General features: G+C 64.2%; 46 protein-coding genes and 2 pseudogenes (1 of these 48 cut by a window edge). 28 read left to right on the forward strand and 20 right to left on the reverse strand.

What is annotated here, in order from left to right; translation table 11 throughout:
- A protein-coding gene (locus AC0L3U_RS31140; protein ID WP_473364316.1) for a phenylacetate--CoA ligase family protein crosses the window boundary here: on the reverse strand, positions 1 to 519 show its start. It extends 705 nt beyond the left edge of the window; the window shows 519 of its 1,224 coding nt (coding positions 1-519); it begins with the start codon at positions 517 to 519; the stop codon falls past the left edge of the window.
- A gap of 86 nt (positions 520 to 605) precedes the next feature.
- Between AC0L3U_RS31140 and AC0L3U_RS31145 the strand changes: the two genes are divergently transcribed.
- Entirely contained in the window at positions 606 to 1,760 is a 1,155-nt protein-coding gene (locus tag AC0L3U_RS31145; protein WP_473364317.1) for an AGE family epimerase/isomerase, read from the forward strand.
- Here the strand turns inward: AC0L3U_RS31145 and AC0L3U_RS31150 are convergent.
- From AC0L3U_RS31150 to AC0L3U_RS31175, 6 genes are all read right to left on the reverse strand, one after another.
- Positions 1,757 to 2,599: an ABC transporter ATP-binding protein gene (locus AC0L3U_RS31150; RefSeq protein WP_473364318.1), complete on the reverse strand. Its 843-nt coding sequence runs from the start codon at positions 2,597 to 2,599 to the stop codon at positions 1,757 to 1,759. The two genes, AC0L3U_RS31145 and AC0L3U_RS31150, sit on opposite strands and share 4 nt — an antisense overlap.
- Positions 2,600 to 2,759: 160 nt before the next feature.
- Positions 2,760 to 4,043: an ABC transporter substrate-binding protein gene (locus tag AC0L3U_RS31155; RefSeq protein ID WP_007601959.1), complete on the reverse strand. Its 1,284-nt coding sequence runs from the start codon at positions 4,041 to 4,043 to the stop codon at positions 2,760 to 2,762.
- A gap of 44 nt (positions 4,044 to 4,087) precedes the next feature.
- Positions 4,088 to 5,161 carry a branched-chain amino acid ABC transporter permease gene (locus AC0L3U_RS31160; protein WP_473364319.1) on the reverse strand — a complete coding sequence of 358 codons (1,074 nt, stop codon included), beginning with the start codon at positions 5,159 to 5,161 and terminating at the stop codon, positions 4,088 to 4,090.
- Positions 5,162 to 5,164: 3 nt separating this feature from the next.
- Complete coding sequence (locus AC0L3U_RS31165) at positions 5,165 to 6,058, reverse strand: branched-chain amino acid ABC transporter permease (protein WP_007601961.1); 894 nt, start codon at positions 6,056 to 6,058, stop codon at positions 5,165 to 5,167.
- Between the two features lie 220 nt (positions 6,059 to 6,278).
- Positions 6,279 to 8,210 carry an AMP-binding protein gene (locus tag AC0L3U_RS31170; RefSeq protein WP_473364320.1) on the reverse strand — a complete coding sequence of 644 codons (1,932 nt, stop codon included), beginning with the start codon at positions 8,208 to 8,210 and terminating at the stop codon, positions 6,279 to 6,281.
- Positions 8,207 to 9,028: an ABC transporter ATP-binding protein gene (locus AC0L3U_RS31175; protein ID WP_473283885.1), complete on the reverse strand. Its 822-nt coding sequence runs from the start codon at positions 9,026 to 9,028 to the stop codon at positions 8,207 to 8,209. The genes AC0L3U_RS31170 and AC0L3U_RS31175 overlap by 4 nt, the downstream gene beginning before the upstream one ends.
- A gap of 333 nt (positions 9,029 to 9,361) precedes the next feature.
- Here AC0L3U_RS31175 and AC0L3U_RS31180 point away from each other — a divergent pair, with 333 nt between their 5' ends.
- Positions 9,362 to 10,036: a Crp/Fnr family transcriptional regulator gene (locus tag AC0L3U_RS31180; RefSeq protein ID WP_456769857.1), complete on the forward strand. Its 675-nt coding sequence runs from the start codon at positions 9,362 to 9,364 to the stop codon at positions 10,034 to 10,036.
- 13 nt (positions 10,037 to 10,049) lie between these two features.
- On the opposite strand, the gene AC0L3U_RS31185 is transcribed toward AC0L3U_RS31180, so the two are convergent.
- Entirely contained in the window at positions 10,050 to 11,312 is a 1,263-nt protein-coding gene (locus AC0L3U_RS31185; RefSeq protein WP_473364321.1) for an MFS transporter, read from the reverse strand.
- 123 nt (positions 11,313 to 11,435) lie between these two features.
- Positions 11,436 to 12,278 carry a uroporphyrinogen-III synthase gene (locus tag AC0L3U_RS31190; protein WP_473364322.1) on the reverse strand — a complete coding sequence of 281 codons (843 nt, stop codon included), beginning with the start codon at positions 12,276 to 12,278 and terminating at the stop codon, positions 11,436 to 11,438.
- A gap of 156 nt (positions 12,279 to 12,434) precedes the next feature.
- On the opposite strand from AC0L3U_RS31190, the gene purU reads away from it, so the two are divergent.
- The gene (gene purU / locus AC0L3U_RS31195; RefSeq protein ID WP_247453182.1) at positions 12,435 to 13,298 is read left to right on the forward strand and encodes a formyltetrahydrofolate deformylase; all 864 of its coding nucleotides are present in this window, start codon (positions 12,435 to 12,437) and stop codon (positions 13,296 to 13,298) included.
- 40 nt (positions 13,299 to 13,338) lie between these two features.
- Here the strand turns inward: purU and AC0L3U_RS31200 are convergent, their stop codons facing one another.
- Positions 13,339 to 13,623, reverse strand: a complete 285-nt coding sequence (locus AC0L3U_RS31200; protein ID WP_473364323.1) for a hypothetical protein — start codon at positions 13,621 to 13,623, stop codon at positions 13,339 to 13,341.
- A gap of 523 nt (positions 13,624 to 14,146) precedes the next feature.
- Here AC0L3U_RS31200 and AC0L3U_RS31205 point away from each other — a divergent pair.
- The 6 genes from AC0L3U_RS31205 (at position 14,147) to AC0L3U_RS31230 (ending at position 20,007) form a co-directional block, all read left to right on the forward strand.
- A complete protein-coding gene (locus tag AC0L3U_RS31205; protein ID WP_473364324.1) occupies positions 14,147 to 15,337 on the forward strand; it encodes an ABC transporter substrate-binding protein in 1,191 nt (396 codons plus the stop codon).
- Between the two features lie 164 nt (positions 15,338 to 15,501).
- Positions 15,502 to 16,371 (forward strand): branched-chain amino acid ABC transporter permease, encoded by an 870-nt coding sequence (locus AC0L3U_RS31210; RefSeq protein WP_473364325.1) that lies wholly within the window; start codon positions 15,502 to 15,504, stop codon positions 16,369 to 16,371.
- Between the two features lie 8 nt (positions 16,372 to 16,379).
- Complete coding sequence (locus AC0L3U_RS31215) at positions 16,380 to 17,408, forward strand: branched-chain amino acid ABC transporter permease (protein ID WP_473364326.1); 1,029 nt, start codon at positions 16,380 to 16,382, stop codon at positions 17,406 to 17,408.
- Positions 17,405 to 18,160 carry an ABC transporter ATP-binding protein gene (locus AC0L3U_RS31220; RefSeq protein ID WP_007612502.1) on the forward strand — a complete coding sequence of 252 codons (756 nt, stop codon included), beginning with the start codon at positions 17,405 to 17,407 and terminating at the stop codon, positions 18,158 to 18,160. Before AC0L3U_RS31215 ends, AC0L3U_RS31220 begins: the two co-directional genes overlap by 4 nt.
- Entirely contained in the window at positions 18,153 to 18,875 is a 723-nt protein-coding gene (locus tag AC0L3U_RS31225; RefSeq protein ID WP_473364327.1) for an ABC transporter ATP-binding protein, read from the forward strand. Before AC0L3U_RS31220 ends, AC0L3U_RS31225 begins: the two co-directional genes overlap by 8 nt.
- 13 nt (positions 18,876 to 18,888) lie before the next feature.
- Complete coding sequence (locus tag AC0L3U_RS31230) at positions 18,889 to 20,007, forward strand: cobalamin-independent methionine synthase II family protein (protein ID WP_354202104.1); 1,119 nt, start codon at positions 18,889 to 18,891, stop codon at positions 20,005 to 20,007.
- Between the two features lie 169 nt (positions 20,008 to 20,176).
- Here AC0L3U_RS31230 and AC0L3U_RS31235 read toward each other — a convergent pair whose 3' ends face one another.
- Positions 20,177 to 21,895 carry a caspase family protein gene (locus AC0L3U_RS31235; RefSeq protein ID WP_473364328.1) on the reverse strand — a complete coding sequence of 573 codons (1,719 nt, stop codon included), beginning with the start codon at positions 21,893 to 21,895 and terminating at the stop codon, positions 20,177 to 20,179.
- Positions 21,896 to 22,067: 172 nt separating this feature from the next.
- Here AC0L3U_RS31235 and AC0L3U_RS31240 point away from each other — a divergent pair, with 172 nt between their 5' ends.
- From AC0L3U_RS31240 to AC0L3U_RS31255, 4 genes are all read left to right on the forward strand, one after another.
- Complete coding sequence (locus AC0L3U_RS31240; RefSeq protein WP_456769074.1) at positions 22,068 to 23,423, forward strand: hypothetical protein; 1,356 nt, start codon at positions 22,068 to 22,070, stop codon at positions 23,421 to 23,423.
- Between the two features lie 60 nt (positions 23,424 to 23,483).
- A complete protein-coding gene (gene metK, locus AC0L3U_RS31245; protein ID WP_007601978.1) occupies positions 23,484 to 24,680 on the forward strand; it encodes a methionine adenosyltransferase in 1,197 nt (398 codons plus the stop codon).
- 200 nt (positions 24,681 to 24,880) lie between these two features.
- Positions 24,881 to 26,302 (forward strand): adenosylhomocysteinase, encoded by a 1,422-nt coding sequence (gene ahcY / locus AC0L3U_RS31250; protein ID WP_473364329.1) that lies wholly within the window; start codon positions 24,881 to 24,883, stop codon positions 26,300 to 26,302.
- Positions 26,303 to 26,464: 162 nt separating this feature from the next.
- The gene (locus AC0L3U_RS31255; protein ID WP_473364330.1) at positions 26,465 to 27,925 is read left to right on the forward strand and encodes a flavin-containing monooxygenase; all 1,461 of its coding nucleotides are present in this window, start codon (positions 26,465 to 26,467) and stop codon (positions 27,923 to 27,925) included.
- A 10-nt stretch (positions 27,926 to 27,935) separates the two neighbouring features.
- Here the strand turns inward: AC0L3U_RS31255 and AC0L3U_RS31260 are convergent, their stop codons facing one another.
- Entirely contained in the window at positions 27,936 to 29,171 is a 1,236-nt protein-coding gene (locus tag AC0L3U_RS31260) for a YbfB/YjiJ family MFS transporter (RefSeq protein ID WP_473364331.1), read from the reverse strand.
- 31 nt (positions 29,172 to 29,202) lie between these two features.
- Positions 29,203 to 29,913 carry an SDR family NAD(P)-dependent oxidoreductase gene (locus AC0L3U_RS31265; protein WP_473364332.1) on the reverse strand — a complete coding sequence of 237 codons (711 nt, stop codon included), beginning with the start codon at positions 29,911 to 29,913 and terminating at the stop codon, positions 29,203 to 29,205.
- 214 nt (positions 29,914 to 30,127) lie between these two features.
- Here AC0L3U_RS31265 and AC0L3U_RS31270 point away from each other — a divergent pair, with 214 nt between their 5' ends.
- From AC0L3U_RS31270 to AC0L3U_RS31280, 3 genes and pseudogenes are all read left to right on the forward strand, one after another.
- Positions 30,128 to 31,051, forward strand: a complete 924-nt coding sequence (locus tag AC0L3U_RS31270) for a LysR family transcriptional regulator (RefSeq protein ID WP_473364333.1) — start codon at positions 30,128 to 30,130, stop codon at positions 31,049 to 31,051.
- A gap of 146 nt (positions 31,052 to 31,197) precedes the next feature.
- The gene (locus tag AC0L3U_RS31275) at positions 31,198 to 31,353 is read left to right on the forward strand and encodes a hypothetical protein (RefSeq protein WP_007612486.1); all 156 of its coding nucleotides are present in this window, start codon (positions 31,198 to 31,200) and stop codon (positions 31,351 to 31,353) included.
- Positions 31,354 to 31,556: 203 nt separating this feature from the next.
- Positions 31,557 to 31,746 (forward strand): annotated as a pseudogene (locus AC0L3U_RS31280) (hypothetical protein); the annotation flags it as partial.
- Here AC0L3U_RS31280 and AC0L3U_RS31285 read toward each other — a convergent pair.
- Positions 31,743 to 32,285 carry a hypothetical protein gene (locus tag AC0L3U_RS31285; protein WP_473364334.1) on the reverse strand — a complete coding sequence of 181 codons (543 nt, stop codon included), beginning with the start codon at positions 32,283 to 32,285 and terminating at the stop codon, positions 31,743 to 31,745. The pseudogene AC0L3U_RS31280 and the gene AC0L3U_RS31285 overlap by 4 nt on opposite strands.
- 131 nt (positions 32,286 to 32,416) lie before the next feature.
- On the opposite strand from AC0L3U_RS31285, the gene AC0L3U_RS31290 reads away from it, so the two are divergent.
- Complete coding sequence (locus AC0L3U_RS31290; RefSeq protein ID WP_473364349.1) at positions 32,417 to 32,875, forward strand: YybH family protein; 459 nt, start codon at positions 32,417 to 32,419, stop codon at positions 32,873 to 32,875.
- A 77-nt stretch (positions 32,876 to 32,952) separates the two neighbouring features.
- On the opposite strand, the gene AC0L3U_RS31295 is transcribed toward AC0L3U_RS31290, so the two are convergent.
- The 3 genes from AC0L3U_RS31295 to galE all read right to left on the reverse strand — a co-directional run bounded on the left by AC0L3U_RS31295 (position 32,953) and on the right by galE (position 36,624).
- Positions 32,953 to 33,654 carry a fumarylacetoacetate hydrolase family protein gene (locus AC0L3U_RS31295; RefSeq protein ID WP_473364335.1) on the reverse strand — a complete coding sequence of 234 codons (702 nt, stop codon included), beginning with the start codon at positions 33,652 to 33,654 and terminating at the stop codon, positions 32,953 to 32,955.
- A gap of 35 nt (positions 33,655 to 33,689) precedes the next feature.
- A complete protein-coding gene (locus tag AC0L3U_RS31300) occupies positions 33,690 to 35,492 on the reverse strand; it encodes an ABC transporter ATP-binding protein (RefSeq protein ID WP_473364336.1) in 1,803 nt (600 codons plus the stop codon).
- Between the two features lie 118 nt (positions 35,493 to 35,610).
- Positions 35,611 to 36,624, reverse strand: coding sequence for a UDP-glucose 4-epimerase GalE (gene galE, locus AC0L3U_RS31305; protein ID WP_007612473.1), 1,014 nt, complete (start codon positions 36,622 to 36,624; stop codon positions 35,611 to 35,613).
- 125 nt (positions 36,625 to 36,749) lie between these two features.
- On the opposite strand from galE, the gene AC0L3U_RS31310 reads away from it, so the two are divergent.
- The 3 genes from AC0L3U_RS31310 (at position 36,750) to AC0L3U_RS31320 (ending at position 38,641) form a co-directional block, all read left to right on the forward strand.
- Positions 36,750 to 37,787 carry a glycosyltransferase family 4 protein gene (locus tag AC0L3U_RS31310; protein WP_473364337.1) on the forward strand — a complete coding sequence of 346 codons (1,038 nt, stop codon included), beginning with the start codon at positions 36,750 to 36,752 and terminating at the stop codon, positions 37,785 to 37,787.
- Positions 37,788 to 38,168: 381 nt separating this feature from the next.
- Positions 38,169 to 38,450 (forward strand): DUF1902 domain-containing protein, encoded by a 282-nt coding sequence (locus AC0L3U_RS31315; RefSeq protein ID WP_473364338.1) that lies wholly within the window; start codon positions 38,169 to 38,171, stop codon positions 38,448 to 38,450.
- Positions 38,447 to 38,641 carry a type II toxin-antitoxin system HicA family toxin gene (locus AC0L3U_RS31320; protein WP_007612469.1) on the forward strand — a complete coding sequence of 65 codons (195 nt, stop codon included), beginning with the start codon at positions 38,447 to 38,449 and terminating at the stop codon, positions 38,639 to 38,641. The genes AC0L3U_RS31315 and AC0L3U_RS31320 overlap by 4 nt, the downstream gene beginning before the upstream one ends.
- Before the next feature lie 9 nt (positions 38,642 to 38,650).
- Here AC0L3U_RS31320 and waaF read toward each other — a convergent pair whose 3' ends face one another.
- Positions 38,651 to 39,721 (reverse strand): lipopolysaccharide heptosyltransferase II, encoded by a 1,071-nt coding sequence (gene waaF / locus AC0L3U_RS31325; RefSeq protein WP_473364339.1) that lies wholly within the window; start codon positions 39,719 to 39,721, stop codon positions 38,651 to 38,653.
- 159 nt (positions 39,722 to 39,880) lie between these two features.
- On the opposite strand from waaF, the gene rfaD reads away from it, so the two are divergent.
- The 6 genes from rfaD (at position 39,881) to AC0L3U_RS31355 (ending at position 47,829) form a co-directional block, all read left to right on the forward strand.
- Positions 39,881 to 40,861 (forward strand): ADP-glyceromanno-heptose 6-epimerase, encoded by a 981-nt coding sequence (gene rfaD, locus AC0L3U_RS31330; protein ID WP_473364340.1) that lies wholly within the window; start codon positions 39,881 to 39,883, stop codon positions 40,859 to 40,861.
- Positions 40,862 to 40,872: 11 nt separating this feature from the next.
- Positions 40,873 to 42,357 (forward strand): D-glycero-beta-D-manno-heptose-7-phosphate kinase, encoded by a 1,485-nt coding sequence (gene rfaE1, locus AC0L3U_RS31335; RefSeq protein WP_473364341.1) that lies wholly within the window; start codon positions 40,873 to 40,875, stop codon positions 42,355 to 42,357.
- Positions 42,354 to 43,640, forward strand: coding sequence for an O-antigen ligase family protein (locus AC0L3U_RS31340; RefSeq protein ID WP_473364342.1), 1,287 nt, complete (start codon positions 42,354 to 42,356; stop codon positions 43,638 to 43,640). The genes rfaE1 and AC0L3U_RS31340 overlap by 4 nt, the downstream gene beginning before the upstream one ends.
- Before the next feature lie 108 nt (positions 43,641 to 43,748).
- Positions 43,749 to 45,662 carry an SDR family NAD(P)-dependent oxidoreductase gene (locus AC0L3U_RS31345; RefSeq protein ID WP_473364343.1) on the forward strand — a complete coding sequence of 638 codons (1,914 nt, stop codon included), beginning with the start codon at positions 43,749 to 43,751 and terminating at the stop codon, positions 45,660 to 45,662.
- A 2-nt stretch (positions 45,663 to 45,664) separates the two neighbouring features.
- Entirely contained in the window at positions 45,665 to 46,885 is a 1,221-nt protein-coding gene (locus AC0L3U_RS31350) for a glycosyltransferase family 4 protein (protein ID WP_473364344.1), read from the forward strand.
- Positions 46,882 to 47,829 (forward strand): NAD-dependent epimerase/dehydratase family protein, encoded by a 948-nt coding sequence (locus tag AC0L3U_RS31355; RefSeq protein ID WP_473364345.1) that lies wholly within the window; start codon positions 46,882 to 46,884, stop codon positions 47,827 to 47,829. The genes AC0L3U_RS31350 and AC0L3U_RS31355 overlap by 4 nt, the downstream gene beginning before the upstream one ends.
- On the opposite strand, the gene AC0L3U_RS31360 is transcribed toward AC0L3U_RS31355, so the two are convergent.
- Both AC0L3U_RS31360 and AC0L3U_RS31365 read right to left on the reverse strand, forming a co-directional pair.
- Positions 47,817 to 48,836, reverse strand: coding sequence for an MraY family glycosyltransferase (locus tag AC0L3U_RS31360; protein WP_473364346.1), 1,020 nt, complete (start codon positions 48,834 to 48,836; stop codon positions 47,817 to 47,819). The two genes, AC0L3U_RS31355 and AC0L3U_RS31360, sit on opposite strands and share 13 nt — an antisense overlap.
- On the reverse strand, positions 48,833 to 49,792 hold the full coding sequence (locus tag AC0L3U_RS31365) for a lysylphosphatidylglycerol synthase transmembrane domain-containing protein (RefSeq protein ID WP_473364347.1): 960 nt from the start codon (positions 49,790 to 49,792) through the stop codon (positions 48,833 to 48,835). Before AC0L3U_RS31365 ends, AC0L3U_RS31360 begins: the two co-directional genes overlap by 4 nt.
- Positions 49,793 to 50,047: 255 nt before the next feature.
- Between AC0L3U_RS31365 and AC0L3U_RS31370 the strand changes: the two are divergent.
- Together AC0L3U_RS31370 and AC0L3U_RS31375 are read left to right on the forward strand one after the other, a co-directional pair.
- Positions 50,048 to 50,325: pseudogene (locus tag AC0L3U_RS31370) on the forward strand (UDP-glucuronate 5-epimerase); the annotation flags it as partial.
- 7 nt (positions 50,326 to 50,332) lie between these two features.
- Positions 50,333 to 50,424, forward strand: a 92-nt coding sequence (locus AC0L3U_RS31375; protein ID WP_473364350.1) for a sugar phosphate nucleotidyltransferase, incomplete at its 3' end; no start/stop codon positions are given.

The raw sequence follows: 50,424 nt of genomic DNA on the forward strand, positions 1-50,424 counted from the left end.
GCCGACGGGATGGTAGGCCTCGATCAGCTCGAATTGCTGCTCGGTATTCCCTGGACCAGCCGGGATCACGGCGCAACCGAGCGCGCGGGCCGACGCATCGAAGATGAAGCCGCCGGGGGTGAGATGATAGCTGAAGGTGTTGAGCACGATGTCGTCGGGCCGAAACCCGGCCGCGAACAGCGCCCGTGCGCCGCGCCACGGATCGGCCTGCCGCCCCTCCGGCTCGAAAATCGGCCCGGGGGAGGTGAAGAGGCGGGCGAACGAGCCAGGCGCCGCCGCGACGAACCCTCCGAAGGGCGTGGAGGCCTTGTGCAGGGCCGGCAGTTCCGACTTGCGCAGCACTGGGAGGCCCGCCAGTGCCGCCCTGGAGGTCACGGTAGCCGGATCCAGGCCTTTCAGCCGATCAGCATAGGCGGGCGCGGTCATCGCAGAGCGCAGCACGCCGGGCAGGCGGGCGAACAGATCGGCCTCGCGCGCGGCTTGCTCGCGCGTCTCGAGGGCGTCGTAATGGGCGGTCATGGCTGATCTTTCCGTGTTGGGATCCGTTGCGTGCCGCCGCCGGCATGGGTATCAGACGGCCATGGACGAGGTTTGAAGGGGACGCGATGGCGGACGAGGGAATTGGTGCGGCGGACGAGGCGTCGGACGTCGTGCCGCGCCTGAAGCGCCGCATGATCGACGAGGCGCTGCCGTTGTGGTCGACGGTCGGCTGGGACCATGGCGCGGGTGGTTTCATCGATCGGCTGCATCGTGACGGCACGGCGGACAGCGCCGCGCCGCGTCGGGTGTTCGTGCAGGCACGTCAGATCTGGTGCTACGCCAAGGCTGCGCAGATGGGCTGGTACCCTGAGGGGCGCGCCATCGCACTGAAGGGCCTCGAGCATCTGCTCGCCAAGGCAAAGGCGCCCGACGGCCGGCCCGGCTACGTGCACCGGCTGACGCCGGAGGGCGCGGTGCTGGACGGCCGGCGCGACGCCTATGACCACGCCTTCATCCTGTTTGCGCTCGCGGCCGTCTATGCGCTCGACCAGGACGCACAAATTCGCACCGAGATCGACGCGCTGCTCGCCTTCCTCGACGGCCATCTGCGCTCGCCGCACGGCGGCGTCCACGAAGGCCTTCCGGTCTCGCTGCCGCGCCGGCAGAACCCGCACATGCATCTGTTCGAGGCGATGATCGCGTGCTTCGACGCGACCCACGATTTGTCGTTCCAGAACCGTGCCGGCGAGTTCTTCGCGCTGTTCCTCGCCAATCTCTACGACAAGCGGACGCGTGCGCTCGGCGAATACTTCGAAGAGGACTGGTCGAAGATCGCGCCGGTCAGCGTCGAGCCCGGGCACCAGGCGGAATGGGTCTGGTTGCTGAAGGGGTTCGAACGCATCACGGGCTGCCCGACCGGACAGCGGCGCGCCGAGCTGCTGGAAACCGCGCTGCGCTATCGCGACGAGGCCACCGGCTGCCTGATCGACGAGGGCGACGACGCCGGCAACGTTCGCCGCACTACGCGCCGGCTGTGGCCACAGACCGAGATTGCGAAGGCGTGGATCGCGCAGGCCGAATCCGGCGAGGCGGGCGCGGCGGACGAGGCGCGCATGGCGCTGGCGCGGCTCGAACGCCATTATCTCAGCCATCCCGTGCGGGGCGGCTGGTACGACCAGTTCGAGCGCGACGGCAAATCGCTGATCGACACCATTCCTGCGTCGTCGTTCTATCATGTTCTCTGCGCAGTCACGGAAGCGGAACAGGTATTGGAAGGTTAAAGCCAGCGCTTGCGCCGCTTGAAGCTTTTGAGGTTCTTGAAGCTCTTGCGCTGGTCGCCGGCGCCGCCGAGGTAGAATTCCTTGACGTCCTCGTTGTCGCGCAATTCGTCCGCGGTACCGTCGAGCACGACCTTTCCCTGCTCCATGATGTAGCCGTGGCTTGCCACCGACAGCGCGGCGCGGGCGTTCTGCTCGACCAGGAGAATGGTGACGCCGAGGTCACGGTTGATCTTCTGGATGATCGAGAACACCTCTTTCACCAGCAGCGGCGACAGGCCCATCGAGGGCTCGTCCATCAGGATCATCTTCGGGCGCGCCATCAGTGCGCGACCGATCGCGAGCATCTGCTGCTCGCCGCCGGAGAGATAACCGGCAAGCCCGGTGCGCTCCTTCAGGCGCGGGAAATAGCTGAAGACCATGTCGAGATCGGCGCCGACCTCGCGGTCCCTGCGGGTGAAGGCGCCGAGCTTGAGGTTTTCCAGGGAGGTCATGTCGGCCACGATGCGCCGGCCCTCCATCACCTGGAAGATGCCGCGGCGGACGATCTTGTCGGGATCGATGCCGTTGATGCGCTCGCCCTCGAACAGGATCTCGCCGCGCGTGACTTCGCCGTCCTCGGTCTTGAGCAGCCCGGAGATCGCCTTCAGCGTCGTCGACTTGCCGGCGCCGTTGGCGCCGAGCAGTGCCACGATCGCGCCCTTGGGCACGTCGAGGCTGAGACCGCGCAGCACCAGGATGACGTCGTCATAGACGACCTCGATGTTGCGCACGGCAAGGAGGGGCGGTGCGGGTACGATGCCGGGGGAAGGACGAGCTGCTGCTTCGTGAATTTCGGTCATGCCTCATACTCCGCTGTCGTCGCCCGGCTTGACCGGACAACCCAGTATTCCAGAGACGCCTGAGACTCACGGAGAGGCCCCGGCGTACTGGATCCCCCGCTCCAGTGCGCGCTGCGCACAAGGCGGGGGATTACATTTGTGTGTGAGGTGAGCGCTAAGCTCACCAGCCCAGCAATTCCGGCTTGCGCGGCAGCTCGACGGTCTTGACCTTCTCGAGCTTGATCGCACCCTTGGCCATGAGGTCGTTGAGGTCGCCGTCGGTCGCGCCCGCAATCTTGGTGCGGTAGAGGTCGACCTTCAGCGTGCCGCGGTGGTCCTTGTCGGTCCAGGTCGAGGGATTGCAGACGCCTTCCATGCCTGCCGGCACCCAGTCCTTCTTCTGGTAGAAACCCTTCGCGACGTTCTCGCCGGTGGCGCCGCCGTTCTTGGCGGCCCAATCGATCGCCTCCTTCATGTAGAGCGCCGAGCACACCGCCGCGATGTAGTGCACGGGGCGATAGACCTTGCCGGTGGGGTCGGACATCTTCGAGATCTCCATCACCGTCTTCATGCCGGGCGCATCGCCGCCCCAGCTCACCGCCGTGCGCAGCGGAAAGATCACGCCGTCGGCGGCATCGCCCGCGGTCTTGGCGGCGTTCTCGTCCATGCCCCAGACATTGCCCATGAACTGGATGTCGACGCCGGCGGTCTTGCAGGCCTTCATCACCGAGATGTTGGATGCGGCGGTGTTGCCGAGATAGGCGTAGTTGGCGCCTGAGGATTTCAGGCTCAGGCACTGCGCGCTGTAATCGCCCGGCGCGAGCGCGAACACCAGCGGCGGCAGCACCTCGAATCCGAGCTCCTGCGCCATAGCTTCGCCGGCGGCCTTCGGTGCGTTCGGATAGGGGTGGTTGGCGCCCATGTGGACGAATTTCGGCTTGCCGGACTTGCCCTTGGCCTTCCAGTCTTCGGCTGCCCACATCAGCATCGCGCGCAGCGAGTCCGAATAGCTCGGACCATAGAAGAAATTATAGGGCGCGGGCTTGGCCTTGCCGCTGACACCTTCGGGATCGGTGAGGGCGGCGGCGTAGGAGCCGGAGAGGTCAGGGATTTTATCTTGTGCGAGGAAGCCGGTCAGCGCCTCGGTGTCTGCCGTGCCCCAGCCCATGATCGCCGCGACCTTGGAGTCCGGCGCGGACCACTTCTTGTAGAGCGCGATCGCGCGCGGCACCTGGTAGCCATAGTCGTTGGTGTCGACGTTGAGCTGCTTGCCGCCGACGCCGCCGTTCTTGTTGACCCAGGCGAAGGTGTCGGCGACGGCTTGGCCGTAGGGCGTGCCGACGTCGGACGTGCCGCCGGAATAATCGGCGAGATGCCCGATCGCGATCTGCGCTTGCGCGCCTGACGAGAATGCGGCGATCGCCAGCGCAAGTGACGCGGTGCTCAAAAAGGATTTTGTCTTCATTGGTTGCCTCCTCCTGTTTATTTGTTGGTTAGAGTTGCCCGCGCTCAATGCGAGAACGGGTAGAGTTTCCAATACGCCTTGATCTGTCGCCAGCGATGGGCGAGCCCGTCGGGCTCGAACATCAGGAACGCGATGATGATCACCCCGATCGCGATCTCGCGCAGGAAGGTGATGTTGTTGTTGAGCGACAGCGCCTTGTCGATCGCGCCGCCCTTCAGCGCCACGCTGAGGAACTCCATCGTCTCGGGCAGCAGCACCACGAACGCGGTACCCATCAGCGTGCCCATGATCGAACCGGTGCCGCCGATGATGATCATGGCGAGGAACAGGATCGAGCGTTCGATGCCGAAACCCTCTTGCGACACCACGAGCTGGTAGTGGGCGTAGAGCGCGCCGGCGATGCCGGCGAAGAAGGCGGCGAGCCCAAATGACAACGTGCGATACTTGGTGAGATTGATGCCCATGATCTCCGCGGAGAGATAATGGTCGCGGATCGCCACCAGCGCGCGGCCGTCGCGGGTGCGCATCAGATTGGTGACGAGGACGTAGCTTGCAACTACGTAGGCGAGCACGACATAGAAATATTGCCTGTCGCCGCGCAGGGTGTAGCCGAAGATCGAGAACGGATTCGCACTGGCCGGCACCGAGCCGCCGGTGAACCACTCCGCGCGTGAGAAGAAGTCGAGCAGGATGTATTGTGCCGCGAGTGTCGCGATCACAAGATAAAGCCCCTTCAGTCGTGCCGCCGGGATGCCGAAGATCAGCCCGACCAGCGCAGTGACGACGCCCGCGAGGGGGATCGCGAAGAACACCGGGATCGATGCGCTGTTGGAGATGTAGGCCGACGTGAAGGCGCCGAGCAGGAAGAAAGCGGCATGGCCGATCGAGATCTGGCCGGTGAAGCCGACCAGGATGTTGAGGCCAAGCGCGGCGATCGAGAAGATGCCGATCTGGATCAGGATGCTGAGCCAATAGCCGCCAAGGAATTGCGGCACGAGACACAGCGCCAGCACGCCGGCGATCGCAAAATTGCGGCTGGTGGCGGTCGGGAAGATCGTGGTGTCGGCCGCGTAAGAGGTGCGGAAATCACCAGCAGGGATGAGGGCGGGGCCGGCCATGGATCAGATCCGTTCGATGTCGTGGGTGCCGAACAGGCCGTAGGGCTTGATCATCAGCACGATGATGAGAACGTAGAACGGCGCGATCTCGTAGAGATTGCCCCAGTGAAGGTATTCGCTGTCGACATATTGCGCGATGTTCTCGAGCAGCCCGATGATGATGCCGCCGAGCACGGCACCGCCGACGGAATCGAGCCCGCCGAGGATCGCGGCCGGAAACACTTTAATGCCGTAGGCGGCGAGGCCCGAGGATACGCCGTTCACGACCGCGACCACGACGCCTGCCACCGCCGACACCGTTGCGGAGATCGCCCAGGCCATCGCGAACACGCTTTTCACGGAAATGCCGAGCGATTGCGCGACCTGCTGGTTGAACGCGGTGGCGCGCATCGCAAGGCCGTACTTTGACGCGCGGAAGAACCAGGCCATGCCGATCATCATCGCGATCGAGACCACGAGGCTCATGACATAGACGGTTTGGATCTGCAGCCCGAGCAGGCTGACGGACTGGCTCTCGAACACGCGCGGGAACGGCTGCGGATTGACGCCGAACATCCATTTCAGCGTCGCCTGCAGCACGGTGGACAGGCCGATCGTCACCATGATGACCGAGATGATGGGTTCGCCGATCATCGGTCGCAGGATCAGGACCTGCACCGCGATGCCGAACACGAACATGAACACCAGCGTCAGCGGCATGCCGATCCAGAACGGCACCTGGTATTTCGCGAGCAGCGTCCAGCACACCCAGGCGCCGACCAGCAAGAGCTCGCCCTGCGCGAAGTTGACGACCTGGCTAGCCTTGTAGATCAGCACAAACGACATCGCGACCACGCCATAGAGCGTGCCGACCACGAGGCCGTTGACCAGGAGCTGAATGAGGAAGGCAGTGTTCATGAAGTGGTGCTCGCTGACAAATCCGGCGCGCTCCTCCCCTCTCCCCTTGTGGGAGAGGGTGGCTTCGCGAAGCGAAGACGGGTGAGGGGTTCTCTCCGCAATGAACGCGCGGAGAGAGGACCCCTCACCGAAGTGAGGGTGGAGCGGGGTGCGGAGATGCCCTCTCCCGCAAGGGGAGAGGGCGCATGGATTCGCATCGCGCTCTCGGTTCGAAGTAGGCTCACTCCGCCGCCTCCGCCAAATGCCCCGGTCCGCCGAGATCCACCACTCGCAGCGTTGTCCGCACCCTCTGCGTGGTGCCGTCCTGGAACCGGATCACCGTGTCCACGGGGATGTCGGCCTGGCCGCGGTAGATTGCGTCGATGATGCCTTCGTATTTCTCGTTGATGACGCTGCGGCGCACTTTCCGTGTGCGGGTAAGCTCGCCGTCGTCGGCGTCGAGCTCCTTGTAGAGCAACAGGAAGCGCGAGATGCGCTGCGCTGGCGGCAGCGTGGCGTTGACGGTCTCGACCTCCTTGCGGAGCAGTGCGTAGACCTCGGGCCGCGAGGCCAGGTCGCTGTAGGTCGTGAACGAGAGCCGGGTCTTCTCAGCCCATTTGGAGATGATGGAGTAGCGGATGCAGATCATTGCGGCGAGCGCGTCGCGCCCCGAGCCCAGCACCACGGCTTCCGCGATATAAGGCGAGAACTTCAACTTGTTCTCGATGAATTGCGGCGAGAAGCGCTCGCCGCGCGAGGTCTCGGCGAGGTCCTTGATGCGGTCGATCACCACGAGCTGGCGATTCGCGTTGAAATAGCCGGCGTCGCCGGACAGCATCCAGCCATCCCTGAGGTCAGCGACGCTCGCCTCCGGGTTCTTGTAGTAGCCGAGGAACATGTTGGGATGCCGCACCACGATTTCGCCGACGCCGTGAACATCGGCATTGTCGATGCGGATTTCGACGCTATCGGCCATCGGCACGCCGGTGGTGTCGGGATCGACTTTGCCCGCGGGATGCAGCGTGTAGGCCCCCAGCAGCTCGGTCTGGCCGTAGAGCGTGCGTAGCGGCACGCCCATGGCCTGAAAGAACTTGAAGGTCTCGGGCCCGAGTGCCGCGCCGCCCGTTGCAGCTGAACGCAGGCGGGTGAAGCCGAGGCGGTCGCGCAATGCGCGGAACAGGATCGCGTCGGCAAAGCCGGAACGCTCGCCCTGTTCGAGCGCGGCAAGCCCGCTCTTCATGCCGATGTCGAACAGGCGCTGCTTGAACGGCGTTGCGTCCATCACCCTGGCGCGAACGTCGGCGGCGATCGATTCCCAAACGCGCGGCGCAAACAGGACAAACGTCGGTGCGATCTCGCGCAGATCGTTCATCATGGTCTCGGGCTCTTCGACGAAGTTGATCTTCATCCGGCACAAGAGGCCTTTGCCGAGTACATAGACCTGTTCCATGATCCAGGGCAGCGGCAGCACCGACACGTATTCGTCGTCCGGCCCTTTCGGATCGAAAGCGAGATATGTCGCGCAGTGGCCGAGCACGCGGCCGGCGGCGAGCATCGCGAGCTTTGGATGCGAGGTGGTGCCAGACGTCGTGCAGAGGATCGCGACGTCCTCGCCCTTGGTCGCGTCCACCAGCCGGTCGTAAAGTTCCGGCTCGCGCGTAGCCCGCGCCCGGCCGAGTTCGGCAAACGTCTCCGCCGACATCAAGCGCGGATCGTCGTATTTCCGCATGCCGCGCGGATCGGAATAGATGATGTGCTTCAGCTTTGGGACGCGGTCGGCGAGGGTGAGCAGCTTGTCGACCTGCTCCTCGTCCTCGGCGAAAACGAGCTGCGCTTCGCCATAATTGAGGAGATAAGAGGCTTCCTCGTCGAGCACGTCGCGATAGAGCCCGAGGCTCAAGCCTCCGATCGCGTGGGTTGCTATTTCCGCCGCGACCCAGTCCGGCCGGTTGTCGCCGATGATGCCGACGACATCTTCGCGCCCAAGGCCCAGTTCGATCAGGCCGAGCGCGAAATCGCGCACCCGCGTCTGGTAGGCGTTCCAGGTGAACGGGCGCCACAGCCCGAGATCCTTCTCGCGCAGCGCGATCTCGTTGCCGTACTCCTTCGCATTGAGCCGGAGCATCTTCGGATAGGTGTCGGCCTGCGCGACGCGGCCTGCGTAATCCATCATGCCGCGCTCTCCTGCGCCGGCGGCGCATCGTCAGGATCAACCAGCACCTCGTCCTCTTCGCCGAGATAGGCGCGCCTGACGTGGGGATCAGCGAGCACGGCGGCCGGATCGCCCTCGGCGATCTTGCGACCGAAATCCAGCACCATGACCCGGTGGGAGATGTCCATCACCACGCCCATATCGTGCTCGATCATCACCACGGTCATGCCGAACTCCTCGTTGAGATCGACGATGTAGCGGGCCATATCCTCCTTCTCCTCGAAGTTCATGCCGGCCATCGGCTCGTCGAGGAGAATGAGGCGCGGCTCCAGCGCCATGGCGCGGGCGAGCTCGACGCGCTTGCGCAAGCCGTAGGAGAGAGTGCCGGCCGGCGCCTTTCGTACCGACTGGAGATCGAGGAAATCGATGATTTCTTCGACCTTGCGGCGGTGCTCGAGCTCTTCCTTGCGCGCGCCGGTGAGCCAGTACAGCGAGCCCGTGAGAAAATTGTTCTTCAGGAGGTGATGGCGGCCGACCATGACGTTGTCGAGCACGCTCATGTGGTGGAACAGCGCCAGGTTCTGGAAGGTGCGGCCGATGCCGAGCGACGCGCGCGCGTTGGGCGTCAGGCCGGTGATGTCGCGGCCCTGGTAGAACAGCTGGCCTTCGGTCGGCTTGTAGCGGCCGGAAATACAGTTCACGATCGAGGTCTTGCCGGCACCGTTGGGGCCAATGATCGAGAACAGCTCGCCTTCCCTGATGGCGAAGCCGACATCGCTCAGCGCACGAACGCCGCCGAATCGCAAGGACACGCCGCGCACTTCAAGACTGGTAGCCACCAAACAGATCCCTCCCGGTGATGGCGCATTCAGTGGCGCTCTTCGTCCGTTCTGTCGGGCGATCCTAGTACGGCCGTGCCGGTGAGGCCATGCAGCAGATGGTCTCGACCGGAGCCGCGCCACTCTCGTTCCCGTTTGGGATCAAAAGCCGCATCGCCCGAGGTGGTCCTCAATAGGGGAAAGCGCTATTTTGAAATGTCTCCCGCCTGACAATTCTGCGACAAAGTGTTTTGGGCGCTCGCGGCCTCCATCTTTCGTCTGATGGTAGCTGAGACGATCATGCTGCATTGCAGCAGAACAGGAGTGACGAACGGTGCGGCGGGCTTCGAGTTCATGATTTCAGAGGATCAACTGAAGCGCGTCGCTGCCTGGTCGCGCGAGCTCACGCCAGCGGAGATCGAGGTCGCTCGTGCCGGGATCACGGAGCGGTCCTACGGCACCGGCGAGACCGTCTTCATGCGCGGCGACACGTTCGACTATTGGGCCGGCATGGTCTTTGGGCTTGCCCGGATGGGCGGGGTCTCGCGCGACGGCAAGGAGACGAGCCTGGCGGGGTTGACGGCAGGAGCCTGGTTCGGCGAAGGCAGCGTGCTCAAGAACGAGCCGCGCCGCTATGACGTCGTCGCGCTGCGCAACAGCCGCGTCGCGCTGATGGAACGCAGCGCCTTCATGTGGCTGTTCGAGAACAGCGTCGGCTTCAACCGCTTCCTGGTGCGCCAGCTCAACGAACGGCTCGGCCAGTTCATCGGCATGCTCGAGGTCAACCGCACGCTGGATGCCACCGCGCGGCTTGCCCGCAGCATCGCCTCGCTGTTCAATCCGATCCTCTATCCGGAATCGACCGCGCATCTGGAGATCACCCAGGAGGAGATCGGCGCTCTTTCCGGCATGTCCCGCCAGAACGCCAACCGCGCGCTGAACCGGCTGGAGAAAGAGGGGCTGCTGCGGCTCGAATATGGCGGCGTCACCATTCTCGATATCGAGCGGTTGCGCGGTTACGGGGACTAGAGTTCCTCGTTCGTCATCGCGTATTGGCGGGGGCGTGCACCGGCCAGAGGTCGGCGCGCCAGCGCACGGCGATCGCCATCATTGCGATGAGCCCCGAGACGGCATAGAGCGAGCCCGTCGCGGAATAGCCGATGACGTCGATCAGGCTGCCGGCCGCGAGGAGCCCAATCGGCAGGCCGTAGATCACCATCATGCGCACGCCCATGACGCGGCCGCGAAGGTGTGCGCTGGCCGTCCGCATCAGGATCACGGCAGCTGATATCATCGACATGCTCTGGGCGATGCCGGCGAGCACAAGGCAGGCCATCGCCACCGGCATGGTCCTGATCTCGACGAACACCAGCAGCATGGCGTACCAGGCCAGCGTCGCGCCGATCAGGAGCCGGGCAATGCGCAATCCGCTGACCAGGCTGAGCGTGATGGAGCCGATCAGCGAGCCGACGGCGAAGCTCGCCGAGAGATAACCGAGGCCGGTCTGGTCGGTGTGAAAGATGTCCCGCGCGATGTAGGGCAGCAATCCGCCGGTGAAAGGAAAGGCGGTCAGGTTGGCCAGGAAGGCGACGCACAGCGCCGCGCGCATCCCCGCGCCATTCCAGGCGTAGACGATCCCTTCCTTCAGATCGCCCAGCAATCTCGAAACGGCGCGGCTGTCTGCCTGAAGATGAGTTGTGGCAATGGTCCTTTTGGGCCGGGTCAGGCACAGCATGAGCAGCGCGGCCGCGAGATAGAGGCAGACGATCACCACGTAGACGAGGCCAATGCCGAGGACCGCAAACAGCCCCGCGCCTGTCAACGCGCCGGCGATGCGCGCGCTGTCCTGGGTCGTGCGCGCAACGCTGATGGCGCCCACTAGTTGCTCGGCCGGCATGATCTCGGCAAGCAGCGCGCCGCGAACGCCGAGGTCCGAGGGGCGAATCAGGCCCATGATTGCGACGATGATCATGACGCCTGGCGGGGTCAGGTGACCGGTCAGCGCCAGAGTCATGATGGTCGACGCGAGCACCATATAGGCAAGACGCATCGCGACCAGGAGATCGCGATGACCCATGCGGTCGCCGATCATGCCGAACACCGGCGCCACCAATGTCCCGACGAACTGGAGCGATGCAAGCACGGTGAGCAGCAGCACCGAGCCGGTCTCGACCATGATGTACCAGCCGAGCACCAGCGTCTCGATCTCGAATGCCCAGGAGGTGAGCAGGTCGGACGGCCACTGGAAACGATAATTGCGGATACGAAATGGCGCGAGCGCGGAGGGGCGTGCGGGTGTGCTCAAGGCGCGATGGCGCGTATCACGGCGATTCCCTTGCCTTGCTGTTTCTTCTTGCTGTTCGGCAACCTAGCGCTGACGGTGCTCGTGTCAATCGCAGTCGCCGCAGGCCGCCCCCGCGCTCGGCTCTTACCTCGCCGCAGGCCTCGGCTTCCGCTCCGCCAGCGCCGCCGCCATGGCCGAGATCAAGGGCCGCATGAAATAGGCTTCATCCGTGGGCGAGACGTCCGTGCGCAAACCATGCGCGGTAAGCTCGCCCGAGACCGCCGGTCCTACCGACGCGATCAGCGTCCGCTCGAGGCCCGCGCGCAGCTTCGCCTCGCTGCCGTGTGCTCTCGCAGCTTCGATCAGCCGTCGGACCTGGCCGAGATTGGTCAGCGCGATCGAATCGATTCGCCCTTCGGCCATGTCATCGATCGCGGTGACGATGTTGGCATCCGCCGCCTTGGAATCGTAAGCATAAGGCAGCACGGCATCGACCTCGGCACCTTGCGCCGATAGCGCACTGGTCAGCGCGCTGTGATCCTTGTCGGGATAGAGCTGAAGGCCGAGGCGGTGCCCCTTCAGATAGAGCTTGCCGAGCATCTCGATCACGCCCTCGGTGGTCGGCTTCTCCGTGGTCTGCTGCGCCTCGAGTCCGATTTCGCGCAGTGCCTTGCCGGGCTTGGGGCCGCGGGTGAATTTTCGTGATCTGGCAAGCGCCGCCACGAGAGCCTGGTCGAGCCCTCGCGCGAGGGCGAGCTTCATGATCCGCCGCAGCCCTTCGCCGGTCATCAACACGAGGTCGTCGAAGGGCTTGTCGATGGCGTGGCGGATCCAGGCCTCGACCGGGGCGGGGTCCGGTGCATCCTGGATGGTGAACATCGGGCATTGCACGACCTCGGCGCCTTGCTCGGCCAGCAGCTTCGAAAACTGCGCCTCCTCGCGCGTTTCCAGGATCAGGATGCGGGTGCCGTTCAAGCGGTCGGCCATGAGCCTACTCCGGTCAGTCAAAGCAATCATACGTTCATCCTGACTCCACCGTCGGGATTGGCGCAAGGTGGGGTCGGTGATAGAGCAGGGCGCAAATCGCGGGTCGTTCCGCTGCCGCTGCCCAAACCTTCATCAAGGCCCATTGTTTCAAAGACCATGCCCGATCATCAATATGTCCTGACCCTGTCCTGTCCGGATCGTCCCGGCATCGTCTCGGCGGTGTCGACCTTCCTGGCGAATTCCGGACAGAACATCCTCGACGCCCAACAGTTCGACGACACCGAGACCAACAAGTTCTTCATGCGGGTGGTGTTCACCGCCGCCGATCTCGCCGTGGAGCTGTCGGCACTCCAGACCGGCTTTGCCGCGATCGCCGAACGTTTCGGCATGGAATGGCAGATGCGCGATCGGGCCGCGCATCGCAAGGTGATGCTTTTGGTGTCGAAGTCCGACCACTGCCTGGTCGACATCCTCTATCGCTGGCGCACCGGCGAGCTGCCGATGACTTTGGCCGCCATCGTCTCCAACCATCCGCGCGAGGTTTATGACGGGCTCGATTTCGGCGGTGTTCCGTTCCACTATCTGCCCGTTACGAAAGAGACCAAGCGCGAGCAGGAGGCGCAGATCCTCGATCTCGTCGCCAGGACCGGGACCGATCTCGTCGTGCTCGCCCGCTATATGCAGATATTGTCCGACGATCTCTCGGCAAATCTGTCGGGACGCTGCATCAACATCCACCACTCGTTCCTGCCGGGTTTCAAGGGCGCAAAACCCTATCACCAGGCTCATGAGCGTGGCGTCAAGCTGATCGGCGCCACCGCGCATTACGTCACGCGCGACCTCGACGAGGGCCCGATCATCGACCAGGACGTCGAGCGCATCAGCCATCGCGACACGCCTGAGGATCTCGTCCGCAAGGGCCGCGACATCGAGCGCCGCGTGCTGGCGCGCGCGATCCGCTACCATCTCAACGACCGCGTCATCCTCAACGGCCGCAAGACCGTGGTGTTCGTGGATTGATTTGCCTCACCTCTCACCGCAAGCGGCGAGGGGGCGCGACCTAACGCACCGCGCCGCTCGACGTTGATCCCGTCGCGCCCTTTTGCGCCTGCTCTTCCTTTTCGCGATCCGCTGCCGGCATCAGCCGCTTGCGCTCGCGCTCCTTCATGAAGGCATCGTATTGCGGCGTGCCCGCCCGCGGCGGGGCGTCCGCCGGCAAGCCGCCGGCCCATTGCGGGACGTAGTCGCCCATGCCGGACGAGAGCTTTTCGTTGACGGTGCCGCAGCCGGACAGGCCCGCGGAGAGCGCGAGGAGGATCAGGAGGGAACAACAGGATCTGGGCATTGTACGGGGGCGCGAGGTCAGTCGTGTTGGACGCCAGGTTAGACTGTCGCCGGAAGAGTAGCCTTCAACAGGTAAAATAGACTTATTCGAGGTGGGTAATTTAATACCGGAGTGCGCGGACCCAAGCCTTGCCGATGTTCAAATTCTGCAAACAAAAGACGAAATCCTCCATCCACCCGGCTGACAGCGTTTCTACACTGCGGCAAGAGCTCGCGACAAAGTGGCTTGATCAGCAAAGAGGCTTTTTCGTTGACAGGTCCATTTTGTTTGTACAATCGTACAAATGATGGCGGCCACAGTCACGATGCCGGGGTTACCTGGACGTGACCCGATATCGCTTCTGCCGTCGGCAATCGGAACGCTCGGCTTGCGCCGAATGGTCGCCAAACGTCCGATTGACAATAAGGGCGCGAAAGACGCCATGTGGCGCGCGATATCACGCGTGCGTGAGCTCGACTTACGGCAAGGACCGGGCACTCGGTCCGGCGCACAAGAGATCAGGAATGAAGGGGAGGGACATCTGATGTTCGAACGCAAAAAACTGTCTCATAAAACTGCTTGGACCGCAGCAGCGGCCGCCATCGCGGGCCTTGCGATCATCGCTCCGGCCAAGGCCGAGGACAGCGTCAAGGTCGGCCTGATCCTGCCGATGACCGGTGGTCAGGCTTCGACCGGCAAGCAGATCGAGAACGCGATCAAGCTCTACATGCAGCAGAAGGGCGACACCGTCGCCGGAAAGAAAATCGAGATCATCCTCAAGGACGATGCTGCGATTCCCGACAAGACCAAGACTGCCGCGCAGGAGCTGATTGTCAACGACAAGGTCCATTTCATCGCCGGTTTCGGCGTGACGCCGGCCGCGCTCGCGGCGGCGCCGCTGGCCACGCAAGCCAAGATCCCGGAGGTCGTGATGGCGGCGGGCACCTCCATCATCACCGAGCGCTCGCCCTATATCGTGCGCACCAGCTTCACGCTGGCGCAGTCCTCCACCATCATCGCCGACTGGGCGGTGAAAAACGGCATCAAGAAGGTGGCGACCCTGACCTCGGACTATGCGCCGGGCAATGACGCGCTGAACTTCTTCAAGCACAACTTCACCGCCGGTGGCGGCGAGGTGGTCGAGGAGGTGAAGACGCCGCTTGCCAATCCGGATTTCGCACCGTTCCTCCAGCGTATGAAGGATGCCAAGCCTGACGCGATCTTCGTGTTCGTGCCGGCTGGCCAGGGCGGCAACTTCATGAAGCAGTATGCCGAACGCGGGCTCGACAAGGCGGGCATCAAGGTGATCGGACCGGGCGACGTGACCGACGACGACCTCCTCAACAACATGGGCGACGCCGTGCTGGGCACGGTCACCGCGCACCTCTATTCCGCGGCGCATCCCTCGCAGATGAACAAGGATTTCGTCGCGGCCTACAAGAAGGCGTACGGAAACCGGCCGGGCTTCATGGCGGTGAGCGGCTATGACGGCATTCACCTGATCTACGAAGCGCTGAAGAAGACCAATGGCGACACCGACGGCACCAAGCTGGTCGAAGCCATGAAGGGCCAGAAATGGGAGAGCCCGCGCGGCCCTATCTCGATCGACCCCGAGACCCGCGACATCGTGCAGAACATCTACATCCGGAAGGTCGAGAAGGTCGACGGCGAGCTCTACAACGTCGAGTTCGCGACCTTCGAGGCCGTCAAGGATCTCGGCAAGACCAAGAAGTGACGCGCGAAAGCGCGTCATCCCCGCGCGCATTAGCGTGCATCGGGGATCTCGCCCACCACTCTCGTCATGCCCGGGCTTGACCCGGGCATCCACGCGAGAGCCGAACCAAGAACGTGGATGGCCGGGACAAGCCCGGCCATGACGCCCAACTCCAAGCTGAGACGATGACCTCAATCCTCACCAACCTGTTCGATGGCGTTGCCTACGGCATGCTGCTGTTCGTGCTGGCTTGCGGGCTCGCGGTCACGCTCGGCTTGATGAACTTCGTCAACCTCGCCCATGGCGCCTTCGCCATGGCCGGCGGCTATGTCTGCATGGTGCTGGTCAACCGAATGGGCTGGCCATTCTTCGCGGCATTGCCGCTCGCCTTCGTCTCCTCTGCTGCGATCGGCATTGTGCTCGAGCGTACGCTGTACCGACACCTCTATGCGCGCAGCCATCTCGACCAGGTGCTGTTCACGATTGGCCTCACGTTCATGTCGGTCGCGGCCGTCGACTACATCCAGGGCTCGTCGCGGGTCTTCATCAATTTGCCGTCGGCGCTCCAGGGCCAGTTCGACGTGTTCGGCGTCGGCGTCGGCCGCTACCGGCTGATGATCATCGTGATCTGCGGGCTGCTCACCATTGCTCTCCAGATGGTGCTCGCGAAGACGCGGTTCGGCAGCCGTCTGCGCGCCGCGGTCGACGATCCCCGTGCCGCGAGCGGCCTCGGCATCAACGTGCCGCAGGTGTTCGCCTTCACATTTGCTTTTGGTTGCGGCCTGGCTGGTCTCGGCGGCGCGCTGAGCGCCGAGATCCTCGGCCTCGACCCGTATTTTCCGCTGAAGTTCATGATCTACTTCCTGATCGTGGTCACCGTCGGCGGCTCGTCCTCGATCACCGGCCCGTTTCTGGCCTCGCTGCTGCTCGGCATCGGCGACGTCGCCGGCAAATATTACGTCCCGAAGATGGGACCTTTCGTGATCTACACCATGATGATCGTGATCCTGATCTGGCGCCCGAACGGTCTGTTCGGCCGCACGGCCGCGCGTTGAGTTCGCCGATGAGCGCCTCCTCCGACGTCGGCTATCACGCCCAGCGCCAGGCCCGCTGGCACTATGGCGAGGCCGCTTTCTGGCTGATCGTGCTGGCCTGCGGCTTCGTATTTCCCACGCGCTACCTGATCATGACCGACATCCTGCGGCTCGCGCTGTTTGCAATGTCGCTCGATCTGATCCTAGGTTACGCCGGCATCGTCTCGCTCGGCCATGCAGCCTTCTTCGGCGCCGGTGCTTACGCGGCGGGGCTTCTCGCGCTGCATGGGATCATCAACGAGCCCGTGCTTGCGCTCGTCGTCGCAGGCCTTGTCGCGATGGTGCTCGGCTTCGCCACCAGCTTCCTGGTAATCCGCGGCGTCGACCTGACGCGGCTGATGGTGACACTCGGCATCGCGTTGTTGCTCGAGGCGCTGGCCGAACGCTTCTCCAACATCACCGGCGGCACCGACGGCCTGCAGGGTATCGAGATGCAGCCGATCTTCGGTGAGATCCCGTTCGATATGTTCGGCAAGACCGGCTTCTTCTATTCGCTCGCCGTTCTGTTTCTGTTGTTCCTGTTGGCCCGCCGCGTCGTGCATTCGCCGTTCGGGCTGTCATTGCGCGCGATCAAGAACAATCCGCTGCGCGCGGCCGCGATCGGCATTCCCGTCAACCGCCGCCTGATTGCGATCTACACGCTTGCGGCGTTCTATGCCGGCATCGCAGGCGCGCTGTTCACCCAGACCACCGCGATCGCCTCGCTCGACGTGTTCGCCTTCGAGCGCTCGGCGGACCTGATGCTGGTGCTCGTGATCGGCGGCACCGGCTATCTCTATGGCGGGCTGATCGGCGCGGTGCTGTTCCGCATGCTGCAGGAGTTGTTCTCCACCATCACCCCGCAATATTGGCAGTTCTGGATCGGCCTCGTGCTGGTCGTGATCGTCCTGGTCGGCCGCCAGCGCCTGCATCGCTGGATGCTGTATGTGCCCAATCTAGTCATCAAGCAGATAGCCGGGCGCAAGGCCGTCGTCGGCGTGCCGGAGAGCGACGCATGACCATCGCGCTCGAAACCCAGAATCTCGAAAAGCAGTTCGGTGGTCTGCGCGTCACCCGCGACTTGTCGCTAAAAATCGAACAAGGCGCCCGCCACGCGCTGATCGGCCCGAATGGCGCCGGCAAGACCACGGTCATCAACCAGCTCACCGGCGTGCTTAAGCCGAACTCGGGCCGCATCCTGCTCGAAGGCCAGGACATCACCGATCTGCCCGTGCACAAGCGCGTGTTGCGCGGCTTGTCGCGTACCTTCCAGATCAACCAGCTTTATCCCGATCTGACCCCGCTCGAGACCATCGGTCTCGCTGTCTCCGAGCGCCTCGGCCATGGCGGTGACTGGTGGCGGCGGATGGGTACGCGCAGCGACGTCAACGGCGAGATCGCCGACCTCCTGACACGCTTCCACCTGCTCGACGTCATGAACGAGCAGACCGTGACGCTGCCTTACGGCAAGCAGCGCCTGCTCGAGATCGCGGTCGCGATCGCCGCCAAGCCGCGCGTGCTGCTGCTGGACGAGCCCGCCGCCGGCGTGCCCGAGAGCGAGCGCCATGACATTCTCGCCGTCGTAGGCAGCCTGCCGCGCGACGTGACCGTGCTGCTGATCGAGCACGACATGGACCTCGTGTTCTCCTTCGCCGACCGCATCTCTGTCCTGGTCTCCGGCGCGCTGCTCACCGAAGGCCCGCCCGAGCAGGTCGCGCGCGACCCGCAGGTCAAGGCGGTCTATCTCGGCGAGGAGGCGGTCAATGTCTGACCTGCTCGCGATCGACTCGCTTCGCGCCGGCTACGGCGAGGCAGTGGTGCTGCCGAACATGTCCCTGCGTCTTGCCGAAGGCCAGGTGCTGGCGCTGTTGGGGCGCAACGGCACCGGCAAGACCACGCTGATCAACTCGATCGTCGGCGTCACCCGTCGCTTCTCCGGCACTGTCGGGCTGGCTGGCACCGACGTCACGACCTTGCGGCCGGACCAGCGGGCGCGCGCCGGGATCGGCTGGGTGCCGCAGGAGCGCAACATCTTCCGCTCGCTCACGGTGGAGGAGAACATGTCCGCAGTGGCCCAGCCTGGTCCCTGGACCATCGAGAGGGTTTACGAGATGTTCCCGCGGCTGAAGGAGCGGCGGAGCAATTTTGGCAACCAGCTCTCCGGCGGCGAGCAGCAGATGCTGGCGATCGGTCGCGCGCTGACCCTCAATCCGAAAGTGCTTCTCCTGGACGAACCGACCGAGGGCCTCGCCCCCATCATCGTCGAGGAGCTCTTGGAAGCGATCGGGACCATCACCCGGGCGGGCGGCATCTGCTCGATCATCGTCGAGCAGAATGCCCAAAAGATTCTGGGGCTGGCCGACCGTGTTGTGATATTGGAGCGCGGAACGATCGTCCACGACGCCCCGAGCGCCGCGCTGAAGGCCGACCCGTCGGTCCTCGAGCGCCACCTCGGCGTCGCAGGGGCGGCGGCCCACCAAAAATAACTGGGAGTAAGAAATGCAGCGAACCAAAGCCCCCTTCCGCGCCGACGAGGTCGGCAGCCTCCTGCGCCCCGCCAAGATCAAGGAAGCCCGCGCCAGGCTGGAGAAGGGCGAGATCTCGGCCGACGATCTGCGCAAGATCGAGGACATGGAGATCGAGAAGGTCGTGCATAAGCAGGCCTCGCTCGGCCTGAAGCTCGCAACCGACGGTGAATTCCGCCGCTCCTGGTGGCATTTCGATTTCCTGGCCAAGCTCACCGGCTGCGAAATGTTCCACCCCGACACCGGCATCCAGTTCGCGGGCGTCGAGACCCGGCACGACGCAGTGCGCGTGATCGGCAAACTCGATTTCCCCGATGACCACCCGATGCTGGATCACTTCCGCTTCCTGAAGAAGGTCGCCGACCAGGCCCACGTCACCGCGAAGATGACGATCCCGTCGCCGGCGGTGCTGCACTTCCGCGGCGGTCGCAAGGCGATTTCCAAGGACGTCTATCCCGATCTCGACGCCTTCTACGAAGACCTCGGCAAGACCTACCGCAAGGCCGTGAAGGCGTTCTACGACGCCGGCTGCCGCTATCTCCAGTTCGACGACACCGTGTGGGCCTATCTCTGCTCGCCGGACGAATTGCAGAAGGCGCGCGAGCGGGGCGACAATCCCGAGGGTCTCCAGCAGATTTATGCGCGCGTCATCAACTACGCGCTGGCCGAGAAGCCCGCCGACATGGTGGTGACGACGCATGTCTGCCGCGGCAATTTCCGTTCAACCTGGATTTCCTCAGGCGGCTACGAGCCGGTTGCCGAGACCATGCTCGCCGGCACCAATTACGACGGTTATTTCCTCGAATACGACAGCGACCGCGCCGGTGGCTTCGAGCCGCTGCGCTTCCTGCCCAAGGGCAACAAGGTCGTCGTGGTCGGCGTCATCACCTCGAAGTTCGGTGAACTCGAGAACAAGGACGCCATCAAGCGCCGTCTCGAGGAAGCCGCCAAGTTCGCCCCGCTGGAGCAGCTCGCACTCTCCCCGCAGTGCGGTTTTGCCTCGACGGAGGAGGGCAACGTCCTCTCCGAAGAGGAGCAGTGGGCCAAGCTCAGTCTCGCCGTGGAGATCGCGAAGGAAGTGTGGGGCCAATAAGGCTCCACTCGCTCATTGTCATTCCCCGCGAAAGCGGGGAATCCAGTACGCGCAGCTTTTCCGCATCTCTCGCTATCTCGGACTACTGGATCGCCCGGTCAAGCCGGGCGATGACACCGAACGAGTGGCGGGTGGCATCGCGTTCCTGTAAGCGGGATACAAACGCCCCTCACTTCTCCGCCAGATAAACCTCTCCCAGCAGCGACGAGTTCGACCACGGCACCTGCTTGTTCTTCGTGGTCGACACCACCTCCGCCCGCACCCGTGTCAGCATCTGCTGCACTTCCAGGCCGGGCGTGCCGAGATGGCGGGAGAGCGCAGCGGAAAACGGCGAGTTGGCGCCTTCGCCGTCGAGCGCAACCTGGCCCGGCGCAGTGGCGAAAGCGATCAGCGTGCCGGCGCCGAGCGTCGCACCGGCGCCCAGGCTCGTTGGCGCTGCGAGACCCGAGGCAGCTTCGATGGCGCGGCTGGTGCCGGCCGATGCGACCTGCTGTGCCATGGGATTGTTGCGGCAGGCATCGAAGATCAAAATGTTGGTGCGGACCTGGTCGTCGAGGCCGGCCATGATCGTGTCCATGTCGATCATCGCGTCCGTCATCCTCGCGCCCGGCTTGAGCTCGACGTCGACGGGAATGAGATAGTTGCGACCGTCGACCTGCACGCCGTGGCCCGCATAGTAGACCACTACGACCTGCGCACGCGCCGCTTCCCGCAAGAAGTCACGCGTCATCTTCTGCATCGCCGCGCGGTCGAGATCGACGCCTTCTGATACCGTGAAGCCGATTTCGCGCAAGGCCCTGGCAACGGCGCGCGCGTCATTGGGCGGATTGGGCAGCGCCTTGACATGCGCATAGGCGCCGTTGCCGATGATCAGCGCCATGCGCGTGCCGCGCGCGGCCGGAGCAGGCGAGGGGGGTGGCGCGGCACCCGTCTGCTGGGGAGCCGGTGCCTGTGCCGGCTCGGTCGTCGGTGACGGCGCATCGCGCGGGATCGGTGCGCTTGCGTCGGTGATCAGCGACAGCCGCACCTTTGCGGTGGCTTGATTGGCCTTGCTGCCGGCATCGGATGCCGCGATCGCCAGCGTGGCCTTGTAGTCGTCGCTCGCGTGCGCGTAATCGCCTTTCGCCTCATAGGCCAGCGCGCGATGGGTGTAGCCCGAGATCAGCACGCTGTTCGGCGGCGTCATGATGTTGACGGGCGGCTTCTCCTTCGCGAGCCGAATCGCTTCGCTGCCGTCGGCAATCGCGCGATCGTAATCGCCTCTGACACGCCAGATCGCGGTCCGGTTGATCAGCGGCTGCGGCAGTGTCGGGTCGAGCCGGATCGCTTGGTTGATGTCGGCCAGCGCGCCGTCGAGATCGCCGAGTGCCTCCTTGGAGATGCCGCGGTTCTGGAACGAGAATGCCGATCTGGGATCGGCCTTGATCGACATATCGTAATCGGCAATGGCCTTGGCGTAGTCGCCTTTGCCGCGCCAGGCATTGCCGCGATTATGGAAGATGGTACCGCTCGGCGGGCCCAGATTCAGCGCATCGTCGAAATCGGCGATCGCGATCTCGTACTCGCCTCTGTCGTAATAGGCCGAGCCGCGCAGATTGTAGACTGCCTGGTTCGGCTGGAGCCTAATCGCTTCCGTGGCGTCGGTGATGACTTTGGCGTAATCGCCCTTCTTGTTCCAACCCACCGCGCGCCAGAAGTAGACCGTTGCGAGCTGCTCGCCTTTGAACACCTTCAGCGCGATGATCTTGCTGCAGGCGTCGATCATCTGGTCCGCCGGCGTGGTGTCGGTGGTGCAGAGCGGCCCAAGCTGGCTGCGCGCCTGCGCAAATGCGGCCGCCGACCACAGCGTTGCAGCGAGCAGGCAGAGCGCGACGAGGAGGCGGCGCATGGCGGTGGTCCCATAGAGGAGAGGCGTCTGTTTGTTGCCCGGCAGGGGAAGGTGGTTCACGGCCCCGATGTTGTGCACATGGCAAACAGGGGCGGCTCTATCCCTATTCCCTCAGTGGGCAGATTTTGCTAGGAGGCGCTACCCAATCCTTCTGCCCACCGCGTCCCACTCCATGAAGAATGACGAAATCCTGAGCCAAATCACTGAGTTCTGCCGCAAGGCGGACATGGCGGAATCGACGTTCGGCCGGCGCGCGGTGAACGATGGGAAGCTCGTGCACCGCTTGCGCGAAGGCAAGCGCATCACGATCGACACGCTGGACCGGATCCAGGCCTACATGGCCGCATCGATGGCCGGCGGTGTGCCGCCGCCGCGGGGGCTTCAGGTGCCCCCGGAAAAGCGTGATCCGCGGGGCAATTTCCGCTTTTTCGAGAACCGGCAGAAATACCTGCTGTTCGTCCACACTTGCAGTGAGAAGCGGGTGGTCGCCGAGCGCGTGGCGCTGGAGCTTGCCAGCATCCATCCCCGGCCGCCGGCGCTGCGCGTGTTCGATGCCGGCGTTGGCGACGGCACGGTGCTGGCGCGCGTGCTGCGCGCGATGCATCAGCGCTTTCCGCACATGCCGTTCTATGTCGCCGGCAAGGAGCTCAGTCTCGAGGACCTCCGCCTGACGCTGGACAAGGTGCCGGATCGCATTTTCGAGCATCCGGCCTCGGTGTTCGTATTTACCAATATGCTTTACGCGGAGGCGCCCTGGCTCACGCCGGCATCGCCCGCGGCGGCGGCCGCAACAGTCTGGCACGAGGTTCCCCTGCGGGGGGCTTCCTCGGGCGAGTTCGAGACGCAAATCGCGGAGCTGAAGCCGTTTTTGGAGCAGAACTGGCGCGCAGCGGTCAGTCCGCGCACGGGGATGCCGCTCTATGAGCGGCCTGTCGTGCTGGTGCTCTACCGTGAAGATCAGCGTTTTTTGCTCGATTCGACCATTCCGCGGCCGGGCCAGGCCGAGGCCAATTTCGACCTGGTTATCGCATCCCAGCCATACCGCGCGCTCTCCTCGGTCAATTTCCGGGCAAAACGGATCATTGCCCCCTTGGCGCGGGCCTTGAGGGCAGGCGGCCGCCTGATCGGTATCCACTCCCATGGCCAGGATCCGGGCATGGAGATGATCCAGGCGATATGGCCCGGAGAAAACCCTTTCTCTGTGAGCCGTCATGAGCTATTGCGCGCGGTGAAGTACGAGCTCGGCTCGGTGGGCCGCGACTTAAATTTTAATGCTTATGCGGATAACCGCTCGATCTTCAGGTATGATATGGAAGCTCTGCCCAACGAGGTGACAGGCTCTATCGGCACCTCGACGGCCTTTGCAGCGTGGAATGCGGCGGTGTACGTCGCTCAGATTGAGGACGACCGGTTGACGGAAATGACTCAAAACGGCCGCACTCTGGATGCCGCCAGGGACGTGCTGCGAAAGTACAATGGGCTCTGGTTTCTCGACGAATCCTACGTCATCTCGCGCCGGCGTGATTGACATCATTCAAAGCTAAATATCGCAACGCCCGCCAGCTAGCGGCGGAACAAGGGGTTACTGATGCGCGCGTCCTATCTCTTCACCAGCGAGTCCGTGTCCGAAGGCCATCCGGACAAGGTGTGCGACCGGATCTCCGACGAGATCGTCGATCTGTTCTACCGCGAAGGACCGAAAGCCGGCATCGATCCCTGGCAAATTCGCGCCGCCTGCGAAACGCTCGCGACCACCAACAAGGTCGTGATCGCCGGTGAGACCCGCGGTCCTGCGTCCGTCACCAACGAGCAGATCGAAGGCGTCGTGCGCGCCGCGATCAAGGACATCGGCTACGAGCAGGAAGGTTTCCACTGGCAGAAGGCCGACATCGAGATCCTGCTGCATCCGCAGTCCGCCGACATCGCGCAGGGCGTGGATGCGCTGCAGCCGGGCGAAGTCAAGGAAGAGGGCGCGGGCGACCAGGGCATCATGTTCGGCTACGCCACCAACGAGACGCCGGATCTGATGCCGGCGCCGATCTTCTACGCCCATAAGATCCTGCGCCTCATCTCGGAAGCGCGCCACTCCGGCCGCGAGAAGGTGTTGGGCCCGGACTCCAAGAGCCAGGTCACCGTGCAGTACGAGAACGGCAAGCCGGTCGGCGTGCGCGAGATCGTGGTGTCGCATCAGCATCTCGTCGAGGACATCTCGTCCAAGCAAATTCGCGACATCGTCGAGCCCTATGTGCGCGAGGCGCTGCCGAAGGAATGGATCACTGCGAAGACCATCTGGCACATCAACCCGACCGGCAAGTTCTACATCGGCGGTCCCGACGGCGATTCCGGCCTGACTGGCCGCAAGATCATCGTCGACACCTATGGTGGCGCGGCCCCGCACGGCGGCGGCGCGTTCTCCGGCAAGGATCCGACCAAGGTCGACCGCTCCGCGGCTTACGCTGCCCGCTACGTCGCCAAGAACATCGTCGCGGCCGGTCTTGCGGATCGCTGCACATTACAGCTCGCCTACGCCATCGGTGTGGCGCGTCCGCTGTCGATCTACATCGACACCCACGGCACCGGTAAGGTCTCCGAGGAACAGCTCGAGAAGGCCGCCGCCAAGGCGATGGATCTCACCCCGCGTGGCATCCGCAGCCATCTCGATCTCAACCGCCCGATCTACGCGCGCACCTCCGCCTATGGCCACTTCGGCCGTACCCCCGACAACGAGGGCGGCTTCTCCTGGGAGAAGACCGATCTCGTCGAAGCGCTCAAGCGCGCCGTCTAAACGCTCTTACCTCGCCCCGCTTGCGGGGAGAGGTCGCCGCGAAGCGGCGGGTGAGGGGGACACTCCACTGGCTCAGTGCGCGGATGGAGCCCTCACCCCAGCCCTCTCCCCGTAAGAACGGGGAGAGGGAGAAGACTGTGCCGCAAGGCGCTTCGTTTGCTTCGTTACTGACACGCCAGACCCACCACTAGGAAACAGACATGAACGCGAAGCCCGGCTTCACCGATTACATCGTCAAGGACATTTCGCTCGCCGATTTCGGCCGCAAGGAGCTCTCGCTCGCCGAGACCGAGATGCCTGGCCTGATGGCCACCCGCGAGGAGTACGGCCCGAAGCAGCCGCTGAAGGGCGCGCGCATCGCCGGCTCGCTGCACATGACAATCCAGACCGGCGTGCTGATCGAGACGCTGGCCGCGCTCGGCGCCGACATCCGCTGGGTCTCCTGCAACATCTATTCGACGCAGGACCACGCCGCGGCGGCGATCGCAGCTGCCGGCATTCCGGTATTCGCCGTCAAGGGTGAGAGCCTTACCGAGTACTGGGACTACACCGCCAAGCTGTTCGACTGGCACGGCGGCGGTCACCCGAACATGATCCTCGACGACGGCGGCGACGCCACCATGTACGTCCATCTCGGTCTGCGCGCCGAGAACGGCGACACCAAATTCCTGGACAAGCCGGGCTCGGAAGAAGAGGAAGTCTTCTTCGCGCTTCTGAAGAAGCAGCTCAAGGAGAAGCCGAAGGGCTACTTCGCCGAGATCGCCAAGAGCATCAAGGGCGTTTCCGAAGAGACCACCACGGGCGTGCATCGTCTCTATGACATGCAGAAGGCGGGCACGCTGCTATGGCCGGCCATCAACGTCAACGACAGCGTCACCAAGTCGAAGTTCGACAACCTCTATGGCTGCCGTGAATCGCTGGTCGACGGCATCCGCCGCGGCACCGACGTGATGATGTCCGGCAAGATCGCGATGGTTGCGGGCTTCGGCGACGTCGGCAAGGGTTCGGCCGCCTCGCTGCGCCAGGCCGGCTGCCGCGTCTTGGTCTCCGAAGTCGATCCGATCTGCGCGCTGCAGGCAGCGATGGAAGGCTATGAAGTCGTGACCATGGAAGACGCCGCGCCCCGCGCCGACATCTTCGTCACCGCGACCGGCAACAAGGACATCATCACGATCGAGCACATGCGCGCGATGAAGGATCGCGCCATCGTCTGCAACATCGGTCACTTCGACAACGAGATCCAGATCGCGGGTCTGCGTAACCTGAAATGGACCAACATCAAGCCGCAGGTCGACGAGATCGAGTTCCCCGACAAGCACCGCATCATCATGCTGTCGGAAGGCCGCCTCGTGAATCTCGGCAATGCGATGGGCCATCCGTCCTTCGTGATGTCGGCCTCCTTCACCAACCAGACGCTGGCGCAGATCGAGCTTTTCGCCAACAACAAGGACGGCAAGTACAAGAAGGAAGTCTACGTGCTGCCGAAGTCGCTCGACGAAAAGGTGGCGCGCCTGCACCTCGCCAAGATCGGCGTCAAGCTGACCGAGCTGCGCAAGGACCAAGCCGACTACATCGGCGTCAAGCAGGAAGGTCCGTACAAGTCGGACCATTATCGCTACTGATCCGCTGATCACATCGATCATCGACGCAGAGCCCCGGAGCGATCCGGGGCTTTGTTGTTTTTGAGTGCGACGCACGTGTTTCCTCGCGGTTGTGTCAGGGGCCGATTGCTAGTTGACGAGGGATCGTCCCGGTCAGACAATCGTTGGCAGCGGAGGAAACAAATGTCGCAAGACCATTTCGACGTGCTGATCGTCGGTGCCGGCCTGTCCGGCATCGGCGCGGGCTATCATCTTCAGACCAAATGTCCGGGCAAGAGCTACGTCATCCTCGAGGGGCGCGACTGCATCGGCGGCACCTGGGACCTGTTTCGCTATCCCGGCGTCCGCTCCGACAGCGACATGTTCACGCTCGGCTATTCCTTCAAGCCGTGGACCGATCCGAAGGCGATCGCCGACGGCGCGCAAATCCTCAACTACGTTCGCGAAACCGCGGCCGAGAACGGCATCGAGAAGCACATCCGCTTCCGCCATCACGTCAAGCGCGCCGGGTGGTCGACGAATGAGGCGCGCTGGACTGTCGAGGCCGAGCGCATCACCGGCGAGGGCGCTATCGAAACCGTGCGCTTCACCTGCAATTTCCTGTTCATGTGCTCGGGCTATTACAAATACGAGGCCGGATATACGCCGGAGTTTCCGGGGGTCGCCGATTTCGCCGGCCGCATCGTGCATCCGCAGAAATGGACCGACGACATCGACTGCGCAGGCAAGCGCGTCGTCGTGATTGGCTCGGGCGCGACTGCGGTGACGCTGGTGCCGGAGCTCGCCAAGACCGCCGCGCAGGTCACCATGCTGCAGCGCTCGCCGACCTATGTGGTGTCACGGCCGGCGCAGGATCCCGTCGCCAACAGATTGCGGCGCAATCTGCCGACGCGGCTTGCCTATCACCTGATCCGCTGGCGCAACGTGATGTGGGGGATGTTCTTCTTCCAGCTCAGTCGGCGCCGCCCTGCGAAGGTGAAGGAGCTGGTTCTCAAGGGCGTGCAGATGGCGCTCGGCCCCGACTACGACGTCGCGACCCATTTCACGCCGCGCTACAATCCCTGGGACCAGCGGCTCTGCCTCGTGCCGGATGGCGATCTGTTCAAGGCGATCCGCGAGCAGCGCGCCTCCGTGGTGACTAAAGAGATCGACATGTTCACCCAGGGCGGCATCCGCCTGAAGGACGGCAGCGAGCTTGCGGCGGACATCATCGTGACCGCGACGGGACTGGTGCTCCAGGTCGTCGGCGGGTTGGAGGTGAGCGTCGACGGCCGCACCGTCGATTTCGCCAATACGCTGACCTACAAAGGCATGATGTATGCCGACGTGCCTAACATGGCCTCCGCCTTCGGCTACACCAACGCATCATGGACGCTGAAATGCGACCTCACCTGCGAGTATGTCTGCCGCCTCATCAACTATATGGACCGGCACAATTTCCGGCAGTGCATGCCGCATAATGACGATCCCACGATCACGGCGCAGCCATCGCTCGATTTCACCTCGGGTTATGTGCAGCGCTCGGTCGCAAAGATGCCGAAGCAAGGCTCGAAGCAGCCGTGGCGGCTCTACCAGAACTACGCGCTCGACATCGTCTCCTTGCGGTTCGGCCGGATCGACGACGGCGTGATGCAATATTCCTGATCGCGACGACCTAAGCCTTGCGGGTGGCAAGCGGCAGCGCAAGATCAATCGCGAGTGCGAGAACGATGGCGCCGCCGCCCAGCGCGAACAGCACGAGATAATCACCGCCGGTCTGCGCGTAGATCCAGGAGAAGCCGTAGGCCGCGGCCGCCTGGAACAGCGCAAAGCTGGTGGTGGCATGGCTCCACGTCCTGCGCTGCTGCTCGGCAGAATGGGGGACCACCTCATGGATACGTCCGAGCACGAGCGGTACGATGCCGGGTGTGAACCCGCCGACCACCACGCTCGACACGATCAGCGAGAGAGGCGCGGTACTGACGGTCGGGAGCAACACGGCGGCCGCTTCGATCAGGAAGGCGGCGCGTAGCGCGGGTCCAAACCCGGCGCGATCGCCGAGATGACCGGTGACCAGGGGGCCGACGATTGCGCCAAGGCCGTAGAGCACCCAGTAGTGCGATCCCGCGGCAATACCTTGGCCGAGGCCGCGCGCGACGAAATCGACGATGAAGACCATGTGCGGCACCAGCGCCACCGCGTTGAGGCCGTATTGGACGAGCAAGCCGCGAACGGCGGGCGAAGCGTGCTTCGCCCGCTGCGATGACACGGTATCGGTCTTGGCCTGGGCAGGCCAGTTCCACCAGCTCACCAGCGTGAGAGTGCCCGAGACCACGCCAAGACCATACCAACTCTGTTGCAAGCCTTGCTGCAGCAATAGCGGCACCAGCGTGCCCGATGCGGCGACACCGAGCCCGACACCGGCAAAGATCACACCGCCGACCACGCCGCGCTTCGCTGCCGAGGTATGGGGCAGAATGACGGAGGCCGCCAGCACCATGATGATTCCGCCGGTGAGCCCCGACAGGAAGCGCCAGGCGAAAAACCAGGTGAACGACACCGGGGTTGAGCTGGCAAAAAAAGAGAGGGTCGCGAGCAACATCATCGCCCGCAAAGCGCAAACGGCGCCGATGCGCGCGGCCACTGTCCGCGCCGCGAGCGCGCCGGCGAGATAGCCGGCCAGGTTCGCTGCACCGAGATAGACGACGTCGGACGGGTCGAACCATTTTGCGGCGATCAGGGCCGGGATCAGCGGCGTGTAGGAAAAGCGCGCGAGGCCAAGTCCGACCAGCGATGCTGACAATCCGGCTACCGCATATCGCCAGGTTTGCTGTGAAGAAATCTCTGATGTCGAACCCGACCGCTGATGCGGTCGGGGATGAACTTGCTGCTTGGCATCTGCGTCTGTCATGTCGTCCTCGTGCGCGCGAAGGCGCTAGCGTTCAGTGGCCGGCGCTCTGGCCGCCGTCGACATGTAGGATCTCGCCGGTGACGAAGGAGGCACCCTCGAGATAGAGCACGGCGTCGACGATGTCGGACATCTCGCCCATATGGCCGACGGGATGCAGCGCATTGAGCTGGGCGTGCGTTGCGACGGGATGCATCGGCGACTTGATGATGCCGGGCGACACCGCGTTCACGCGGATACCGCGCTTGGCATATTCGATCGCGAGCGACTTGGTCGCGGCGCTCAACCCGCCCTTGCTCAGCGAGGCCAGCACCGAGGGCACGTTCGAATTGGCCTGGTCGACCAGCGTGGTTGTGATCTGGACAACGTGGCCGGACCCCTGCTTCTCCATCTCGGCGATAGCGAGCTGCGTGACGTGGAAGAAGCCCGCGACGTTGGTACCCATCACCGCCGCATAGTCCTCCGCCGTGTACTGCGTGAACGGCTTTGCGACGAAAATGCCGGCGTTGTTGACCAGCGTGTCGACGCGGCCGAAGCGGGCGACGGCTTGCGAGACCACCCGCTCGGCGGTGTTCCGGTCGGCGATGTCGCCGGCAATGGCGAGGACATCGTCGTCGCCCGACGGCTTGATGGAGCGCGCTGTCGCGACGACGCGATAGTTTCGATCGCGAAAACCCTGGACGAGAGCGGCACCGATGCCCTGCGAAGCACCGGTGATGATGGCAACCTTCTGTTCGATACCCATGATGGGCTCCTGTTGTTGGCTTTCAGAACCTGTGCCAGCGACCGCTGGCTTGCCGGATGAGGTACGCCGCAGCGGGCCGGCTGCGAATATGCGCTGTCCGACAGACACTCTTTCGCGGCGCGAACGAATGCCGGACCGGCGCCCGGCAGTGGTTGTCGCAGCGGGAGCGAACGCCTAGCTTGCATTCGGAGCTCGATGGGCTGGCGGGAAACGTATGGATCGTCTGGATGCGATGAAGGTGTTTGTCCTTGCGGTGGACGAGGGCAGCCTTGCCGCTGCGGGCCGCAAGCTCGGCCGTTCGCCGGCGGCGGTCAGCCGCGCCATTGCTTTCCTGGAGCAGCGGGTCGGTGCCGAGCTGCTGCACCGGACCACACGCTCCATCAAGCTGAGCGAGGAGGGCGAGCGCTATGTCGCGGTCTGCAGGCGCGTGCTGACCGAGTTGGAGGAGGCCGACGACATCGCGGCCGGACCGCGCACGGCGCCCCGGGGCTTGCTCACGATCACTGCCCCGGTGGTGTCGGGTGAGATGGTGCTGCGGCCGATCCTCGATGCGTTTCTCGACGCCTATCCGACCGTGTCGGCAAAACTCCTGCTGTTCGATCGCGCGGTCAATCTGATCGAGGAGGGGGTCGACGTCGCGCTCCGCATCGGCCATCTCGCAGATTCAGCGATGGTCGCGATGCGGGTCGGCGAGATCAGCCGCGTCGTGGTGGCATCACCACGCTATCTGAAGCAGCACCCGCGCATCACCGAGCCCGGCGATCTCGCCAAGCACCAGATCGTCGCGATGGCCCACCTTCCCAATTCGTGGACCTTTGCGCCGCAGGCCGGCTCGTCGGCAGCCCGCACGGTACAGTTCACGCCGCGCCTTGTCGTCAACAGCACCTATGCGGCGGTGGCCTCGGCCGTCGCCGGCCGCGGTGTGGCGCGAATGTATTCGTACCAGGTGGGTGAGCAGGTCGCGCGCGGCGAGCTCGAGATCGTGCTGCCCGGCGACGAGGATCCCGAGATGCCCGCGCATTTGATCTGTCCGCAGGGCCGGCTCTCGGTGCCGAAGGTCCGGACCTTCACGGACTTTGCGGTGCCGCGGCTGAAGAAGCAGTTTGCTCGGCTCAAGAACAGCATCACTGCGGGGTGAGCCGCTGCGCGCACGGGCAATGCGTTGTTTTGCGTATACGGCCGCTAGGCTGAATCAGCCATGCTGCCCGAACGGTTAACGCCGGATTAACCGCGGAGTCCTAGCCTGTCTCGGCCGGGGTTACTTGCAAGGCCGAGGTGAGCCCAATGGAAGCCCAGAGAATCGCGGTCGACGCCGTCGTCGCGTTGACCGATTGTGACCGCGACGCCGTCATCGCGTTCATCCGCCGCCTGTATCTCGCCGGCGTCACCGACCCCAAGCGCCTGACCTTCAAGGGTCTCCAGGCCCTGTCACGGGCGTGACCAGGGCCCCGTACAATCCATTACTGGACGGTCGGATTGCTAATCCGGATTGACGTGACACGGTCCGCCTGCACTTCGAATGAGAAGGGCCATGGGTGATAGGTCCAGAGCTCGGTCTTCTCCAGCCCGCTCGGCCCGACATGGAAGGGGCCGCCGAACTGCGCCATCAGTTTCTCGGTGCTGTCGCCGAGATTGATGTGGTTGCAACGCAGAACATCGACGGCGAGAGCGTCGGCCTGCTCAACAAGGTATTCGGCAAGCTCTACGAGATCAATCTTGCGAGCCGCAAGGTCAAGGAATGGAATTGCAACGTCTACTGCACGCTCAAAATATTCACTGACGGCGCTGATGCTCGGTCTCATCGTGCTGTGGCATTGCGGTGATCGCGTTTAGTGACGGTGCTTGTGTGCTTCGGAGCCATCAGGGCGTTGGTAACCTCGCAGCTCCGCGTATCGCTGCATCTGGCTCTGGTCGAGCAAGGCGGTTGTCGACAGATGATATTTGAGGTGGCTTTCGCGGAGCAGTGCCTGGGTTTCCGAAATGGCAACGAGAGTCGCCTTGAGTGACTCCGATGTCACGACGCGGGCAGAAAAGAGCCGGTCCAACTCCGTTTCCTGCTCGACCAGCTTGTTACCCAGCGGGACCGCCTCTTGCTTCATGGCCTCGAACAGGCGCTGAACCCGGATGCGCTGATCCGCGGTCAAGTCAAGCCGGTCACCGAACTCAAGAACATGGCTCGGACCGGGATATCCATTGAGTTCGGCGGCAAGCGCCAGGCCCATGCCACGTCCGGCTCGAAGATCGTCGATCTGCTGGTGCGACAGCGCCTTGATGGGGCGCTGCTCAAGGCCGGCATAGGGCTGACCGGACTGCGCGCTGGCAACGTTGCTCGAGACGATAAGCGTGGCCGCAAGCAGGAGAAGGCGTCTCATGAGTCTGGCTCCATGAAATCAGCCCGGTTCGTCGATCGATCTCCACCGGTGCTCTCCACATATCTTGCTGGACGGTTCGCCTCATGGCAACAAAGATTGCCGCGATTGAGTTGCCGAACATGGAGCAGGCGATGGCCTCCTTGCCGACCGCGAATACCGAGATCACGCAGTTCTTTCGCCACTGGCTGGAGACCTTCGCGGGCTATGTCCGCGAGGTCGACTATGCTTCGGCGCGGCCGCTCTTCCATCCGGATGTGCTGGCCTTCGGCACACATAACGACGTCATCCCAGGTCTTGACCAATGGGTCACCACGCAATGGGACAACGTCTGGCCGAAGACGGCCGACTTCCGTTTCGTCATCGACCAGGCTTCGATCCTGGCATCGTCCGATGGCACAATGGCGACCGTGATCGTGCCGTGGACGAGCACGGGCTATCATCCCGACGGCAGCGCGTTTCCGCGCCCCGGCCGGGCCACGATGGTGTTTTCAAGACATGGCGATGGTTGGCTGTGCGTGCATTCCCACATGTCGCTCAATCGCGGTGTGCCGCAGACAAGCCACGCCGATCGGCCGGTGAAGGCCTGGTAGATCGGCATCGTCCGCCAGCGAAATGAAAAAGGCCCCGGACATGCCCGAGGCCTTCTTAGGTAGAGCCGCCGTGAGCCTTACTCGGGTTGGCCGATCGAGACCTTCAGCGTGCCGACGCCGTCGACGCCGCATTCAAGCTTGTCGCCGGGCTGGAGCTGCGACACGCCGGCCGGCGTGCCCGTCATGATGATGTCGCCGGCGGCGAGCTTCACCTGCTGCGAGAGCTGCCAGATGATCTCGGGCACGTTCCAGATCAGCTCGGTGAGGTCGCCTTTCTGCGCTTCCTTGCCGTTGACCGTGAGCCAGATCTTGCCCTTGGCGGGATGGCCGATCTTCGACGCCGGCTGCACCGCGGAGCAGGGCGCCGAATAGTCGAACGACTTGCCGACCTCCCACGGACGCTCCTTCTTGCGCGAGGCGATCTGGAGGTCGCGGCGGGTCAGGTCGATGCCGACGGCATAGCCGTAGACATGCTCGAGCGCCTTGTCGGCGGGAATGTTGAGGCCGCCGCTCTTCATCGCGACGATCAGCTCGACCTCGTGATGCAAATCCTTGGTTAGGGGCGGATAAGGAATCGTGGCGCCGTCGGGCACCAGCATGTCGGCGTGCTTGGCGAAGAAGAACGGCGGGGCGCGCTCGTCATTGCCCATCTCGCGGATGTGCTCGAGATAGTTGCGACCGACGCACCAGATGCGGCGCACGGGATATCGGCCGCTTTCCCCGACGACGGGAAGCGAAGCCTGGGTCGGAAGCGGGATGACGTAGGAGGCGGCGTTCATGGTGCGATCTCGCTGCTCTTGAGGTGAAGGGAACTCTATGCGGTTGCGCTGATCGGCGCCAGAGCGCCGGCGTCGTGATGTTGCAGGCGGAAGAACGACGCGTAGCGCCCGCCGCGGCGGAGCAGCTCGTCATGCCGGCCCTGCTCGACGATCTCGCCGCCCTCGACCACCAGGATCGCATCGGCGTGCATGATGGTGTGCAGGCGATGCGCGATCACGATGGTGGTGCGGTTCTGGCAGAGATGCTCGATCGCCTCCTGCACCTGGCGCTCGGACTCCGAATCGAGCGCGGCGGTGGCTTCGTCGAGCAGGATGATCGGCGCGTTCTTGATCAGCGCGCGCGCGACCGCGATGCGCTGGCGCTGGCCGCCAGACAATTGCGTACCGTGCTCGCCGACGGGCGTGTCGTAGCCGAGCGGGAAGCCCATGATGAAATCATGCGCGCAGGCTGCTTTCGCAGCATCGATGATGTGTTCTTCGGTCGCGCCCGCGCGGCCGAAGGCGATGTTGTTGCGGATGGTGTCGCGGAACAGATAGACGTCCTGGCCGACATAGGCGGTCTGAGCCCGCAGCGATTTTCGCGAGACGGCGCCGATCGACTGGCCGTCGATCACGATGTCGCCTTGCGTCACCTCGTAGAAGCGCAGCAGCAACCCCAGCACGGTCGATTTGCCGCCGCCGGAGGGACCGACCAGCGCAGTGACCTTGCCAGGCTCGGCAACAAAACTCATGCGGTTAAGGACGGTCTCACCGTTGCGATAGGAAAAGCTGACGTCACGCAGCTCGATGCGTGCGTTCGAGAGTTTCAGCGCCGGCTTGTCGTCGTCGGAATGCTCGCTCGCGGGGCTGTCGACGACTTCCAGCAGCATGCGGGCGCCGACGAGTTGGCTGTTGAGGTCGATGTTGAGCCGCGCCAGCCGCTTGGCCGGCTCGGTCGCCATCAGGAACGCGGTCATGAAGGAAAAGAACGCACCGGGCGTGGCGTTGAGCGCGACCACGCTATAGCCGCCGTAAAGCAAACAGCCGGCGACTGCGAAGCCGCCGAGCATCTCCATCAGCGGATTGGAGCGGTTGGCGACGCGGGCCATCTTGTTGGCGTTGCGCTCGACGATCGCGATATTCTCGTCGATGCGGTTCTGCATGGTGTCTTCGAGCGTGAACGCTTTCACCGTGCGGATGCCCTGCAGCGATTCCTGCATCGTCTCCAGGATGTCGGCGGTGCCGGTAAACTGGTTGTAGGCGAGGCCCTTGATGCGCTTGACCAGCTTGCGCAGCACCAGCATCGCCGGCGGCACGGCGACGAGGCCGATGAACGACATCACCGGGTCCTGCCACACCATCACGCCGATCATGGCGAGCAGCATCATGAGGTCGCGCCCGACCGCATTGACCAGCATGTTGAGGACATCGGTGATGGACTTTGCGCCGGCTGTCAGCCGCGCCAGAAATTCCGACGAATGCCGCTCGGAGAAGAAGCCGACGCTCTCGCGCATCAGCTTGGCGAACAGCTGGCGCTGGTTGGTGGCGAGGATCGCGTTGGAGATCTTGGTCAGGATCACCATGTGGCCGTAGGTCGCCACGCCCTTGATGAAGAGCAGGATCACCGTGATGCCCGAGAACATCGCGATGCCCGGGATGTTCTTGTCGACATAGGCCTGGTTGATGACCTGGCCGAGCACGTAGGTCGCGCCCGCGGTCGATCCGGCGGCAAGCGCCATCAGCGCGAAGGCAACGAGGTAGCGCCGCCAGTAGACGATCCCCTGTTCCGTGACCAGGCGGCGAATCAGCACCGCAGCCGCATAGGGATCGTCGGTGATTTTCTTTGGAAACTGAGCCATCCGCAGTCCATTGACGGCACAGGAAAACGCCTGCCCGCGCGTCAGGGATCGAACGGCCTCTGTGCCCGCTAAGCCAGCGCTTTTCAAGCCCAATTAAGGGCTTGCGCCCGGATGGAATCTAGGCCGAGGCGGCGTGGCGGAGCTCGCCGTGACGCTCGCGGAACAGCTTGTCCTCCCAGGCCAGCGCATGGGCGGCGATGGTCTCGAGGTCGTCGTATTGCGGCTTCCAATCGAGCAGGCCGCGGATGCGGCTGGTGTCGGCGACCATGGTCATGATGTCGCCGGGCCGACGCGGGGCGTATTGCACGGCGAAGCTGCGGCCCGAGACACGGCGCACCGCGTCGATGGTCTCCAGCACCGAGTAGCCGCGGCCATAGCCGCAATTGAGCGTCGTCGAGGCGCCGCCGTTGCGCAAATAGGCGAGCGCCGAGCGATGCGCCTGCGACAGGTCCGTGACATGGATGAAATCGCGGATGCAGCTGCCGTCCTGGGTCGGATAGTCGGTGCCGAACACGTCGATCTTGGCGCGCTGGCCGGTCGCGGCTTCCACCGCGATCTTGAGCAGGTGCGTGGCGCCGACGGTGGCAAGGCCGATGCGGGCCTGCGGATCGGCACCCGCAACGTTGAAATAGCGCAGGGTCACGTATTGCATGCCGTAGGCGGCGGCGACGTCGTGCAGCATGATCTCGGTCATCAGCTTCGACGAACCGTAGGGTGACAGCGGCCGTGTCGGCGCATGCTCGGGCACCGGCACCTGGTCCGGATCGCCGTAGACCGCCGCGGTCGAGGAGAAGATGAAGCGGTCGATGCCGCGCTTGACCGCGACGTTGAGCAGGTTGCGCGCGGTCGTGAAATTATTGCGATAATAGCCGAGCGGGTCGCGCATCGAATCCGGCACGACCACCGAGCCCGCGAAATGGATGATGCTCTCGATGTTGTGCTGGGCGATCACGCCTTCGAGCAGGTTCTCGTCGCCGGCATCGCCAATGAACAGCGGCACGCCTTCGGGCAGATAGGCCGAGAAACCGGTCGAGAGATCGTCGATCACGACGACGTCCTCGCCGGCTTCCGCCAGCGCCAGAACCGTGTGGCTTCCGATATAGCCGGCACCGCCGGTGACAAGCACAGTCATGATCTCACCCGTCTTCGATCAACGCTCCAAGCTAACGTTTACGTGGTGAAGAGTGGGTATCGGCGCGGCTGAACTGGTCACTATGCTTAATGTTGCGTATAGGGACTTTCGAAACGGAGCGTGGCGTGGCGAATTCCCCAAGCGATCTCGAAGTGATCGTGCCAAATCTGCACAGGCGCTATTCCGGGGTCACCGCGACCAACCGGATGGTGGCGCCGCGGCTGGCAAAGCTCTATCGCGCCGCGTGGTTCGGCTCCGACGCGCCGGAGGGCATCGCGCGCCTGGGCGGTGCCGATCTCCTGAGATTGTGGCGCCGCAAGGCGCCGGTGATCTGGCACGCGCGCCGCAACAACGAGATGATCGCGGGCGTGCTGTTGCGCGCGCTCGGTTGGCCGCTCAAGCTCGTCTTCACCTCGGCGGCACAGCGCCATCATAGCTGGATCACGCGCTGGCTGATCCGGCGCATGGACGCGATCATCGCGACATCGGATCTTTCGGCCTCGTTCCTGAAAGTGAAGGCGACCGTGATTCCGCACGGCGTCGACACTGCCGTCTATGCGCCGCCGCTCGACCGCACTGCCGCCTTCGCGGAAGCCGCGCTGCCGGGCCGCTACGCGATCGGCTGCTTCGGCCGGGTGCGCGCGCAGAAGGGCACCGATGTGTTCGTCGATGCGATGTGCCGCTTGCTGCCGCGCTATCCGGATTTCACCGCTGTTATCGTCGGCCAGGTCACACCTGAGCAAACCGCTTTTGCAAACGACCTGAAGAAACGGATCGAGGCCGCCGGCCTGCAATCGCGCATCGTCATCACTGGCGAGCTGCCGATCGAAGACGTGCAGCGCTGGTATCAGCGGCTGACGATCTACGCCTTCACCTCGCGCAACGAAGGTTTTGGCCTGACCTTGATCGAGGCGATGGCGGCCGGCAGCGCGCTGGTCGCCGCGCGCGCCGGCGCGGCCGAGCTCGTGGTGGAGGATGGCGTGACCGGCGTGCTGGTCCCGACCGGTGACGCGGATGCGCTGGCCGCAGCGGTCGAACCGCTGATGCGTGACGTGGCCGCCGCGATCGCTATGGGCGAGCGCGGGCGGGCAAGGGTGCTCGAACGGTTCAGCCTCGATGCGGAAGCGGCGCGGATCGGCGAGGTCTATCGGCCGCTGCTTTGAGCCCGAGCTTTTGTGTGCGCAAAACAAAAACCGCGAAAACAACCCCATGCACAGTAGCCGATGATAACGGAATCAATGACTTGGCGGTCGGTGTCATGGGCTGCTGATTTTACGAAATGAATTTGACTCGTCGGGCAAAACAGGTCTAAAGTTCATCGTCGAAGGTTTGCTGCCCCCGCTGTCAGAGTACGTCCCCGAGCGGAAAACCCTTTCCCCAATCGACATTCCCCAACATGGATGCGCGCAAAAATGCGCATCAAAATCAGTGCGTTATGTCGCGGAGGCGGGTTTCCCCAACCTTGGCGAGACTAACTCAGGTTTAATGCGTTATCTGGCACTCTGCTTGCTATGCGGTTGCCATGACTGATGAGGGCTGCTTTGATGAAGGAAATCGCCGCAGAGGGTACGCTGAAAATGGGCCATCTCATCGTCGTTCGAGCGACTTGGGATACCGAAGCATCTGTGTGGACTGCCGAGAGTTCCGACCTTCCGGGACTCGTCACGGAAGCTGCGAGCCTTGATGAGCTCGATGCCAAGTTGCCCGACCTTATTCGCGACTTGTTGGAGGGTGAAGGCGCCACTGAAGGGTATGAAGTCCCCGTCGAGGTGATCGCGAGCTTCTCCAAACGCATAAAGATCGGCTCCGCAAAAGAAGCCGCATGAATAGCTTTACTCCGGAATTGAAACGAATTCTGGAAAAGGCGGGATGCTTCTTTGTTCGACGTGGGCGCGGCGACCACGACATTTGGGAGAGCCCGGTCTCAGGTATCCGCTTTACGGTCGATAACAATATCAAATCTCGGCATACAGCGAACGCAGTTCTGAAACAGGCTGGGCTGCCGAAGCAGTTTTGACCTCCACGCTCACGTCGAAGCCCTTGTCCCCGCCTCACCCAGCACCCGCTGCGCAATCTCGACCACCTCGCTCGCCGCGATATCTCGCATGCAGCGGTGATCGTTCATCTTGCAGATCGTGCTCTGGCAGGGTTGGCAGGACAGCACGCTCTTGTCCTGGACCACGGTCGCGGCGAGGCCGTTGAGGGGGGCCCAGAGATAAGGGCTGGTCGGGCCGAAGATGCCCATGGTCGGCGTGCCCAGGGCGGCTGCGATGTGCATCAGGCCGGAATCGTTGGAGATCGCAACGCCGGCCGCAGCCATGGCCAGCACGCCGTTGCGCAGATCGTTGCCGGTGAGGTCCCGGACCCCCGGGCCGCCGGCCGCGACGATCTCCTGGGCCAGGCCCTTTTCCCCGGGGCCGCCGACCACCCAGACCTCGAGGCCGCGCTCGGCGAGCAAGCGGGCGGCCTCGGGATAGTAGGTCCAGCGTTTTGACACCCCGACCGAGCCGGGGGCCAGCGCCACGGCAGCGCCTGCGCTCAGACCGTTGGCCTGCCGCCAGCGGACGACGTCCTCTGCCGGGACCCGCAATTGCGGCACCGGCCATTCCGGCGGCAGCGGGGCGCCATTGGGCTGGGCGAGGGCGGCGTTCTTGTCGATGAAGCGGGGCAGCTTCTTCTCGCCCCAGCGCCAGCGGTTGAGCAGGCCGAACCGGAATTCGCCGACGAAGCCGACCCTTTCCGGAATCCCGGCCAAAGCGGGCGCGATGGCGGCCTTCCAGGTCCGGGGCAGCACCAGGGCGGTGCCGTAGCTCCGCTCGCGCAGGAGCTTCGCCAGGCCGAGCTGGCGGCTCACGGCGAGCCGGCCGCGCGGCAGGTCCCAGACAATCCCATCGCGCACGCCGGGCATGTAATCGACCAGGGGCGCACACAGGGAGGTCGTGAGGAGATCGACCGGCCGGTTCGGCCAGCGCTCGTTCAGGACCCGGACGACGGTGTGATTCCGGACGAAATCGCCGATCCACATGTAGGGGACGATCAGGATCGGCCGCGTGTCGCCCCGATCTGTCTCGCCACTAAGTTGCGAATCTTGGTTCATTCGTTAATAAAGCCGGGGTGCGCTGATGTGGCGGTTCGGTTAGCCGCTCCGGGCCGGCAGGTAAAGCCGGCAGAGCGACCATCCCAAAACCGCTTACACTTTGGAGGATCATGCGCTAGGGCAAGATCGGGTCGCAAAACATCGGGCAGGCTAGGTGAAATGTTGCTGGTGACCGGCGGGGCCGGTTTTATCGGATCGAATGTCGTCGCCGCACTGAACGAGGCCGGCCGCAGCGATGTCGTCGTCTGCGATTTCCTTGGCAACGAGGGCAAATGGCGCAACCTCGCCAAGCGGCAGCTTGTGGATATCGTGCCGCCGGCTGAGCTGCCGGACTGGCTCAAGGGCCGCAAGCTCGATGCCGTGATCCATCTCGGGGCGATATCCGCGACCACTGCGACCGACGGCGACCTGGTATTCGAGACCAATTTCCGCCTGTCGATGCGCCTCCTGGACTGGTGCAACGCGAATGCGGTGCCGTTGATCTACGCCTCCTCGGCGGCGACCTATGGCGACGGTGAGGCAGGATTTGACGACGATGCCTCGGTCGCCGCGCTGAAGAAACTGCGGCCGATGAATCTCTACGGCTGGAGCAAGCACCTGTTCGATCTCGCCGTCGCCGAGCGCGCAGCGAAGGGCGAGAAGCTGCCGCCGCAATGGGCCGGACTGAAATTCTTCAACGTGTTCGGCCCCAACGAATACCACAAGGGCTCGATGATGAGCGTGCTGGCGCGGCGCTTCGACGACGTCAAAGCGGGCCGCGTCGTGCAATTGTTCAAGTCGCATCGCGAGGGCATCGCGGACGGCGACCAGCGCCGCGATTTCATCTATGTCGACGACGTCGTGCGCGTGATCATGTGGCTGCTGGCAACGCCGTCGGTGTCCGGCATCTTCAACGTCGGCACCGGCAAGGCGCGCAGCTTCAGGGATCTGATGCTGTCGGCTTATGCCGCGCTCGGCGCCAAGCCCAACATCGAATACATCGACATGCCCGAGCAGATCCGCGGCAGCTACCAGTACTTCACCCAGAGCGAGGTCGATCGCCTCCACCGCGCCGGCTATAATGGCGGCTTCACGACGCTCGAGGACGCGGTGAAGGCCTATGTCGGGGATTATCTCGACCGGCCCGACCGCTTCCGCTGAGGCCCATCACCATGCCGACGCCCATTCTCGATTTCGATGCCCTCGCGCAAGCCATCTCGGGCCGCACGGTCCTGTGCATCGGCGACATCATGCTGGACGAGTTCGTCTATGGCGAGGTGTCGCGGATCTCGCCGGAAGCGCCGGCGCCGGTCATCGCGGCACAGCGCAGCGAGATCCATGTCGGGGGTGCCGGCAATGTCGCGCGCAACGTCGCCGCGCTCGGCGCGCGCTGCATCTTCGTCGGCCTCGTCGGCGAGGACGATGCGGGCAGGCAGCTCGCCTCGACGCTTGCGGAGCAGGGCGCAATAGAAAGCGTTCTGGTGTGCGATCCCTCGCGTCCGACCACGCGAAAGGTCCGTTTCGTCTCCGAGCATTTTTCCACGCATATGCTGCGTGCGGATTGGGAGCAGGCACAGCCTGCATCCGATACGATCGAGACCAAGCTGATCGAAGCGATCCTGCCGCAGATCGCGCGCGCCGACGTCGTGCTGCTGTCCGACTACGCCAAGGGGGTGCTGACCGCCCGCGTCATCCGCCACACCATCGACGCCGCGCGAAAACTCGGCAAGCCCGTGATCGTCGATCCCAAAAGCCTGAACTGGGCGATCTATCGCGGCGCCACGCTGCTCACGCCCAATCGCAAGGAATTTTCGGAAGCGACCCGAAGCCGCGCCGACACGCCGCAGAGCATCGTCGACGCCAGCGAGGACGTGATGCGGCTCGCCGATTGCGAAGCGATCCTGGTCACCCAAGGCGAGCACGGCATGACGCTGGTGCCGCGCAACGGCGAGGCCGTTCACGTTCCGGCGTTTCCCGTCAAGGTGCGCGACGTCTCCGGCGCCGGCGACACCGTTGCGGCGGCGCTCGCGGTGTCGCTTGCCACGGGCGCGGACTGGGACACGGCGCTACGCATGGCCAGTGCCGCGGCCGCCGTCGCCGTCGGCAAGCAGGGCACCGCAAGCGTGAGTGTGGCCGAGCTGAAGCGAAAGATATTGCCGCATGCCTATCTCGCGGCCGAAGAGAAGATCGTGCTCGAGCCCGGTGCGCTCGACGCGCAGCTCGCGGAATGGAAGAAGCAAGGCCAACGCGTCGGCTTCACCAATGGCTGCTTCGACATCCTGCATCCCGGCCACGTCAAGGTGCTGACAGCGGCGCGCTCCGCCTGCGACCGCCTGATCGTGGGCCTCAACAGCGACGCCTCGGTGCGGCGGCTGAAGGGCGCCGACCGCCCCGTTCAGGACGAGCGGGCGCGTGCGGAAGTGCTGGCGGCGCTCGAAGCCGTCGATCTCGTGGTTATTTTCGATGAGGATACGCCGATCGACCTGATCACCCGCATCAAGCCGAGCGCGCTGATCAAAGGGGGCGATTACACCCGCGAGCAGGTGGTCGGTCACGAGGTCGTTGAGGCCGCCGGCGGGACGGTGGTGCTGGTCGACATTCTCCAGGGCTTCAGCACGACCGCGCTGGTTCATCGCGCGCGGGGAGAGGGCAAGTGACGACGCTCACCGGGGAGACGACCGGCCAGGTGCTGTGGCGGCGTCTGCGCAGTCCGGCGGCCTGGTCCGAGACGGTCGATCTGTTCGCGATCCTGACCGCGGCCTCGCTGCCATGGTCGACGTCGCTTGCGGCGATCTTCAATGTCCTGATGCTTCTCTGCATGGTGCCGTTCCTCGACGTCCGCGAGTTCCTGCAATCGCTCAGGCGTCCGATCTGCGCGGCGCCGATTGCTCTGGTCCTGCTCGCGCTGGTCGGGACGCTGTGGTCGGACGCGGCCTGGGGCGCGCGATTCTACGCCGTCAATCCGACCGTCAAGTTGCTGGTGCTGCCGGTCCTGCTCTATCATTTTGCGCGCTCGCCGCGCGGACATTGGGTGTTCGTCGCCTTCCTGATGTCCTGCGCGCTGTTGTCGGTGATGTCCTGGCTGGTCGCCTTCTACCCAGACCTCGCGCTCAAATCCGACCGGGTCGAGCGCGGGATTTTCGTCAAGAACTACATCGACCAGAGCCAGGAGTTCACGCTTTGCGCGGTCGCGCTCGCCTATCCGATCGTGCAGTTGCTGCGTCAGAAGCGCTACTCGATCGCCGGGCTGCTCACGGCGCTTGCGCTCGCCTTCTTCCTCAACATGGTGTTCGTGGTGGTGTCGCGCACCGCGCTCCTCACCATTCCGATCCTGTTCGGTGTGTTTGCGTTGCTTCATCTGAGATGGCGCAGCATCGCGATCATCTCCGCGGCCCTGCTCGTGGGCGCGGTTCTCGCCTGGCAGGCTTCGCCGCAATTGCGCAAGACCGCCGACAGCTTTGCCAGCGACTATACCCGCTATGTGGAAACAGGCGCGCCGACCTCGGCCGGCTTGCGGCTCGAATTCTGGCGGAAATCCCTCGGCTTCTTCGCGGAGGCGCCGATCAAGGGGCACGGCACCGGCTCGACGCGTGGATTGTTCGAGCGGGCCGCGACGCCCGGCGATCAGTACCTGGCGTCCGCCGAGGTGATCGGCAACCCGCATAACCAGACGCTGAACGTTGCCGTGCAATGGGGCATCATCGGCGTCGCCGTTCTCTACGCCATCTGGATCCTGCATCTGCTGTTGTTTCGCGGCGACGGGCTCGCAAACTGGGTCGGCCTCCTGGTCGTGGTCCAGAACGTCTTCACCTCGCTGTTCAACTCCCATCTGTTCGACTTCCACGAGGGCTGGATGTACGTCATCGGTGTCGGCGTTGCCGGCGGCATGGTGATCCGGGCCCAGCAGGCCGATGCGAAGCCGGCGGAAGCCGGTTCCTGAACAGCCGCCCGGACGCAAACCTTTGCCGGCAAGCCTTGACTGGCATGTCCGGCCGAGATGGGTTATCAGCGCGATCAGGTTGCATTTAACTGGATTTTCGGTCAGCGGATGACGCGTCTTTCGCATCTCACCTTGCGCAATTTCATGATCGCGCTCCACGACCTGCTCGCGACCACGGCGGCGCTGTTCGCCGCCTTCTATCTGCGCTTCGAGGGCGGCGACGGCTTCTTCGACCGCCTGCCGCTGCTGATCCAGATCCTGCCCTATTTCCTCGCCTTCAGCGTGGTCGTGTTCTTCGTCTTCAACCTGACCACGACGAAATGGCGCTTTATCTCGCTGCCCGACGCGCTGAACATCATCCGCGTCGCGACCGTGCTGACGGTTGCACTCCTGGCGCTCGACTACATCTTCGTCGCCCCCAACGTCCGCGGCGCCTTCTTCCTCGGCAAGGTGACCATCGTCCTCTATTGGTTCCTCGAGATCTCCTTCCTCAGCGCGTTGCGCATGGCCTACCGCTATTTCCGCTATACGCGGGTTCGGCGTCACGCCCGCACCGGAGATGCCGCGCCGACGCTGCTGATCGGCCGCGCCGCGGACGCCGAGGTGCTGTTGCGCGGAATCGAGAGCGGGGCGATCAAGCACATCTGGCCGGTCGGTGTGCTCTCGCCGTCGAGTTCCGATCGCGGCCAGTCCATCCGCAACGTCCCTGTCCTGGGCGGCGTCGACGACATCGAGGATATCGTCGCCGACTTCACCAAGCGCGGCAAGGGGATCGCGCGCGTCGTGATGACGCCGACGGCATTCGAGCCGGAGGCCCACCCCGAATCGATCCTGATGCGGGCGCGCAAGCTCGGCGTGATCGTGAGCCGCATGCCCTCGCTCGAGAGTGGCGATACGCCACGGCTCACGGCCGTTGCCGTCGAGGACCTGCTGCTGCGGCCGAGCGAAAAGATCGACTATGCGCGGCTCGAGGCCCTGATCGAGGGCAAGGCGGTGATCGTCACCGGCGGGGGCGGCTCGATCGGTTCCGAGATCTGCGAACGTGTCGTCGCGTTCGGCGCCGCGCGCCTTCTGATCGTGGAAAATTCCGAACCGGCGCTCTACGCGATCACGGAAACGCTCGCGGCACTCGGCACCGTTGCTTCGATCGAAGGGCGGATCGCCGACATCCGCGACCGTGAGCGCATCATGCGCCTGATGGCCGAGTTCAAGCCGGACATCGTGTTCCATGCCGCCGCGCTCAAGCATGTGCCGATCCTCGAGCGCGACTGGAGCGAGGGCGTCAAGACCAACATCTTTGGCTCGATCAACGTTGCCGATGCCGCGCACAGTGCCGGCGCCGAAGCCATGGTGATGATCTCGACCGACAAGGCGATCGAGCCGGTGTCGATGCTCGGCCTGACCAAGCGCTTCGCCGAGATGTATTGCCAGGCGCTCGACCATGATCTTGCGGCGGGTCACGGCGGCGCCAGGCGGTCGATGCGGCTGATCTCGGTTCGGTTCGGCAACGTGCTGGCGTCGAACGGCTCGGTGGTGCCGAAGTTCAAGGCCCAGATCGATGCCGGCGGTCCCGTGACGGTCACGCATCCCGACATGGTCCGCTACTTCATGACCATCCGCGAAGCCTGCGATCTCGTCATCACGGCGGCAACGCATGCGCTCGGAACGCAGCGTTCGGACGTGTCGGTCTACGTGCTCAACATGGGCCAGCCGGTGAAGATCGTCGATCTTGCCGAGCGCATGATCCGTCTCTCGGGCCTGCAACCCGGCTACGACATCGAAATCGTGTTCACGGGCATGCGGCCCGGCGAACGCCTGCACGAAATCCTGTTCGCCTCCGAGGAGCCGACCCGCGAGATCGGCGTCGCCGGCATCATGGCCGCGCAGCCGAACGAGCCGCCGATGCAGACGCTGCGCAAATGGATTGCGGCGCTGGAGCAGGCGATCGCGCGCGACGATCGGGCCACCATCAGGACCATTCTGAAGGACGCGATTCCGGAATTCGGGTCGACCGCGGCCTGATCATGCAGCCTCGAGGCAAGATCGTCGTGGCGAGCCAGCACTACCCGCCCGATCCGAGCACGACGGCGGCGATCATGGCCGAGATCGCCTGCCGCATCGCCGGGGATCACGAGGTCGTCGTGCTGTCGGGCTCATCAGGCGCGTTGCCGGCCTCGCAGACCGGCCCGGGCAAGCCGCGGGTCGTCGCCGTCAAGAACCGCATGGCGGGCAAGGCCGCGCTGGTGCGGCGCGGCGCCTCCGAGCTGCTGTTCGCGGTGCGCACGTTCCTGGCGTTGACACGGGAGTTGAGGCGAGGCGACGTCGTGCTCACCGTCACCGCACCGTTCATGCTGCCTTACGCAGTCGCGGCGGCGGCGAGGCTGAAGGGCGCGCGCTCGGCGCTGATCATGCACGACCTCTTCCCGGACGTGCTGGTGATGGCGGGCCTGCTGAAGCCCGGTTCGATCGTCACCATGACGATGCGCGCCGCCAACGGCCTGATGTTCCGCGCGCTCAATGCCGTCATCACCATCGGCCGCGATGCGGAACGGCCGCTACTGAGCTATTCCGGCATGACGCGGAACAAGATCCGCTTCATCCCGAACTGGGCGACGCTCGTGGCCGCACCCCGGCCGGTGACGGCGGATAATCCGTTCCGCAAAGCGCTCTCGGCGGGTTTCGTTGTCGGCCTGTCGGGCAATCTCGGCTTCACCCATGATCCGGAGATCGTGTTCGAGGCGGCGCGTCTTTTGAGGGACGAGCCTGACATCCATTTCCTGCTCTCCGGCTGGGGCATCGGCTTCGAGCGGTTGAAGCAGTTGCAGACTGAGGCGAACTTGCCCAATGTCTCCTTCGTGGGGCGGGTCGAGGATGCCGAGCTCGAACCATTCCTGGCGGCTGCCAATCTCTGGATCATTCCGTACCGGAAGGACGTTGCGGGGGTGTCAGTGCCGAGCCGGTTCTACAATCTGTTGGCGGTCGGCCGTCCCGTGGTGCTGGTCTCCGAACCGGAGGCCGAGGCCGCGTTGACCGTGGTGGAGAACGGGCTGGGCTGGGTCGTGACGCCGGGCCGCGCCGATCAACTGGCCGAGGCGATCCGCGCGGCGTCTCGCTCCGACGGTGTCGCCATTGCGGAGCGCGCGGTGAAGGCGGCGGCGAAATTCGATCGCGTCACCGCGATGAACGCCTATGCTGCCCTGGTCGACGAATTGTTGCGCAACCCCGAACTGCCGGAGCAACGATGAACGAGCGCAAGCCAGTCGTGCTGGTGACGGGGGCGAGCGGTTTCGTCGGCCGTCATGTCGTGCCCGCACTGGCGCGCGAGGGATGGTCGATCCGCCGCGCGGTCCGCAAACCGGAAGGCATGGACGACGAGGTCGTGATCGAAACGATCGGCCCCGAAACCGACTGGCAGGCCGCGCTTCAAGGCGTCGACGCCGTCGTTCATCTCGCCGCACGGGTGCATCACAAGCACGAAGAGCATGCGGTCCAGCTCTACCGCAACGTCAACATTGCCGGCACGCTGCACCTGGCACGCAGCGCGGCGACGGCCGGCGTGCGGCAGTTCATTTTCATCAGCACCGTTCTCGTGCACGGTCGCAGCAATGAGGGCCGCGGGCCGTTCAGCGAGGACGATGTCCTGACGCCGCGCGGTCTCTACGGCATGTCCAAGGCCGCGGCCGAAGCGGGCTTGAAGACGCTGGCGCGCGACAGCGCCATGAAGGTCTCGGTGATCAGGCCGCCGCTGGTCTATGGTGCGGGCGCCAAGGGCAATTTCGCGCTGCTGACGCGTGCGGTGAACCTCGGGCTGCCGCTGCCATTTGCCGCGATCCGCAATCACCGCGCCTTCCTTGCCGTGCAGAACCTGTCGTCGTTCATCCTGCGCCGGCTCTCTCATCCAGATCCCGCGAGCAATTTCGAGATCTTCCTGGTGGCCGACAGGGAGCAGGTCTCGACGCCCGAGTTCATCGAGCGGCTGGCCAAGGCTGCCGGCAAGAGCTCGCGGCTGTTCGGCATGCCGCAGGACCTGCTCGGGACGTTGCTGAGCGTGTTGGGCCGGCAGGATACGCATGACAGCCTGATAGGCTCGCTCGAGCTCAACCTCGCCAAGGCGACCGCGACCGGGTGGCAGCCACCGGTGTCTCTCGACGAGGGGCTGCGGCTGGCGCTGGTGGCTCAGGACGCCTGAGGGCGGGAGAACCGCCGCAGCACGATGCCGATCGCGATTGCGCCCGCCGACAGCGCGGACAGCGTGATCGTCATCGAGCCGGCGCGAGCGGTGACGATGGCAAGCCCCGCGAGCACGAGATTGAGCGCGAACACCTCCCCGATCACGCGGGAGACCGTGAAGCCATGGTCGGTGGCACGCTGGTAGAAATGCGAGCGATGCGCCGACCAGAATTGCTCGCGCCTTGCGATGCGCCGGAACAGCGTGATGGTCGAATCCACGAGATAATAGGCCGGCAGCAACAGCGCCGCGGCGGGCTGCCCGCGCCAGGCGAGCTCGAACAGGCACCAGCCGAGCAAAAGGCCGATCGGCAGGCTGCCGACATCGCCCAGGAAGACTTTCGCGACCGGCTTGTTGAACGGCGCAAAGCCGAGCAGGGCGCCGCACAGCGCCGCGGCGATCAGCGCGGCCGGCCACGACAAATCGCCGAGCAGTCCCAGCAGCAGCAGCGCGGCGGTGACCGGCACCACTTCCGCCACCGTCATCAGGTCGAGCCCGTCCATGAAATTGACGAGGTTCACGAACCACACGCCCGCCAGCAGGATGAGTCCGCGCTCCAGCGCGAGCGGCAGCGCCGGCACGATGCGCGCGGTCTCGGGCGTGGTGAACACGACGGCGCCGACGGCTGCGGCCTGCAGCACGAGACGCACGAGCACCGGCAGCGACTTGATGTCGTCGGCAAATCCGACCACGGCGATCAAGACCGTTGCAGCGATCAGCGCCGGCGGAATCGCGATGTTCGCCCAGGCTGCCCAGGCTGATGCGACCAGCAGCGTCGCTGATATCACGGCGATGCCTGCACCCTGCGGGGTCGGGATGCGATGAGAGGACCGCGCGTTGGGCCGCGCCAATGCGTAACGCTGGAGCAGGGGACGGCTGGTCCAGGTGATGACGCCCGACACCAGCGCGGCAATCGCAACGGCAAGCAGCGAGGGTACGGCGCCGAGCGTGTCAACGGCCGCGTTCACTCCGGCACCCCGAGCGGCGCCGATCCCTGCGCGGCTTTCTCCGCGCTGAGGATCCAGACCAGGCCGCCGATCGCGCCGACGATGAAGTACACGGCGCCGAACAGCAGCGAGACGTTGACCCCCTCGTTGGCGGCCAGCCCCGCGAAGCCGAACGCGAGGCTCATGGTGGCTTCACGCACGCCCCAGCCGGCGATCGAGATCGGCATCATCGTGATCAGCATCACCGGCGGCACCAGCATAAAGACGTCGCTGAAGCCGACCGGCGCCGCGATCGACTGCACGACGCACCAGGCGACCACGACGGCCAGCACATGCACGGCGAGCGACAGGATCACGACGGCTGGTCCGCGCGAGCGGCTGAAGATCACGCGGTTGGCGATCACGGCACAGGCGTGGATGTGATGCGTGGCCCACCAGGTTCTCAGCCAGTTCCATTTCAGTGCGCCGAAGACCAGGAAACCGAGACCACCCGCGAGCGCCGCGAGATCGACGAGCAGCAGCGCCGAGCGCCCGTGTGGATCGGCGATGAGGCTGTAGCTCCAGGGCAGGCTCGCGACGATCATGATCGCGAGCGCGATCAAACCGATCGCGCGATCGACGAAGATCGAGTAGGTCGCAGCGCGCCAGCCGGCGCCGGCGCGCGCGACGAGCCACAACCGGACCGCATCGCCGCCGATCGCCGAGGGCAGGGTCTGGTTGAAGAACGATCCGATCACGTTGTAGCGCATGGCCCGGCCGAGCTCGAGCGGGGCGCCGCATGCGTCGCTGACCTCGCGCCAGCGCAACACGCCGACGAAGATTTGCAGGAACGCGACAGCGATCGCCAAGCCGATCCAGAACAGGCTGGTCACGGTGAAGCGCGAAAACAGTTCGGACAGATCGACCTTGCGCAGCGCCAGGTAGAGCAGCGCTCCGGAAATCAGGATCTTGGCCGTCGACAGCAGGATTCGGCGCATTTCGCCCGCATGAACAAGGGTTGAAGCAACCCGACGCAAGGCGCCGAATTCGGCCGCTTTGGTATGGTTTTGGCGTCGATCTTGCAATAGCGGTGATCGAGAGCCCTCACGCTGGGCAGCGGAGCTATTGCGACCCCGTCGTTGCGGAGGCTAAAGAGGCGCCGCAGGCGAAAGATCGGGCACGGATCGGGTGAAGCAGACCTTGGGAACAGGATGAGGGATCAGGCGATTTTGGTCACGGGCGCCGCCGATTTCATCGGCTCGATGCCCGCCGATGACCCGGCTGCCGCAAATGCGCCGTCTAAGGTCTACAATGTCGGCAACCACCATCCGGAAGAGCTGATGCATGTCGTCGGATTCTGGAGCAGGGGCTGGGTCGGACGGCGATCAAAGAATTGCTGCCGAGAGACCTTTTGGAAACGTTCGCGGATGTCGAGGATCTGATGCGCGACACCGGCTTTGCACCGTCAACGCCGATCGCGCACGGAATTCGTAATTTTGTCACCTGGTATCGGAACGACCTCAAGGTTTGAAATGACGATGGACAAACGCATTATCCCCCTGATCATGTGCGGCGGTGCCGGAACGCGGCTGTGGCCGGCTTCGCGCGAGGTGCGCCCCAAGCAGTTCCT

It is taken from the genome of Bradyrhizobium sp. Kon69, from assembly GCF_055807515.1.

Excerpts from the sequence above, each read along its gene's own strand:
- AC0L3U_RS31155 (WP_007601959.1), bottom strand. The coding sequence starts at position 4,043 with ATGAAGACAAAATCCTTTTTGAGCACCGCGTCACTTGCGCTGGCGATC.
- AC0L3U_RS31150 (WP_473364318.1), bottom strand. The coding sequence starts at position 2,599 with ATGACCGAAATTCACGAAGCAGCAGCTCGTCCTTCCCCCGGCATCGTA.
- AC0L3U_RS31275 (WP_007612486.1), top strand. The coding sequence starts at position 31,198 with ATGGAAGCCCAGAGAATCGCGGTCGACGCCGTCGTCGCGTTGACCGAT.
- AC0L3U_RS31210 (WP_473364325.1), top strand. The coding sequence starts at position 15,502 with ATGACCTCAATCCTCACCAACCTGTTCGATGGCGTTGCCTACGGCATG.
- AC0L3U_RS31160 (WP_473364319.1), bottom strand. The coding sequence starts at position 5,161 with ATGGCCGGCCCCGCCCTCATCCCTGCTGGTGATTTCCGCACCTCTTAC.
- AC0L3U_RS31320 (WP_007612469.1), top strand. The coding sequence starts at position 38,447 with ATGAATAGCTTTACTCCGGAATTGAAACGAATTCTGGAAAAGGCGGGA.
- AC0L3U_RS31225 (WP_473364327.1), top strand. The coding sequence starts at position 18,153 with ATGTCTGACCTGCTCGCGATCGACTCGCTTCGCGCCGGCTACGGCGAG.
- AC0L3U_RS31235 (WP_473364328.1), bottom strand. The coding sequence starts at position 21,895 with ATGCGCCGCCTCCTCGTCGCGCTCTGCCTGCTCGCTGCAACGCTGTGG.
- AC0L3U_RS31180 (WP_456769857.1), top strand. The coding sequence starts at position 9,362 with ATGATTTCAGAGGATCAACTGAAGCGCGTCGCTGCCTGGTCGCGCGAG.
- AC0L3U_RS31355 (WP_473364345.1), top strand. The coding sequence starts at position 46,882 with ATGAACGAGCGCAAGCCAGTCGTGCTGGTGACGGGGGCGAGCGGTTTC.
- AC0L3U_RS31345 (WP_473364343.1), top strand. The coding sequence starts at position 43,749 with ATGACGCGTCTTTCGCATCTCACCTTGCGCAATTTCATGATCGCGCTC.
- AC0L3U_RS31200 (WP_473364323.1), bottom strand. The coding sequence starts at position 13,623 with ATGCCCAGATCCTGTTGTTCCCTCCTGATCCTCCTCGCGCTCTCCGCG.
- AC0L3U_RS31270 (WP_473364333.1), top strand. The coding sequence starts at position 30,128 with ATGGATCGTCTGGATGCGATGAAGGTGTTTGTCCTTGCGGTGGACGAG.
- AC0L3U_RS31230 (WP_354202104.1), top strand. The coding sequence starts at position 18,889 with ATGCAGCGAACCAAAGCCCCCTTCCGCGCCGACGAGGTCGGCAGCCTC.
- AC0L3U_RS31190 (WP_473364322.1), bottom strand. The coding sequence starts at position 12,278 with ATGGCCGACCGCTTGAACGGCACCCGCATCCTGATCCTGGAAACGCGC.
- AC0L3U_RS31205 (WP_473364324.1), top strand. The coding sequence starts at position 14,147 with ATGTTCGAACGCAAAAAACTGTCTCATAAAACTGCTTGGACCGCAGCA.
- waaF (WP_473364339.1), bottom strand. The coding sequence starts at position 39,721 with ATGAACCAAGATTCGCAACTTAGTGGCGAGACAGATCGGGGCGACACG.
- AC0L3U_RS31365 (WP_473364347.1), bottom strand. The coding sequence starts at position 49,792 with ATGCGCCGAATCCTGCTGTCGACGGCCAAGATCCTGATTTCCGGAGCG.
- AC0L3U_RS31350 (WP_473364344.1), top strand. The coding sequence starts at position 45,665 with ATGCAGCCTCGAGGCAAGATCGTCGTGGCGAGCCAGCACTACCCGCCC.
- purU (WP_247453182.1), top strand. The coding sequence starts at position 12,435 with ATGCCCGATCATCAATATGTCCTGACCCTGTCCTGTCCGGATCGTCCC.
- AC0L3U_RS31220 (WP_007612502.1), top strand. The coding sequence starts at position 17,405 with ATGACCATCGCGCTCGAAACCCAGAATCTCGAAAAGCAGTTCGGTGGT.
- AC0L3U_RS31260 (WP_473364331.1), bottom strand. The coding sequence starts at position 29,171 with ATGACAGACGCAGATGCCAAGCAGCAAGTTCATCCCCGACCGCATCAG.
- AC0L3U_RS31165 (WP_007601961.1), bottom strand. The coding sequence starts at position 6,058 with ATGAACACTGCCTTCCTCATTCAGCTCCTGGTCAACGGCCTCGTGGTC.
- galE (WP_007612473.1), bottom strand. The coding sequence starts at position 36,624 with ATGACTGTGCTTGTCACCGGCGGTGCCGGCTATATCGGAAGCCACACG.
- AC0L3U_RS31300 (WP_473364336.1), bottom strand. The coding sequence starts at position 35,492 with ATGGCTCAGTTTCCAAAGAAAATCACCGACGATCCCTATGCGGCTGCG.
- AC0L3U_RS31295 (WP_473364335.1), bottom strand. The coding sequence starts at position 33,654 with ATGAACGCCGCCTCCTACGTCATCCCGCTTCCGACCCAGGCTTCGCTT.
- AC0L3U_RS31315 (WP_473364338.1), top strand. The coding sequence starts at position 38,169 with ATGAAGGAAATCGCCGCAGAGGGTACGCTGAAAATGGGCCATCTCATC.
- AC0L3U_RS31255 (WP_473364330.1), top strand. The coding sequence starts at position 26,465 with ATGTCGCAAGACCATTTCGACGTGCTGATCGTCGGTGCCGGCCTGTCC.
- metK (WP_007601978.1), top strand. The coding sequence starts at position 23,484 with ATGCGCGCGTCCTATCTCTTCACCAGCGAGTCCGTGTCCGAAGGCCAT.
- AC0L3U_RS31170 (WP_473364320.1), bottom strand. The coding sequence starts at position 8,210 with ATGATGGATTACGCAGGCCGCGTCGCGCAGGCCGACACCTATCCGAAG.
- AC0L3U_RS31290 (WP_473364349.1), top strand. The coding sequence starts at position 32,417 with ATGGCCTCCTTGCCGACCGCGAATACCGAGATCACGCAGTTCTTTCGC.
- rfaE1 (WP_473364341.1), top strand. The coding sequence starts at position 40,873 with ATGCCGACGCCCATTCTCGATTTCGATGCCCTCGCGCAAGCCATCTCG.
- AC0L3U_RS31215 (WP_473364326.1), top strand. The coding sequence starts at position 16,380 with ATGAGCGCCTCCTCCGACGTCGGCTATCACGCCCAGCGCCAGGCCCGC.
- rfaD (WP_473364340.1), top strand. The coding sequence starts at position 39,881 with ATGTTGCTGGTGACCGGCGGGGCCGGTTTTATCGGATCGAATGTCGTC.
- AC0L3U_RS31285 (WP_473364334.1), bottom strand. The coding sequence starts at position 32,285 with ATGAGACGCCTTCTCCTGCTTGCGGCCACGCTTATCGTCTCGAGCAAC.
- ahcY (WP_473364329.1), top strand. The coding sequence starts at position 24,881 with ATGAACGCGAAGCCCGGCTTCACCGATTACATCGTCAAGGACATTTCG.
- AC0L3U_RS31145 (WP_473364317.1), top strand. The coding sequence starts at position 606 with ATGGCGGACGAGGGAATTGGTGCGGCGGACGAGGCGTCGGACGTCGTG.
- AC0L3U_RS31240 (WP_456769074.1), top strand. The coding sequence starts at position 22,068 with ATGAAGAATGACGAAATCCTGAGCCAAATCACTGAGTTCTGCCGCAAG.
- AC0L3U_RS31265 (WP_473364332.1), bottom strand. The coding sequence starts at position 29,913 with ATGGGTATCGAACAGAAGGTTGCCATCATCACCGGTGCTTCGCAGGGC.